This is a genomic window from Flagellimonas sp. 2504JD4-2 (assembly GCF_053642935.1).
Genome location: NZ_JBSIOV010000002.1, coordinates 749,728 through 807,398 on the forward strand (window position 1 = coordinate 749,728; position 57,671 = coordinate 807,398).

The following is a 57,671-nucleotide window of genomic DNA, read 5'->3' on the forward strand; positions in this document are numbered from 1 at the left end:
TTTAGAAGCCAGTACAAAAGATCATAGGCAGGGTCCCTCCATCCCTTTATGGGTCCAGGGCGAAGTATAGTGTGCCTTTCGGGAAAACGTTCGATAACCAGGTTTTCTGAAGCTGCTTTTTCCTCGGAATAACCCCAAGTGGATTTATCCTTTGGTAGGGTTAGGACGGGGTAATCTTCATTTCTTTCGGCTTCATTAAAATCTTTGTAGACAGCAACACTGGAAATAAACACATAATGCTTCGCCTTTGACCTTAAAGCTTCGGTAGCTTCGTCGACCAGTTGCGCTTGTTGGGGCCAGACATCTACCACAACATCCCAATCTATTTCTTGCAAAGATTCATAGCAGGCTATGCCATTATTCCTATCACCCTTAATATGAGGAAGAAGACCGGAAAAAAGTTCCGGATTGGTTATTCCCCGATTAAACAGCGTAACGGCATGTCCATTGGCAACACAGCTATTAACTATAGCAGGGCCCAAAAAATTTGTCCCACCTAAAACCAGGACTTTCAATTTTTCTTTGGAATTGGTGCAGGAGATCGTTGGGGCCAATCCCACCAATGCACTGGTAAGTGCAACTTTTTCCAAAAAAAGCCGGCGTTTCATTATCTAGAATTTTTATCTAATCGCTTTGCTATTAACATTTTACCACACCAATAAATATAAGATTTATAGGCGAGAAGTCTAAAATTAATCCTCCTAAAGCGGAAATCTTTTCTACTTCCAAAACCCTTTATGGTTTACGCTTTGTGCATCCAGTAAAATAGCCATGAGCACTTCCGCATCAATTTCCTCCAAGGTGGCATATCGGAGCGATCTCATCACTTTTCGACCTTCAGTCACCATTTTGTCCAGATGGACGGTCAAATGAGCGGAACTCCAAAATCCTACATCCACATAGGCTTTCTTTTTGGGCACGTTTAAATAGCAAAAAGGCTTTCCATTCAAATAGTAAAATGGAATCTTGTATTTGTATTTCAATTCGAGCTCTGGAATGGTCGACTCAATAAGCACCTGCAACTGCAGTAAAATACCTTTAAAAGGTTCTGCTTGGTCCAAAATATAGCTTTCCGCAGGATTCATATCTTTATACAATGCTTTCCGTGTCCAAAATAGTACTTTCATTTTTTATCCTGATGTCTTCCTCTGTCATAGCACAAGGATACGACCATGTGGACAACAAGGTGAAAGAGTACCCCAACTATGATCAAATTGAACATCTGGCGCATAGAATTCAAAATGATTTTGATTCGGATATGGACAGGGTGCGAGCGGCATTTGTTTGGGTCGCCTACAATATCACCTATGGAAAAACCCTGGATGAATTTTTTAAACCACGGGAAACCATCATTTTTTATTCTGAAAGAGGCAAGGATCGACAACTAGAAAAAGTAGAAGAGAAAAGAATTAGGTATGCCTTTAAGAACAAAAGAGGGCTCTGCATTGATTATTCAAAAATCTTAAAAAAATTATGCGATAACCTAAATATGGAGTCACATATCGTCCGTGGAGTGGCAAAGGAGGACATCAAGGATATCACCGGTGAAAAAGTCTACAAAAATCATGCGTGGAACGTCTTCAAATTGAATGGTGAATGGAAACTCATGGATCCGACTTGGGCATCTGGATACTATGATGAAGATAGAGAAATCCATGTGAAGAAGTTTGATGGTTATTATTTTGATGTAAGTCCGGAAGAATTTATAAAGGATCACTTTCCTGTGGAGTCGAAATGGCAATTGTTGGACGAGCCTATTGCGCTGAACACTTTTTACACCGCTCCTATCTTCTTACCCGGGTATTTTGAGAATAAGGTCGTGTTGTCCAATGACACCAGTGGGTTACTCTCGCAATCAGAAAATTATGAACTGGTGTTCGCCTTTGAGAAGTTTCCACGTAGTAATCGACTTAAGTATAGCATAGATACGAACCGCTCAAAGGGAAAAATTTATAACCTCGATGTTAGAAGAAAAGGTGAGCAACTGTATGTATCAAAGGTAAAACTCAAAAGTACCTTGAAGGACGGCCAAAAGCTCACCCTTTACATTGATAAAGAACCCATTTTAAAGTTTCGGATCAGTCAGTAAATCGTCTCTTGTCGAAAAAGTGTTTTGATATGTTAAAATAAATTATAACTTTGAAATTCAAAGTACTTTAAAAATGGAATCAAAAAAATACTTAGAAGATATTACCGAGATCAAGGATTTGATGAGCCGTTCGTCCCGATTTATCTCACTTAGTGGGCTTTCCGGAATCTTGGCCGGGGTCTACGCAATAACAGGTGCCATAATTGCTTATGTATTTCTTCTACCGAAAGGTGACTATGTGGTGCTGCACAGTTGGAACTTTAGAATGATTGTAGGTATTTTGATTGGTGTTGCTGTTTTAAGTTTGGTCACCGCTTATCTTTTGACTTCCAGAAAAGCGAAAAAAAACAATGAGAAGGTATGGGACGATACCACGAAAAGATTACTTATCAATTTTCTGATTCCATTGGTTACCGGAGGTATTTATATCCTTATCAAATTAAACAGTCAACATTATGGGCTTACGGGTGCGTTAATGCTTATTTTTTACGGGTTGGCGCTGGTGAACGCATCAAAGTATACCATAGGGAATGTTAGATATTTGGGTTATACCGAAATCATTCTAGGTTTGATATGTGCCGCTTTTCCTGGTTATGGCTTTTGGTTTTGGATCTTAGGTTTTGGACTTTTGCACATTATTTACGGAAGCCTAATCTATTTTAAGGAAGGAAAAGGGTAATATGGGCCTTATTGACAACATCAACAAACTTTTTGATCACCGTATCCGCTTGGGCATTATGTCCATTCTTATGGTGAATGAGGAGGTGGATTTCAATAGGTTGAAAGAATTGCTCAATGTTACCGACGGCAATCTGGCCAGCCATACCAAAACTTTGGAAAAAGCGGAGTACATCAAAATTGAAAAATCGTTTATCGGCAAAAAACCCAACACCCGTTATTCGGCCACCAAATTGGGCAAATTGTCCTTCAAAAAACATATCGAAGCCTTGGAGCAAATCATTAAAAATCAAACATAAATTTTTTTATTAATTAACTTTGAATTTCAAAGTACTTTAAAATACATAAAATGACATCACAAAAACAAAAAATCGGAAACTGGTTCAGAAATTCAATCTCGGCCAAAATGCTTACCGTAGGATTCTTGATACTCATTCTGCTCATCCCACTTGGTTTTGTAAAGGACCTGATTCGCGAAAGAGGTTTTAGACAGGCCGAAGTAATCGAGGAAATCAATACCAAATGGGGCAACCAAGTAGTGCTCAATGGCCCCATTTTAAAAGTCCCTTACCATGTCTATGTCGAAGAAAAGGTATTTGATGAAAAAACAAAGACCTTCTTGACCTCCCAAAAACCAGAACGGCACCATGCCTATTTTTTTCCATGGGAGCTGAACATTAAATCCCAAGTTCAGACAAAACCCTTGGATCGAGGCATCTATGAATCCGTGGTTTTTTCCTCGGAAAATCAGATAACCGGAAAGTTTGCCCAACTCAACTTTTCCGTGAAAGAGATAAAAGAAGAAAATATTCTTTGGGACAAAGCCACGCTATTGGTAAAGACCAGTAACCTAAAAGGTATCCGAAATACGGTGAAGGTGACTTTGGGAGATAATACATACGCCCTAAAGCCCCAGTTTGATAATACGTACATGAACACCCTGGAATCTGGTTATCTTACCGATCTGCAGGAAATCCAGAAACAACCGCTGGCTTTTCAATCCAATATTGCCATTAACGGTAGCAGTTCGTTGCAATTTATTCCAATCGGAAAGGAAACCAATGTTGTGATGAAATCGAACTGGCACTCCCCTAGTTTTAATGGCAATTTTTTACCGGAGACCGAGGGTAAAAAAATCACGGACAAAGGTTTTGAGGCACAATGGAAGGTTTTGGAGACCAACCGGAGATTTGGACAGTATTTTTTCGACAGCCTTCCCAACCTATCAGACTTTTCCTTTGGAACAGAATTTTTGGTCCCTATTGATGACTATCAAAAAACCGAACGCACCAGCAAGTATGGATTGATGATCATTGGGCTTACACTTTTGGTGTTTTTGCTGATTCAGATAAGTAGTAAAATTGCAATCCATCCCTTTCAATATTTGATGATCGGTTTGGCCTTGGTGATGTTCTACACACTTTTGATTTCCATTTCCGAGCATCAGAATTATTTGATTGCCTATTTGATATCGGGCATTTCCGTAGTCGGATTGATTACCATTTATTCGCGTTCCATTTTAAAGCATCCAAAATTCACTCTTTTGATCCTGGGTTCCATGTTCAGCTTATACGCTTTCATCTTTGTCATCATTCAGCTTGAGGACTATGCTTTGTTGGTAGGCAGTATTGGGCTGTTTATTATCCTAGCCATAATCATGTTCACTTCTCGAAGAATAGATTGGTCCGGTGGTCAAGAATAAGCTAACAAATGGTAAAACCACCTCATTAATTCGGGGTGGTTTTACTAATTCTTCATTTTATTATTAAATAAGTGTTTTCGTTAACATTTAACTGGTTTCTTTTATATTTTTGAAAAAACCGATATCATGAAATTTCAACCAATCCTTTTTGCCCTGCTGTTATCTTGCAGCATACTTGCACAAGAACATTCCCATCATAGTACCAAAGCACTTTCTTTTCCTGATGTGCCCGGGTATAAAACCTTAAAAACCGATTTTCACCAACATACTGTTTTCTCTGATGGTAGTGTTTGGCCGAATATCAGGATTATGGAAGCTTTGCGTGATAATTTGGACGCCGTTTCCTTAACGGAGCACCTTGAATATCAACCGCACTCCAAGGATATTCCCCATCCAGATCGTAACAGGGCTTATGAAATTGCCATGAACGAGGCCAAAAACCATGATTTATTGGTCATTTCAGGGTCCGAAATCACTAGGGATGCACCTATGGGGCATAGTAATGCCATTTTTATCACCGATGCAAACAAACTATTGGTGGACAAGGCCGAAGATGCCTTTGCCGCTGCCAAAAAACAGGATGCCTTCGTATTTTGGAACCACCCGGCCTGGCATCCCCAAAATCCAACAGGAAATCCAAATTTGAGTGATTTTCAAAAGGAAAGAATCAAAAAAGGGGAATTGCATGGCATTGAGGTCATCAATGATGGGGACTATGCCGAAGAATCACTTGCCCTTGCCTTGGAACAAAACTTGACCATTATGGGGACAAGTGATATCCATGGATTGATTGATTGGCACTTCAAAGAAAAAGGTCATGCACGCCCCATAACCTTGGTATTCGCCAAGGAAAAATCTAAAAGCAGTATCAAAGAAGCTTTGTTCGCTGGTAGGACCGTTGCGGTTTTTGATGATCTTATGGTCGGAAAAAAAGAAAACCTGTTACCCTTGCTCAACGCCTGTATCCAAGTGAAAGAGGCTAAATATATCGGAAAAACCTCCGTTTTGCGAGTTACATTGGAAAATGTATCGAGCACCGATCTATTGTTCCAAAATTTGATGCCCTATACTTTGTACTCCAATCCGGCCGTCTTCACTGTTCCGGCAAAAGGTACCAAAACGCTTCAAATCAAAACTTTGGAACGGTTAGACCAGTTTGAACTAAAATTAAGCGGAATTCGAACCTATATTGCACCCAAAGAGCACGCTGTATTGAGCAGGAATATTAAGATAGAAGAATAACCACTTGTTTGGATTAAGCGACCGAGAAGAGGTGTGACCCATTGATATCGCGGTCAAAATCGGCTTTTATTTTTTGAATGAACTCCAAAGGGGTTTTTTCTGAAATCCAGACCCATTGATTCTTAATGTCAACATCAAAATGAAAACTTGAAAAATCGATGAGATGGTCCCCATCGAACTGGGAGAGCAGAAATTTGGTTATTCTTGGCCTTAGCCGATATTCTATATCGATACGTTCCTTCTTAAGGGAAGGATTGTCATCGCCAGATATTATCCAATTGAATGTCAAAATATTAGCTGTAAGGGTACCGAATATAGCAAAAAATACTGCTCCAATAACAAAATTGGCCCATACCCTTCGATAAAGGGCTTTTATTCTAGTCCATCAACGTAATCCTGAAGATAATCGTAACGCTTTGTAAGCTTGCCATTCTTGGTCATTCGGGCCCGTTCCAAAATACCATCTTCATCATTGTTAAAGAAGGCGGGAATCACATATTTTGAAAAGGCTTCGCCAAATCCGTTACTGGCATCCCTGGGCAATTCACAGGGCAAATTATCCACCGCCATTACGGCCACGGCATTAGGATCTTTAAAATCCACTTCTTTTTCGGACTGGGGGTTGTACCCATAGATTGGATCCGCAATAGTGCTGGGCTTAATGGTGGTAGCCACCGGACCATCGATATCGCAGCTTACGTCGGCCACAACCTTAATCTTGAAATCTGGATGTTTGGCATCTTCACGCGTATACAGATAGGGAGCCCCATCACCGTAGAAATGGCCTGCGATGTAAAAATCGGTCACTTCGGCAAAACGGAAAAAATTGGACTTGTATTCCTCAGGATTGGCAAAAAAGTCGGCCTTGTTACCACGAACGCCATCTTTGCGCTTGTTGTATTCGGAAGCATCGATTTGGCAGTACACCGGCTCATCGAAGGATTCTTTTAGGAATTCGGCCACATTGACTTTTTTGAGTTCCATTGCATCCAGCATTTCACGGGCTCCGTTGCCTACCCTGCCCCTACCGGTTAGCAAGATTTTGATGTTGGGCAGTTTTATTTTTCGTAGTTCAGAAATCAAGGCCTGTTGGTCGTGAAGCGTCTCGGCTTTGGGCAGATCGAACAAATTGAACTTTAATCCGTAGGTCCGCACCCCATTGTACGCACCGACAATCCCGGCATAGCGTCCGAAGGCCACCAATCGCGGTCCTTTAGAACTGGTAATCACCTCATGATCGTATAACTCAATATTCTTCTCCAAAATGGCATTGAGCAGTTTACGGTTATAGGGCTGTTTTTTTATGGTATGGGAGAAGAAAAAGTATTTTTTGTTCGGAATCAATGCTTCAATAGGTACTTCTTTAACGCCCAGTAAAACATCACAGTCTTCCATGCTGTGGACCACAGGAATACCGACATCGGCATATTCTTGGTCTGTGAACACCCGAATCGGCGATGACTCGGCCTCTATTTGTGCTTGGGGAAAGCTGGCAAGTACGTTTTGGCATTCGGTCGGTGATAGGACCACCCTTCGGTCGGGCGGGTTCTTTCGTTCTCTAATGATTCCGAATTTCATCAATTATATAACTTTTTGTTTGGTTATTGTTACAAACATAACATTTAAGCTTTGGTATCCAAAACTTTTTTCGGAACAGTTTTTGGAATACCTTTGCTAGCTGCGTTAGGCATCTCGACTGCGCTCGATGTGACAAATGTGGTTTGCAAACTAAAACTTGCGTTAGGGATAGAGGCAGGTACCCCGCTTCGCACTGCTTTGGCAGGGCAAGCGTGTACAGCCGATAGCCCGACCCTTTGAAGCCTTTGGCGAAAAAGGGGAACGCCCGCAAAAATACTATTGTTCTTTGATAAAAAAATGGGAAATGGATTTCTGGCCCTTCGACTACGCTCAGGGCATAATTCGATTACGCGAATCAAAGATTCGCTATCTCATTATGGGGCCGACTGGTTTTGACAGCGAGACCAATTGGATTGTAAGCATGCCGAGCGCTGGGATATAGCTCGTTAATATCATTTTCCAAACTTTTAATTGGCGATAATAATTACGCTCTTGCCGCTTAATCTGAATTATAGTAAGATTAGCCTCGTCCCTACTAGGTAGGGAAGCGAGATGTTCCTGGATAGCCCTTGTTGATGGCGATCTGTTTAGGAGCACCAAAAAAGTCAACATAAGGGTGCCATGGCTTTGATGGTATCACAAAAACTTTAAGAAGCTAAGTGTACAATAGGCGGTCTTTGGTCGGTTGTGCATCGAAAATTGAACAAGGACTAAGCATGTAGAAAGCAATGCGATTGCTTGTTTGGACGAGGGTTCGAATCCCTCCGGCTCCACCTGCGCCCTCCGCAGCTCGAGGTTTACCGAGAGCGTAGGAGGGCTCTATTTTTTTTTCAACCTCCTTTTTGTTCTGAACCCTCGGGCTTCGGTGGACCCGGTCCACGGTGGTTCCGTTAAACTTTTTAGCTATGAATTGGACGGTTTACATTCTTAAATGCTGTGATGGTAAATTCTACACAGGCTTTACAAATGATCTTGATAGACGATTGAAAGAACACCGTGAAGGCAAATCGTTTTCCACCAGTTACCGATTACCTTTTGAATTGGTCACCTATATTGTGTTCCATGATAGGCAAAAAGCCTATGCATTTGAAAAATACCTGAAATCGGGTTCTGGAATAGCATTCCGTAACAAACGTTTGATCTAAAATTCAACACCGCACTTTCGCGGATTACCATTATCTTCGAAATCATTACTAATTCGCATGTCCAAAGGAAAATCTTGGTTACGCATTCTTATCGACCTCATCGAGGTTTTTGTCAACAGCAAGGAAAGCAACAAACGAAGCCGCACTTGGCACCAACATGTAGTCCCTTTTGAAGACGGTTGGGCCGTACGCCGTGAAGGGAACAAAAGGATCACCAGCAAACATCGAAAGCAGAGTACGGCAATCCGCAAAGCCAAAAGTCTAGCCAAAAAATATAAGGCGGACGTTATAATTCACAGAGCAAGTGGTGGTATTCGAGAGCGAATTAGTTATGACGATAAGCTATAGCACTTGAAGAGGGGAAGTTTTGCAAAAGTCACCTATTGGGTGGCCGCAATTTTCAAGGAAGCAATAACGTGCTTATTTATCAGGTTTTAAAAGATCGGATTTAGTCCCTCTAGGTAGTTTTAACTTAATTTGTTTCGATTCCTTAGCCTCCTCTTGCCTTTCAATCTCTTCCTCTTTGGTAATTTCAGGCAACAGACTAAAATCATAAATCCCCAATAGGAATTTTACCGATTTATCCTTTGGGTCCAATTCATAAAATCTTAGCTGGTTGTTTTTGGAAAAGCTCATCTCTTTAACACTAAATCCCTTCTGTTCATTTATAACCAAACCCGACAAAATGGTATCTTTTTGCACGGATCCCGTATAAATTGAATAATCAATATGCTCTAATGGCGTATGATTTCCCCAATACGTTTCTTTAGTCAGTAACTGGATTTGCACCAAGTGCAATCTACTCGTTTTGTTTTTTGGCGTTGACACTGACAGCTTTATGGATTTTGTTCCCGACGGAATTGAATCCCATACAATTTCTTTATTCGTTTCATCTATGAACTTAAGATCATTAAGCTCAAGTAATATGGAATCCTTGGCAATAAGACTGTCAAGTCTAACCTTAACAGAGTCCCTTTTGTTGGTGCCATAGTTTAAATTGTAATAATAAGAATCGGAGGAATTGTCATTTTCATCCTCATGAATAATTCCAATTTTCTTCGAGTTGATTCTCTTATTCAGTACTTCAAGCTCTGTTTCTAGCAGCATTATCTTATTTTCAACAGTCTCATTATCAGATTCCAGTATTTGGTTGATTCTTTCATAAATTAATTTATCGCTTGGTTTGATTACGGTGTCATAAAAGCTAAAAACGTTGGCAAGAATAAACACCCCAAATAAAACCCCTCCCCACTTTAGCACCGAATCCCGGAAAATATTCTTCTGGGAAGATGTAAGAATGGGATGGACAAGGGTGTCGTGGCTTATTTCATAATAGCGTTCTTCCAACCTTCTCTCAAACCGAAGCAAGTGGAAATCAACCAGATTTGAAAGCGTTTTTTGGTCAATGTTATACCTATTTTTAATCTCAGCCTCGGCTACACTAAGTCGTTTGCCGGATTGGCTTATCAAACCTTGTTCACATAGTTTTCGAACACTTGGCCTTTTAATCCAATTCAGTTTTTTGATTTGATTGTCATAGAAATTCAATAAAATACTCAGCATCCCGATACTGCCTCCAAAATCCTTCTTGGTTATGGTGATAAGTTTATTTCTTGGGATTCTTTGATGTTTGAGCAAAACTTTGTCCTCGATACTTTGACAAAGCAACTGCAATTGAAAGGGAGCAATGGTTGGTGTTGAATGTTTCGTTATTTTCAATTCCTCAGAACCTGTACTTTTCTTGCCATTATTATAACTCATCCAAAATAGGATGGCCAAAATTACATTGCCCACAAACAGAATAAAGGTTAAAAATAAAATGCCCGCCAAGGCAGATAAATCCAAATCCCCGAAACCCCCATTCACAAGAATTAGCCCTAATAACAAATTAAATAAATGGATTACAAAAATTGGAAGCAATGTTTTTTTGGGATGAATCGTAAACTTAAACTGTAGCACCACAAAATATACCATAACGATCAAAATGTTTATGGCAATAATTTCCAGCATCCAATCCAAAAAAGCTCCTATTGACATGCTAATGATCAGCCAAAGCATAAAAAATATGTGATAGCGCAGGGGCCACTTTGTGAGTGTATCCATTTCTTTGCGATCGGCACCATCCTTATCACTCAAAATACCGTCACGCCCTTTCTTGTAACATAGCCCAGATAGAAAGACTACTACGTTAACCACAACTACGGGTATTAGAAATAAAATTAACAGTTCAACTCTTTCATAATCTGACAACACGTTCAGACTGTAAGCCAACGCTAAAAACCATGCATATAAAAGAACTATAGGTCCTATGGTGTGTCTGGTTGCAATAGGTTTTCGCACCACTAGAATGAAAACAAATAAGGGTATAATAACATACAGTATTGCAATAGCGCCAATATCCTTACCGTCTTCCAGTAGATAATTGGAAATTGCTGTGAGCAGCAATATAGCCACTGCAAAAGTCAATAAAACTTGCCATGACCATTTAAGCGAATATGTGATTGATTTTAATCTTTGCCTATAATCCCTTTTGATTAAAAAATCGATAACAGATTTGATGGCACCCTCTGAATAGGTGAATTTCGGGGTAAAAAGTTCTTCGTGACTAATTCTAGCAGGCTCTTCTATTGCCAATCTAGCCTGCTCTTTTGTCATTTCTGTGAGACGAAATCGATTACTTAGAATTCCTGGAACATTTTCTGCAATCTCCTCTATTTCCGCTAAAAATTCCTCCCGGAAACTGAGAACGATTTTTACTTTGGGCGGGCTTTCCAGTTGATACTTTGATCCGATTGCTTCGTCGTCTCCAGATTTAATATACTTTACCCCTTCAAGTTTGGATATTTCTTCAAAAAAAGCTTTTCGCCTTTCCTTCTCATAACCTAAGGTGAAAATTTCCTCAAACTGGTCAAAAACTAGAACTGGGGTTAGAAGTTTGTCATCCTCGGTCCACAATTCAGAGGTTTTCAAAAACTCCCTTAGCGAATTTTTACTGCCAGAGATAAATTCCACACCCTCTTTATTTGCTTCATCAGCTATAAAGGATTCGATGCTATCCAGAATTTCTTCAGAAGGGTCGTACAGACGAATTGGTACTGGAAAATAACCTCTATCTGATAGTTGTTCAAAAACACCAGCGTTTAGCAATGACGATTTACCAACCCCTGATTTGGCAAATAGCACAACCAAATTTTTTGAAAGAATCAAGTGTAATAATTGTTTCTTTTCATTTTCTCTGCCAAAAAACAACTTTCGTTCTAACGGATTGTTTTTAAATGGTCTTGCACCTGGGTATCTTCTATTGTTATCTGACATAATACGAAGGTTACTTGTTGAGTCGTTCCCAATCTCTACGAATATGTTTGGCAAGGTTTTTTATATTCCCCAAATCCGTAAGATCTGTATACTGGTATTTACTGAGTTGTTTCAAGTGTTCACTATCGTCTATGTAGACCGGAAAAATATAACTGAAGCCAGTTCTTACCTCTTCGGAAAGTCGCAAGGCAAGATTGATTTCTTTATTTACATACCCTCTTGACTTGCCCACCAGTGCGGTGCTCTGAACTATTACAAAATAATCGATGTCCTTTATCGTAGTTTCAAGCACATCATTCCATTGGTCTCCTCCGCGAATTCCTTCTTTATCTATCCAGGGGTTGAGTTTTTCCTTTTTTAAACGTTTGTATATTTCCTTGGCCTTGTCTTTATCTTCGGATGCATGGCATATAAATACACTTGGAGCTCCAATGGTTTCATGGTCTTCCCCCTCATCCTGATGCTTTATTTCATTCTTTCCAGATTTAGCGTCTTGAAGACCTACGCAACGTTCTTTCAATTCTCTTATAAACTCTTCAAGGCCATATTCCGGATAGATGATGCTCAGTTTGTTCTTAAAAAAGAATGAAATACGGTCGTGTTCAGCTGCAGCTTTATCACCTTTCATCATTTCTTCAAGGGCTACTGAGCGGCTGCGCGTATTGCCCTTCCGAATTTCCTTGCCTCCGAGCAAAGTATACAACAGGATTCTCAAATACCAATTGTGAAACCCAAAACCAAGAAACACAAAAGAGGTTTTATCATCACAAAATCGGCTACTGATATTGGCCTGCAATGCCGGAGTGCCAGATATGATACTTAGCAGATAATCCAATAAATGCATTTCTGAGACCACTACGGAATCCCATTCATCTGGACTACCATAGAGGTAAAAGATCAAGGGTTTTTCTTCGTTATCCCAGGCTGCATGATCTCTTTTCCCGCTTCTATGGTCATAATAATCCACATAGTAATCTTTCCCTCGCTCTTTATCCATGTCTTCAAAAGCTTTGATCAGGGATTTATCCGGGGAGGCATTAATAATCAGCTTGAATGGGATATGCGCCAGATTATCAAACACTGGCCTTTCATCGTGGTTATTGTTAAAAAAGTTGGATGCTTCATATTGAAGCGCATCAGGGGGTTGTTTTTTCAAAAAAGCCTCGGTAGCTTCTTCAAGATCATCTGCCTTAGATCCTTCAGCATTTTCATTGACCTCGTTAAACAAATGATTGGAAAAATGAGCGGTAATTGGTTTGGTAACACCTCCTTTGTTAAGTAAGGCCATATCAGGGCCAATGACCAGAATACATTTACCGCCAAGAATATTATTAACCAGAATGTTCCAATCTCTTTCTACCATCTTTACGATTTAATATAAATTGATATTTACAAGTACTATAATTATTACACTTTCCGCTATCGGACCTAAATTTTACATTGCAACATTCTGTAAACCTTAACATCCTCATAATCACCCTTGAGGCCATATTTTTATCAAATTACATCCCCATTTTGATTCAGAAATTCCTTGTTTATCCAATACGCTAAATGCCTTACTAATTTATCCTGCCAATACTTGATAGGATTGTTTCGCGAAGAGGTAAAAAACCTCAAACTTCTGGTCCATATACTGAATCATTTTTTTGAAATTGGATATAGCCATATTTTAATTCGATATCTCAAATTATTAATGCATGAGGCATTGCATACAACCTTTGAGAATATTGGGGGAAGATGAACTACACTAAATTTAATAATTAATAAATTAAAATGTAGGAATTTATACTAAAACTTAGTTCTTGATTTGGCTTTTGATTGAAAAAATCAAATTTTCCCTATTTATACATAATAACTTACATAGTATACATATTTATTCCCACACCATAAATTTATGCTTTAACTTGAAATGTACTAGTTGCTAGTGCTTTAGCAAGAAAAAAGTGAGTTGATTACATACCATATAGAACCAAGACCATGAAAGCCAACAAAAGAAGTCTAGTCCCAATTCTACTATTTTTCTGTTTTATTGTTTCATCCTGCGTGAGTACCCGTATTGAAGCCAGTCCTTATCAAGATAGTGTTGAGAATTTGGAATGTCAGCGCAAATCGAGTTGGAGCTATTGGTGGGGCGTTGCTCCTGGCAGCACCAAAACAGTAAGTGCCAATCCAGATATTGCCGATACGGAATGTGCTTGTCACGAAAGAGCCATGTCCTGGACGGTAGTAAAAACCTCATTCCCTGATTTTTTATTAAGCCTTGTGACCTTAGGTATTGTAAACCATAGGACCGCAATTTACGGATGTGCAAGACCTCAAGGAGGTGAAGGTGATTTAGACCAATAAATACATTTGCAATGCTACCAGACGGAATTTCACGATTACCCATTCAGCAATGGACCAACAAGCATGAAAACTTTACGCACGACTTGGTCCAGAATGCTTCTTTTAAATTGAGAAACCCTCAGGGACAAAGCCATAAGGAGCGCTATCGAAAGACCACTAAAAACTTTCAATGGTTGATTCAACATGCCTTGGATGAAAATATCAGGTTACGGGCTATGGGAAGTGGCTGGTCTTTTACCAAAGTAGGGGTCACTGAAGGCGGGCTTGTGGACACAGCCTCATTGAATTTTTCATTTCCATTGACCAGCAAATATGTGAGCCCGAATTATGCGAACAGTCCAGAAGATCTTTACTTTTTGCAGTGCGGAACAATAGTTTATGAGTTGAACAACCGCTTGGATGCCAAAAATCCACCGCGGTCCATTAAGGCATCAGGGGCAAGTAATGGGCAAACCGTTGCAGGGGCCCTATCCACAGGGACCCATGGGGCAGCTATTAATGTTGGTGCCATTCCCGATTTTGTAGTTGGCCTACATGTGGTTACAGGTCCAGACACCCACATCTGGCTGGAACGGAGCTCATATCCGGTTGCCTCCCAAGAATTTATAGATTGGCTGGATGCTGATTTGGTTCAGGATGATAGCCTATTCAATGCTGCTCTGGTGTCCTTTGGAAGTTTTGGTTTTATCCACGGGGTCATGATAGAAACCGAACCCCAATTTTTACTTACCGAACATCGTGTGGGGAACATTGCTTATGATGATACCTTGAAGAACGCTATGAGGACCTTGGATTTCTCTGGACTTCAGTTACCTGGCGTGGGTGCAAATGGAGATATGTACCATTTTGAAGTATTGTTCAACATTCACAAATTTGAGCCCAATAATGCGGAAAAAGGTGCTTTTTTAAAGTATATGTTCAAAAAACCGGTGGAACCACATCCTCCGTTATTAAGGGATAACGAATTCACTTATGGTGATGATCTCTTGGGAATTATTTCAACTGTTTTGGACAAATTACCCGGCTCTGGACTTCTGATACCTGCCATGGTCAATGCTATGTTTAAACTAGCCTTTAAAGCGCAAGATCCCATTCAAGGAACAATAAGGGAAATATTCAATTACACCAAATTCAGGGGTAAAGTGGCTAGTGCCGCCATCGGAATCGATATTCAAGATTCACCAAAAGCAGTAGAACTAATAGCAGAAGTAAATAAGCAAAAACCTTTTCCCGGAGGGCTTTCGCTGAGGTATGTAAAAGGCACCAAGGCAACCCTAGGGTTTACCAAGTTCAATAACACCTGTGTTCTGGAAATGGATGGTGTGGATGGAGGCAAGGCAAGGGAGTTTTATGAAGCGGTATGGAACAGGTTTGAACAAGAAGGTATTCCCTATACCCTGCACTGGGGTAAAATCAATTTTAACCTGAACGAAAATCGAGTCAAAAATATGTATGGTCAAATTGCGGTCCAGTCATGGATTGATGCCCGTAACCAAATACTGTCACCACCTGTGCTGGAAGTTTTTAATAATAAATTCATTGCAGACTGTGGTCTGGACAAAGTTCAGGGTGCCATTGTTTAAAATAATAGCGCTGGCACATAATAGTGGCTTTGCATATTTGAAATAGTGGGTTTTATACTTTCATTTTTTTAATTGCACTGCAAGATTAGTTAGTATTTTTCTTATATTTCAGCTACGATTTCCCTTTAATAATTAATTCTAAAATTATAGCTATTATGAAGCTTATGACATTAGACGAGATGGGGATTTCAACCTCCCTATCCGCAGCAAAAGATACCTCAAGAGCCTTGTTGAGAGGTGCCGAACTAGAGGCAGATGCCAATCCCTTTAAACCCATAGGTATTGGAAAACCCTTGGTAATACGATTTCACACTATTTATTTGGGTGACTTAAAAAAAGGACTATTCAACAGCAATCAGGATATTCTGGTCACTTCGGCCATAAAAGATGATGCCACTTTTGATGCAGCCCCCCGGGCAATCCATCAAATCTACCGAAGAAGGGATGAGCGGGAAACTTTATCGCCATCCTCCCTAAACGAAGGAACCCCATTGATATATTATTCCAAGGCATTCGATTCAGAGTTGTTGAGAATCACATTAGAGGTAAAAGCTGATAGATTTCCGGCCAAGGCCTTCAATACGGTTTCCAATTCATTGAGCGCTGCTGGCGGCATTCCCATTTTTGGGGCATTGTCGTCCTATTTGATCGCAGGGGGACAGATCATAAAATCCGCGGCAAGTATTCTCAACACATTGTTGGAAGGAGGTCCCGTCTTATCGTATAAATTTGATATACTAGATGGTGTAGCCGGTCTAAAAAACACCAAAGCTGGTTTTATTTTAGGGTTGAACAATAATGATAAGGCGCACTTCAAAAACAGTGGATATGAGATCACCGACCTGTTTGATGACAATCAATTGGTTCTGGCCAAGGATGGAAAAAAATATAATGGCAATAAGCCGTATATTATCATGAGCATTGATGGTACCGAGAAAACCCAGTTCGAGGATTTTAAACCGACCATAGCCAGTGCCGCCTTGCTCAAAAAATTCTATGGCATAAAAGAAAACTCATCTGTGGATGAAATGGTGGACATCCTTCAGGTTTACAATGATTTTAAGTATGTTCAAAAAATAAAGAATCTGTCGAAAGAACTGGACGGCGCTTCTGCAGAAAAAAAGAAAGAACTCAACCAACTCATTGAGGCATATAAAAAGAATATCAAAAACAGTGAAGACTATTCACTGGACTAAAAAGTAACCACCGTGTCAGATAATGAATATGTAAAGAATAGACTGGAAGATCAAATTAATTGGTACAACAAAAAAAGTGTAACCAACCAGAAATGGCACAAATTTTTCCAAATCATGAAAATTGTGCTGGCGGTCTCTATTCCAGTGCTTACACTTGTTATTACGGAAGAAACAATGCTAAAGATAACCCTATCCATTATTGGTGCTTTGATAGCCATAATAGAAAGTGTTTCAAGATTGAATGGCTACAAGGATCTTTGGATCAAATATCGCTTGGTTTCCGAAGCATTGAATCGAGAAAAGTTGTTGTTCGAATCGCAGGTGGCCCCTTATGACAAAGCAAATTCCTTCAGCCTTCTAGTTACAAAATGTGAGAAACTAATGGCTTCTGAGAACCAGACTTGGTTAGAGTTCCAAAATCAAAAAGATTCCCAATAATGTTTCATGTTTTGCGAGAACACCTATATCTCATACGATTTCATCATCTAAGACCAAAAAGCTGGAAGTATGGGCTATGAATACGACATATTTATAAGTTATAGAAGGCAAGACGAAACAAAGGGTTGGATTGAAAACCACTTTATACCACTGTTGGAAATCCATATTTTCAACGAACTGGGAGAGCACCCCTCTTTTTTTCTTGATACCCAACTGGAAGCGGGAGTTAATTGGCCCATAGAATTAGGCAATAAACTCAGTAAATCAAAAACCATAATCCCATTGTGGACCCGCACTTATCTGAACAGTCAGTGGTGTTCCTGTGAAATCGGGCATATGCTTGAAAGAGAATCACAATGCGGCTATAGAACTATTGAAAAGCCAAATGGGTTGGTATTCCCAACAATAATTCACGATGGTGAAACCATGCCGGTTCAGCTCTCCACCATTCAAAAAGTGGAAATACAAGATTGCTTCAATGTTAGAATGGCAAAGGACAGTCCCAAGGCTGAAAAATTGGAAGATCGCCTCAAACCACTTGCCATAAGCATTTCAAAAGCAATAGCAAATGTTCCCGAATGGAAACCGGATTGGAATATAGAAGCCGTGAATGATTTCGTACAGCAATACCATCTTGCTACCAGAGCTGTTCAGGAAACACTCCCAAAACATCTCGAATAATGGGAAATATCATCACATTCTATTCATACAAGGGAGGAGTTGGTAGAAGCATGGCCTTGGCAAATATTTCGTATTTGCTTTCGAGCAAAAACAAAAAGGTCTTGATGGTAGACTGGGATCTTGAAGCGCCGGGATTGGAGCGCTATTTCGATTTTGATGAATTCTCCGTAAAAAAATCGAATAGTGGCCTCTTACAATATTTGGATAAACTAAAATCCGGCAATGCTTCGGAAAAGGATTATTTAGAGTACTGTTGGCAAATTGACCTAGGGTTCAGTTCCAACCTATTTTTGATGTCGAGTGGCAGGGACAATGACCCCCCAGCTTATTCAAAACTTTTGGAAGGATTTAACTGGGACAGTTTTTTTACCCAGGGCAAAGGGGGTTATCATTTGGATCTGTTGAGAGATGTTTGGAAAGAGGACTTTGATTACGTTTTGATTGATAGCCGTACCGGATTGAGCGATTCCAGTGGTATCTGCACCATTTTTATGCCCGATATTCTTGTGCCCATGTTTACGGCAAATTACCAAAGCCTTTTTGGTATCAATGATACGGTTGAATTTGTCAATGCGGCAAGACAAAAACTACAGGTCGACCGAATGGCCTTGACGACTCTTCCGATACCCTCGCGATTTGGAACCCGAATCGAATTTCAACAGTCCCAAGAATGGTTGGACAGGATAGACAATATATTAAGCCACTTAATGAGCGATTGGCTTCCGAAGTGGGTAGAATCGAGGCATATTTTTGAGCAAATCAAAATTCCACAGGTCGATTATTTTAGTTTTGGTGAAAAATTGGCCGTTTTCGAACAAGGTACTAGTGATCCGGAAGGCATGGGTTTTGTCTATGCCAAAATAGCGGATTTGATTGCTTCCGACTTTCAGGACATTGCAAGCTTTGCTGGCAAAGAGTATTATGAACAAAGAAGAGAAGTATTCGAGCGAAGCAAGCCCGATATATCCAAAAAGACTTCGCAAATCAGTTACGATGTTTATGTGAGCTATTCCCGTAGTGATTATGAATGGGTCAACGAGGCCTTTTTGCCCACTTTTAGGGACTATCTCGGGGAGCATTTGGGCCGTTCCCCAAGAATATACATGGATATCAACGAACTCGACTTTTTTCAAGATTGGGCCAAAAGTTTACAATCTGGGATTAGAAACTCCAAAAGCTTTGTTTTTATCATAGGAAATACATTTGGACAATTTCAGCAGCAAGAATTGCAGAATCTTATGAAATTTCAATCTGAAGGCAATGAACGAACTGTTTTCCCCGTGCTCCTGCAAGACAGAAAAGAGGAGGGTGTTCCATGGCATTTATTGCCACAGGAATTGAGTAACATACAAGCTTTGGTACTTAATAAGTCAAAAAGTCTGCACACCAAGAACACCAGGAACATCGTAGATTTTGGAAGAAAAGTGGATGACTTTTCCAAGCATGTGGCCCAGTCCATAGAACAGTCGCAAATGGTAAACAATATTGAGAACCCCAATACGCTTTTGTCAAACATAGATGGTCAATTGCACGAATTAAAGTTAATGGCCAGGGAGTATGAATTGCTACGCATAAATATGACCGGTGGACCACAGCGCACACAACAAATGGAGCGTATAGTTTCGCGTATGAAAAGTATTTCCGACAATGCCAGTGGTCATATTAAAGAACTGCAACAGAGCGAAAATCCTGGGGATAGACTAGCAGCAATAGCCATAATGCAGGTCAATCCGGACATGGAACATAGCAATTGGCTAAAAGAACATGTAGGAGACGCCGAGCAGCCTTTTATAGGATACCAGGCCTGTGTTGCCCTTTTCATAATCACTAGGTCCTTTTCGAAAAAGCATTCCCCGAAACTGTTTTCGGTTTTGAGCGATGCCAAATCCCAAGTCGAAAACTCCACAAAAAAAGACGCTGGTCAGCTTAGGGTCCTGGATGCTTCCCTACATTTGGTCGATAATCAGAATTTACCAATGGCATAATCAATAAATTCTGATATAACTATCAAAAAAATCCTAATTATTTAATGCTATTATCTTGATTTTTAAGTATCTTAAAGATTTAAAATCCCCCTGCGCTTTTTCTATAAATCTTAAATTTTTCTGGTATGGCAAAACTGGAAACACTTACCATTTTTGGGACCCAAGTCAGTGAAGAAAAACATGATACGCTAGGTAAGGTCATTACCTACCAAATTGAATCAAGTACGCGTGATGGCTCAAAAAAAATAGACCTCCCCTTAAAGGACAGTGTCATCGAACTTGTTTTGGAAGATGGTTCCACTTGGATGGTGGACGAATCTACCTTGCATGAGGTATATCCCGAAATTGACCCGGTAAATCCTTTAAATACCCTTAGGGACAGCAGCAATGGTCAATTTGTACTTCCAAATACCATTACGAGCAATTCAGCCTCGGAAAGAAGCGTTGCTGGTAAAATTGTGGTCAAGTTCCTAAAACTGTTCGTTAAAGATAAAATTGCGGAGGGAATCGGTGCCTATGCCGAAAAATTGGAGAACAAACTTTTGTTCAATGGAATTTCTGATGATGGGGCTTGGGACAAAAAAGAAATTCTTTCAAATGGTGGGGTGCTTTTTCAAGTTGATGCGGATTTTGGTTTTTCGAAATTTCAAAAAGGAAATGGTAACGACAAACCCTATTTACTTTTCATCCATGGTACCAACTCCGATACCCTTGGGGCGTTCGAACAACTAAAGTCCACCAGTGCTTGGAATACATTGCATCATATTTATGGTGACAATGTTATTGCCTTCCAACACCGTACACTTACCCAAAGTCCTCTTGAAAATGCACTAAAACTTGCAGAATTCCTTCCAAATGACATCGAGTTACATATAATAAGTCATTCCAGAGGTGGAATTGTTGGTGACGTCCTAAGTAAGTACCATTCCGAAAATGAAACCATCGGTTTTACCAATGATCAAATCACCTTTTTAGAGGCCGAAGAAGACCGTGAAGAAGACCTAAAAGCAATTAAGCGCTTAAACCAAGTTTTTGGCAAAAAGAAATTACGGGTCACCAAATTCATCCGTGTGGCCTGCCCGGCTGCGGGAACCACTTTGCTATCCGAAAGATTGGATACCTATTTGAACGTGGTGGCAAACTTGGTCGGAAAAGGACCTATTTTGGGCACTGTAAAAGAATTGTTGCGTTATACCATTTCCCATAAAGACGATACTGAGATTTTACCAGGTGTGGAGGCCCAAAACCCCGATTCTCCCTTTCAAAAGGTATTGAACCACCCATCAAACAATGCTAAAATCAGTGGACAGTCGCTCATCGTCATTTCAGGAAACAGCCAAGTCAGTATTTCAAAGAGAGGGTTCTTGGCAATTCTCAGCAAGCTTTTCTATTGGAGGCGAAATGATTTGGTCGTAGATACCAATTCCATGTATTTGGGAGCCCTACGGGATAACCAAATCCAATATTTCTTTGATGAAGGATCCCATGTGGATCATTTTAACTTCTTTGGTAATCCTTCAACCAGCGGAGCGGTCGAATTGGCCCTGACCACTTCATCGGATTCAAGTATCCCTGGTTTTAAGACCACAGATCAAATAAAAGTTCCCGCCGAGGATCGCGCATTGGTGGAATATGGAGAGTTGAAGAACGAAAAACCACCTTCAGGCGAACGGCCCATAGTAGTATTATTGCCTGGAATAATGGGCTCCAACCTCTACCAACAAGGCAAGGAGCTTTGGCTCCATTATGGAAGAATCTTAACCGGGGGACTATTAAACCTTGAGTATGATAGTTTGAATACCATCACTGCTGATTCAGTGGTAAAAACTTCATATGGGAAATTGCACGAGCATTTATCCAAAAAATATGATGTGGTACTGCATCCTTTTGATTGGAGAAAACCGCTAAACGAAGCTGCCGGAGAATTCAATGAAAAGATCAAGGAATTAATGACTCTGGAACAACCCATCAAAATTATGGGTCACTCCATGGGTGGAGTTCTTGTAAGGGACTTTATCATAGATTACAAATCGACTTGGGATTCGTTAAACGCATCCGAAGGGTTTCAATTGATCTTCATGGGTTCTCCGCTAAAGGGTTCCCATCGAATTTTGACCGTGCTGTTCGGAAAAGATGCCATCATCAAAAAACTGGCCGGTTTGGACATTATTCATGGTAAAAAAAGGCTCATTGAAATGTTCAAGGAATTCCCTGGAATCCTAGGCTTGCTGCCCTTAAAAGATGACAAAGATGATTTTTCGTCCATTACCGTTTGGCGTCAAATGCGGGAAGTATTCGGACAAAAAAAATGGCCTTTGCCCAGTTTGGAAGTTTTAAGGAATCTTCGGCAATATCAAAAAAATGTGTTGACCAAAATCACGGATATTGATTATAGCAATATGTCCTATATCGCTGGTCACGACAAGATGACTCCCTGCGGTTATTATTTGGACAAAAAACCTCCGAAAAAACTTTACTTTTTATATACGGGCAGAGGGGATCAAAGCGTCACATGGGAATTAGGGATTCCACCCGAGCTTAAGAATGATAATTCGGTCTATTACACCAGGGTATCCCATGGAGCCTTGGCCAATGACCCCTCGTTGTTTCCTGGGATTGACGAAATCTTGGAAAAGGGAAGCACCAACTTGTTAAGCACTTCAATGCCCTTGGTCCGTTCCGAGGAACAGGTATTCAGGGCTGAACCTACCTATGATTTCGATCTTTCAGAACAAGGGCTGGAAAGCACATTATTTGGAGGGGATTCCGAAGATGAACACATCAAGGCACAACTACCCTTGACCATTAGGGTCAGCAAAGGTCACCTTAAGTATTCCAGCTATCCCATTTTAGCAGGACATTTTTTCGGGGACGGCATTTTATATGCGGAAAAAGCTATAGACGGTAGCCTCAATGGCCAATTAAGCGATAGACATGACCTTGGACTTTATCCTGGTGAAATAGAAACGTACCACCACTTCTCACCAAAAGAAAGCAATGATTTTCCCGGAGCTATCATATTGGGCATGGGCGAACAAGGCAAATTAACGTCTTATCGTTTGTCGAAATCGGTAGAAAAAGGGGCCCTAAATTACCTTTTGGACATTGGCAAAAATTCCAATGAGGCAAAAAGTGTTGGTATTTCATCCCTGATCATTTGCAGTGATTATGGAGGATTATCCATTGAAGGTTCTGTCAGGGGCATCATTGAAGGTATCAATAGTGCCAATGCGAAAATTTTGCAAACCTTCTCCAATGGCCATCCGACAGTACAATTTCTGGAATTTATTGAGCTCTACTCTGACCGTGCGCTAAATTGCATGTACACCATTAGGCAAATGGTTCAAAGAGATGATCGAAGCCTGAATATACGTTTGGGCGATTTGTCCATCAAAAAATTATTGGGTTATCGCAACAGGATTCCGTTGAATGATTCCGCGGACTGGTGGAATAGAATTTCTATAAAATATAAGCGTAGTGCGGAAGATTCCAACATTCCTGATAAGTTCATATTCAACGTTGCCACGACCGATTCCCGTGAAGAAGAAAGTGAACTCTATAATGGAACCGACCTTATTGATACTTTCATAAATGATATCTCCATAAAAAATAGATGGGATGATTGTGATGCAAGGACCCTTTTTGAATTGTTGATTCCCAACCCTTTTAAGGAAAAACTGAAACAGAAGGGCAATATCTCTTTAATTGTGGATATCGATTCCGCATCCTATCCATGGGAACTGCTCCAAGATAATTCCATTGGTGCCAAACCCCTGTGCATCAATGCCGGCATGATACGGCAGCTATCCATCCCTGTGTATAGGAACAAGATAAAACGCGCCAATAACAATCAGGCCCTTATTGTTGCAGATCCCGATACTGAAGGTTTTTTAAATCCACTGCCCGGAGCCTTAAAAGAGGGGAACGAAGTTGCCAGTATTTTGACCGAAAAAGGATTCAGCGTCAATTTGTTGCCCAAAAGTCATCCAGCGGAAATCATTAGAAAACTGTTCTGTGAAGATTATGCCATAATACATTTGGCCGGCCACGGCATTTATAACCCGGAATCCCCAAAAGAATCTGGCATGGTCATCGGCAACAATCAATTTTTGACCGTTTTTCAGATTGAACAACTCCCCATTGTACCCGATTTGGTGTTTGTGAATTGTTGTCATCTCGGGTTCGCCAAGTCTGAAGATGAGCGTTTCTTCAAGGACAGGTACAAACTGGCCGCCAATATTGGAACAGAACTCATTAAAATTGGGGTGAAGGCTGTCATTGCTTCTGGATGGGCTGTTAACGATGCCGCCGCATTGGATTTTGCCAAACGTTTTTACGAAGAAATGTTCAATGGAAATACATTTGGCAATGCCATCAAAGAAGCTCGGAACAAAGTCTATGAAGAATATAAAAATATTACCAATACCTGGGGTGCCTATCAATGTTATGGAGACCCCTTCTTCACCTTAAAAGACCGTTCGCAAAAGGCATATCAACCCAATTATATAGTTCCCGAAGAGGTCGAGGTAGACCTAGAAAATCTGTACAACAATATGCAAATTGGTTATGGTGATGCCGATTATTTTGAGCAACAGCTGGAAACTATTGTCCAGGCTGCAGAAAAGAGTGTCTCTTTAACTCCCAAAATCTGCGAAAAGATTGCTGAAATCCACCAAGATCTGGGAGATTATGAAAAAGCAAAAGATCAATATTCCAACCTTATGAAGGAAGAAAAGGCCGACTTTTCAATGAAGGCCATGGAAAAATACTGTAATATCAGTATCAAACTTCTTGTCAATCGACATCTGACCAGTCAACGACAAAAAATTACACTTGAGGACACTTCAGCAGGAATAAAAGATATCATTAATGACCTACTGGTATTGCTAAGAGCTGGAAGAACCTCAGAACGCCTGAATTTACTGGGCAGTGCCTATAAGCGGTTGTCCATGGTGGCCAGTAGCAAAAAAGAACGGGTGGAAGCCTTGAAACAAGCGCAAGAATATTATGAGCTGAGCTATGCACATAAGAGCAATAACAATAAATCTTATTCACTGACCAATGTTTTTGAAATCGCTTATCTGTTATCGTTAATGACCCCTAAAAAAGGTAAATCCGCATTGGTGGTCAATCTCCATGATACCAACAAAATTGTCAAAACTGAAAAGGATGCCCTTAACATTCTGGATGCGGAAATGGGAGACTTTGGCAATTACACAAAATTTAGTGCCCTGGATTACTGGGATATGGTAACCATTACCAATTATGAAATGACCAAATTGATCTTGGAAGAGGACAAAGAAGATGCTTCTTGGAGGGAAATCAACGAAAACTTAAATGAACTATGGAAGAAAGCAGGGTCGAGGGCGAATAAAATTGCCGAGCTGGAGCAATTACAATTTTTTATCTTGACGTTGCACCACGCCAAAAATGGAAGTCAGAAAGCTTATTTAGACCTATTGGAAAAAACCAGTCATGTGCCGGAAGATTTGTCCGCCAACCTAAATATTTTAAGGGGGATGATTTGAGGAACAAGTTCATTTATCATTTCTTGAGCATTTTCTTGTAAATTTCAGCTCCTTGATAAATGCTTATTTTGATTATACCTTCGTTGAATTCTGTTCACGACCCTACTTTATCATAAAAGCTAAAATGTGTTCAATCTTCATCTTACTTAAGTAATTTTAAAAGGTCTTGAGTGTACGAAGCCCCAAAACCTCCTTCAATATCAAGGTTTTCATCCCGTCCAAGTGTATAATAAACATGTTTCACCTCCTTCGGGGCATAACTCAAAATTAAATCGGCACAAACATTATAGGCTCCCTTGGTTTTCTTTTTGGAGTCGTTTAACTGGCTATAGCTTGTTGCTGCGAATTTGGAACAATCGATTACGTTGCCCAAATGATTGATATAGCTTTTACCCACAAGAACTTGGCATCCTGCTGACCAATTGGAGCTTCCTATACCGGACCAATGGATATTGATTGTGGGATTGGGTCGTTGATCCAAACCTTCTTTTAAATCTTCTTGGGTTAAGGCATTGTCATCATCACGATCACGAAATACCAACACGCCGTTGCTAAAAGGTCTTAAGGCACGATATACTTTAGCTTCCGACGATATTTTATGCCAACCAAATCGATATTTATGCTGCCCTTCCACCAAAAAGGCCTCATCCTTTCTGCTGGCCATATGCTGGCTTGGATCTGTGGAGCCCCAAAATTTGAAAACCAATCCGTTGATCAACAAAATAAACAGATCGTCGTTGTCCCTGCGGTTTGATTTCTTATCAAAATTTCTGCGAATCCCAATCAGGTGGATTTCCTTTTTGTCGATGGTCCAATTTACGGCCTTTACGGTGTCACTTTTTCCTTGAAAAGCATCTACTTGCGATAGAATTGGGTCGTTCCTGTCCACATAATGGGCTTTTGCAGCTTTGAACATATCCATCCATTGCACATATTCATCAGTGGGTTTTTCTGAAGAACTCTTTCCCCAATCGGAAACCTTTCCTTCTCTTTTCCACCGATCAATATGACTCCATGTGCCCTTGCCGACAATCCCATCAGGAACCATTTTTTCAACACCTTCCATGGTTCGAACATACTCTTGAAACAGTCGAGTAGACGCTTGGGTCACATAGTCAAAGATGCCATCAATTACCCCACGGGGCATAAAACCGGCCTTAAAAAGAAATTGCTGAAGTTCGGTAACATCATTTCCAGAAATCTCCCGAAATCTTCGCCATTTGCTACGATCCTCATCTCGGAAAGACTTTGTTCCCTTGAGCACTCCCAGATTGTGATACGGAGCCAAATGTTCCTTTGTGTTGGGAGGAATTTTTCCCAAATCACAGCTTCCTAAATAAATCATATTTGCACCCATACGAATTTGAATTGAATTCTACTTAATATCGATTAATTGCCTTCAACCAAGCTGCCTTGCAAGGAGTTTATTGTAATTCCGATTATTTGAGGGTTCTCATCAATCACAACAGCCTTAGGACCAATCACAACGGGATTGTTCCTTTTAGTAACATATTGCCCTATGACGGTTAAATGACTAGATAACTCACTAAAAGTTGTGCATCAGAAACCAAAACGTCCAAAAATCAAGGCATCAGAATAAAGGGGGAGCTAATTACTTGTAATTTAATAAGTTAAATTTAAATTCCATTAGAGATAACCCTTAAAAATAGTATGGATTTTCTACAATCTTAAGGTAAGCCTAGCTAACAACCACTTACTGCTCTTGGTTTACTAATAATTTGACACAAAGGATTTTTAAGAGACTATTCCCTAGTACTTCTGATCCAATCCCAAAGCGTTATGGCCAATTGTTGTGCATTTTTTTGTTGGTTGGTAGCATCATTTGCATTGACGTTCCAAAAATGGGTAACCACAACCACTAAATCTTCATCTGGAACAATACCGATCATTTGCCCTCCATAACCCAAGGCCATCATAACTCGTTTTTTGTTATGGTCGGTCACCCACCAGCCATAACCATAACCTGACTTCTCACTTGCGTTCGCATGGGTGTAATGAAATTGGGCTGCATCCTCCAAAAATTGTTTGGAGACAATCCTGCGCCCCCTATATTCACCTTCATGAGCTACCATCTCCCCCAGTTTTACCAAATCTCTGGGACTCACTTCGAGTCTGGAATCACCAGGATGATAACCATCACCAAATTTTTTCCATCCAACCTTTTCGATCGCTAGGGGACCAAACAGATGTTTTTCGGCAAATTCCAAGGTACTCATCCCTGTGGCCTCAGTTAGCACAATGGAAAGTAGATGAGTATCTCCAGAATTATAGGTCCAAAAAGTGCCCGGTTTTGAAGTTACCTGCTTGGATAGAATATATTCTTTGGGATTTCCGGAACGAATCATCAACGTCCGGTCGTCCGGACTGGAGTTTTCGTTCCATTGAATACCGCTTTGCATGGACATAAGATGCGCAATAGTAATTTCGGATTTGTCCTTAGGAACTTCCAGATATTTCGAAATAGCGTCATTGACACTTTCAATGTATCCCTTATCAATTGCTATTCCGACCAATGTGGTCATTATGCTCTTGGTTCCCGATCTAATATCATCCAGAGTATCTTTTTCATAGTTGGTATAATATTTTTCAACCACCAATTCTCCCTTATGGCTAGCTAAAAAACTATGGATATTGGGTGATTTTTGTGCCATCTTGAATATTCCTTTCAAATCTTTCCTGGGTGATGTGGTCTTTTCCTGTCCACAACTAGTGAACATACAGAAGAAAATCAAAATACCTAGAAATCGTACCAAGGTTTTCATGTTATTAGTGTCTGAACGTTTCAATTATTCCCGTCCAAAAAGTAAGATAGGCATTGATCGATCACATCTCTGTTAAGAAATTGGGAAAATCAAGCCTAAAATGCATGAATTACCGATAAAAAAACTGGCTAAATGACCTCTTTTTTCGACCAAAACTGCTTCATCTGCCATTTAACCCAACTTTTTTGCCTTTATCGAGTGATTTATGCCGAAGTCTCAGGTTTTCAAAACTTTGGGCCAAAATAGTTCCCAATGAAAACAATTGTTTACAATCTTAAAAAAGAGTTTTCCATACCTGCTAATGTAACCGCAGCGATTTGTTGTTTGATCCTTTCTGTTTCCATTTTCTTTATTATGGGAGTCATGAATAGGGAGGTCCTTCTTTAAGCACAGGTAAGCTTCTTGCGCATTTGCTTATTTTTGTATGCATATAAAGCGCAAATGAATTCAAAATTAGTAGCTCCTTCCCTGTTGGCAGCAGATTTCGCCAATATTCAACGTGATGTGGAAATGGTCAATCAAAGTGAAGCCGACTGGTTTCATTTGGATATTATGGATGGTGTTTTTGTACCTAACATTTCCTTTGGAATGCCTGTGATAAAAGCTATCGCCGAACACGCCAAAAAAACTTTGGATGTCCATTTAATGATCGTTGACCCTGATCGATACATCAAAACCTTTGCTGATTTGGGGTCTGACAACCTTACCGTACATTATGAAGCCTGCACGCATTTGCACAGAACCTTGCAAGCCATAAAGGCTGAAGGTATGAAGGCTGGAGTGGCATTGAATCCACATACCTCCGTGAATCTCTTGGAAGACACCATCCAAGATATCGATTTGGTCTGTATGATGAGCGTAAACCCCGGATTCGGAGGACAGTCCTTTATTGAGAATACGTATCAAAAGGTATCGGATTTAAAAAATATCATTGAAAGGAAAAATTCTAACGCACTTATTGAAATTGATGGTGGGGTAAATGCTACCAATGCTAAAAAATTGGTGGATGCAGGAGCGGATGTTTTAGTAGCCGGAAGCTTTGTCTTTAAAAGTGAAAATCCCACGGAAACCATCAAAAATCTAAAAGAAACGATTGCTTGATGCAGGAATTTGATGTACTGATCATAGGAGGTGGGCCAATCGGCATTGCTTGTGGTCTTGAGGCCAAAAAAAGAGGACTTTCCTATATAATTGTTGAAAAAGGACCGATAGTGAACTCGCTGTTCAACTATCCCATCAACATGCAATTTTTCTCCTCTTCTGAACGATTGGAAATAGATGACATCCCCTTTATCAGTAAAGAGGCCAAGCCAAAACGTAATGAAGCTTTGGAGTACTACCGCAGGATTGTGACCTCCAACCAACTTAACATTCATCTTTTTGAAAAAGTGCTGGAAGTACAAAAGCAATCCCAGTTGTTCTCCATTACTACGAACAAAGGACAGTACGCTGCCAAAAATATTATCGTAGCTACTGGATTCTACGATCTACCCAATAAAATCAATGTCCCCGGGGAGGATTTACCCAAAGTATCCCACTATTATAAGGATCCCCACTTTTACGCGAGTCAGAAATTGGCCGTTATTGGGGCTAGTAACTCAGCTATTGATGCTGCCCTGGAATGTTGGCGTAAAGGCTCGGAAGTCACTTTGATCATTCGAGGTCCGGAGGTAGGGCAACGTGTGAAATATTGGGTGAGACCAGATATTATCAATCGTATTGAGGAAGGAAGTATAAAGGCGTATTATAATTCAAACGTCAAGGAAATTAGGCCAACAGAGCTCATAATTGATACTCCGGAAGGAGAAGTGAGCTTGGAAAATGATTTTGTATTGGCCCTAACGGGCTATATGCCGAATTTTGAATTCTTGGAAAAACTGGGCATCGAACTTTCCGAGGATGACAAACGACTTCCGCAATACAATCCGGATACTATGGAAACCAACATCGATGGCTTATTTTTAGCTGGTGTTATCTGTGGAGGTATGGAAACCCACAAATGGTTTATCGAGAATTCTCGGATCCATGCACCCATAATTATGAATGCCATTCTTAAAAAGTAAGCTAAAGTAAGATCCTGATTTCCTTTTTGTAATCAATTGTATTTGACACGACTAAGATTCCATACACTGATAGTATGGACACATTAGCGCAGGTACATTTGGCATCCCAATATTTGGCAACAGCAGGCAAGAGTTTTTTAGAAGCAAAATCAGATGATAGTCATACCAATGTTGGATTTTTTGCCGAAGACCGAACACTCAGGACTTGGGACTTGGATTCGGAAGGCACTTACCTAGCTTTTCAATATGACACCTTTTCGTTAAAGTGGGCCTCAAAAGATAAAAATGAGTCACTAGCGCTCGAAGGTAAATCGCATGCCGAAACTGTAGAATGGATCTCGCAAATGGTTAAGGAATCAAAACTGCAAAAGCCGTATACCTACGATTTACACTATGACTTGCCCTATACTGCGGGTGACAATTTCAAATTTAGTCTTCCTGCGGATGGTGAATTACAAGACCTAGTTCACCTACGAACGCTATCGCAAAATGCGTTGAAATCCTTCTTGCAAAAAGAAAATTTGGCATCCGACATCCGAATTTGGCCCCATCACTTTGATACAGGGGCTTTTGTTGTGTTGGACGATGGTTCCGGTAAATCCATCGGTATGGGTCTGGCTATTCCGGATAGTATGATCAATGAGCACTATTTTTATATCAGCGGCTACCGAGGACATGACGGTATTGATACATCTGAACTTGATGGTCTTACTCAAGGGGAATGGAAAAATGATGGCTTTAAAGGAGGGGTTTTAAGCGCATACAACGTTTCAGAAAGTACAACCGTCCAATTTTTTCAAGAAGCGTTTAAGGCGTACGCTGGTTAAAGCGAAAACTGATACTGCAGGGAAACACTTCCTATAAACCCTTGTTCCACTTCTTCTCCACTGGTAATCGCATTGATTTCCCTGCCAAAACCAAGGGTCAACCCAAGTTGGGAGCGTGTATTTTTAATGGGAAGAAAATAGCCTCCCTCCAACCAAGGCTGTAGTACCAAGGTGTACGTACTTCCCGAAATGGGAGCATCGGCTGGGCCTATATCGGTCCAATCAATGTTCAAACTCCAAACATCTAAATTAAGGCCCGCGATAAATTTCCCTTTTCCTGATGGGAAATGCCTCCGGTACCCAATAGAGCCTCCGAATCCTTCTCCTTCTTCGGTAACATTCACATCACTAAAATCCTTACGGTCCACAAAATTTCCGCCCAATCTCAACAATACAGAAGATTTTTCAGAAATAGCATGGTCCAAGTTGATGGTTGGGATTATTCCGGCCGGGTATACTTGCACAGAAACTCCCAAATAGACCGGATAATGCGCAGACGAATCCTGGGCCCAGGATGTTTTATTGCCCAGTAAGAACAGCAGCAAACAAAACAAACCGAGTTGTGTTTTCATACTATATGATTTTTAATTGGGCTTCCAATTCGCCATTGGCCCGTAGCATTGCCCTTCCATCCTTAAAGCTCAAATAGGAATGCCCTTTTTTATGGTTTATGATACTGATCTCGTTGAGCATGCCCCAATGTCGGGTTATCTCTTTCCATGCAAAAAACAGCGAGTGTTTTGGGTCATAGATGTGTGTGGCCTCTCCACCTGCACCGTTGATTTCAATAATACTGAAGTTTTTTCCTTTGGAAAGATCTTCCAAGGAATTGTGCAGCACATCCAACCTGCCATAATGAAATCCGTCTATTTTGGAGCAGATATCATCGATGGTCTTGAACAGCCCCTCATTCAATCTATGGGTATCGTCGATAAATTTTGCTCCTCTGGTGTGGCTTCCAAAAGGGACCAAAATAAACTCCCTTCCCTCATCCAACACCTGGTTCAGCTTGAAACCAAACTTTTTTTTCAGCGCCTTTAATTGCAGATGACTTCTGGGGTCCCTTTTTATCAGGTCAAGAATAGAGCTTTTTCCATCACCCATGACCGAAAGAAACTTTTTGGAAACAATGCCCGTGATCTTTCCCTTGGTCTCTCCGGGCTTTCTAACATAGAAAATCCCGACTTCCTGGGTGTATGGTATGAGTTCTTGCACTAGAAAATCCTCCGGAGTCTTTGAGAAATAGTGCTTGAACTCGTCTTTGTTATGAATTTTATCCACTCCAAAGGCCTTCATCCCAATATCTGGTTTTGCTATGAAAGGAAAAGTAATCCCTGCTTCCAATACTTTCTCCAAAGCTACTTCTGGTCGTTCTTCTCTTGAAATAAATACCGTCTGGGGGATATGTTCTTGCGGAATCATCTTGTAAATCTCCATTTTGGATTCCATGGCCATGCCTCCATTTTTCATGGTAGGGTTAGCGGCATTAAAAAAGAAGAAAGAACGTGCTTTAATCGAGTAAAACAGCCAAACTGGAAACAGCGGGTAGTATATCGCCCAAAGGGGCCAATACTCCCAATGTGTCAATTTATGCCATTTTAATCTCCAGGTACTCATATCGTAAGCTGATTGGGTGAAAAAGGAATGGTGTATTTTTTATCATTCAATAAGTCGAAATGCTTCAATGCAGATTCCTCTCCGCCAAGAATCACTTGTGTAACACTAAAGGTCTTTAATCCGGTTTTCCTATCGATAATAAATCCATTCTCATAGTCATCATGGTTGTTGGAATGAAAATCAACAACATCAGAAGCCGTAATATTCTTATCTGTATTGACAAAATCCGCGAAATGGGAATTTCTCCGCTCGATAGCCTCATGATCATACAAGGTTACCGATGACCATATGTAATCCTCGGTTTTGCTCAAAGGTTTAAAATATTTTTGTGTCCCGTCCCAACGAAGTTCAATCAATGTCGATCCATCGAACAACACCAAGGTAAACGGTTCGATATTATGCAAATCCATTTCTTCAATAAATAGCTTGGGGTTGGGAGCACTTATGACTTCCAACAATACCATTCCCCTACTTTTGGCATAATCGCCGATGGATTGATGCCTTACAAAGGCACCATTCAATAATACAGCCACTGCACCATACTCATTGAGGGCAAACCATGTACCTCCGGCTTTGGGGTCTTTTGGAAAAAGTACTTTGACCGAATTTATGATCTCCTCTCTTGGCTCAAATGCATTTGGACGCGAAATATGCTCATCCCGATTTGAGGTGATGAAATAGCCGTTATTTCTGGAAATAAAACTTACTGTGCACATACTTCCCTGTGTTGCATTGTTGATGGAGCCACTCCGAAAGATTCCGGTAATTCGATTGTGGTAAAATGGTTTATCCCTACTTTGATCAGGGCGTGATGGTGAATGGTATGCTCCAAATTGTACATGACCTCACGGTAATAGTTCGATTCAAGACACGTCTCGACACCCCCAAGTTCGTAGGTAACGTTCACCATCTTATTAGGTCGTTCCAAATTGGTTTGAATGGATTGCAGCTGTTCTATGGCAAAATGAACGTCCTGTTCTATTCTCCTGTCCCTTTCGCGTCTGTCGTAGGACACATCAGCACTGTCATAACCATTGATCAGACACTGATACAGCTCAATAATATGTCTGGTGTGTTGGCCTATGGAAGCATTGAAAAGTGCTTCGCACGAATTTGCATAGCAGTCCTCCGGGAGTTGCAATAAAATTTCTTTGAATTGCTCAATAGTATCTATTGAAGATTTGAACATGACAGTTAAGGTGTTTTAAGTTTTAGGCGTTTTTTGACCAACAAGAACATGAGATAGATAGAAAAACCAAGGTACAACAGACCCATCAATAAATTGGTCAGCATACTATAGCTTTCATAATTTGTAAATATGTATTTCCCTGCAAATATGAAAAGTCCAAGTCCCATTAAGGACCCTACGCCTATTCCAAGAATATAAAGTGAATATGATTTTTTTGAGGTTTCCAATATCCCTTTTGAGGCCAGTACTTTGTTCCACGTCATCCAAAAAGGAATGTGAAGCGGATTCAGGGCACTTAACAAGAAGCCCAAAACGAATGCAGAACTGATCTGGGGAAGCAGATGTACGCTCGACCCCATTTCTGAAATCTGGGAGGAAGCCATAAAACTTTTGATCGCCAAATAAAGCAGCAATATTATCCCAAAAGGGATAAGATAGTACGATAGCTTTTCGCCAAATTGCAATCTTTCATTTCCAAATAAGGTAAGCCTGACCACAATCAGTTCCACCAGGACTACGGCAGCTGCAAACCACATGGCCGAAACCAAGCTTTGTGAGGCTGCAATATCAAAAGCGGTGATGTTCAAAGTTCCAAGGGGCAACGCACCCAAAAAACTTACAAGCAATCCCGAAAAACCAATCTTAGCGTACTTGTTCATTGTAAAGACTAAAGAACTACTTATTTTTTATTTTTTCCCAGTTTTTGTCTGCTTTATCTTGAAGTTCTTTGGGTGATTCGTTAGTCCAGAGTTGTAAAGTGTTGGTACGTCCTGAATTGTAGAACAGATACAATTTTCCATCCCGTATCTCGAATGTTTCAGGGTTGATGCTTACTTTTTTGCCTGATTTGGCCACTGCATAGGCGCAATATCCTCCATATTGCGGCACATATTTCGATGGATTGGCGGCGAACTTATCCTTATTTTCTTGGGATGAAAATTTATAGTTGACCCCATCATATTCCGTGCTTATTTCCTTACTGCCTTCTGAAGGCTTTCCATCAAAATAAGCAACTACATCATATCCATTTGCAGCGTATCCTCTTTTTGTGTTGTAATCAACGGATTGGGCATAAGTTGTGGCTCCCAGTATTAAAAACAATACAATAGCAACTTTTTTCATTCTAATAAATTGACGATTCCTTATCCAATTTTTTAATCTGGGAAACATCAATACGCATGGTATACCAATCTCCCAATTTTTCCACCTCACCGCTGAGCAGTGAAGGCTGGCCTATATAGGGAAGTATGTCTTTGTGGATTGGATTTCCTTTCAAATCTGTCAATAAAAAATGCTCTGAAATGGCATTATTGTCCGAAGTGACCAGTACCGGGGGAATTCCGCCAGAAATACAAAGCGCAGCGCAACTACGATGGATTTTTCCGTATCCTGGTTTCATAACGCCAAAATAGCATTTGGGGTCCACTATTTCGCCGGTGACCGTTTGATTTCCCTTTACTTCGGGAAGCATATAATCTTTGATTTTTGAATGCGTCAAGCTTATTTTTTGGCTGTCATCAATTTCGAGCAAGGTCTTCCCATTGTAATAGATCAGATTTCCCTCAATGGTCAAATGTTTGCCGTTAAGGGTGCCCTCCTTGTTCCTGATATCATCCAAATATTTATTTGCCCCCAATTTTCCGAATCCAAGCAAAATAACATTCTTGTAGTTGTCCTTGTCCAATTTTACATGTAACATCGGATATGGAGCTTCTTGATAGGTACCGGAAACCTTTGTCGGAGCATTAAAATCGAAGGCGCTATTGGCGGCTGGTCTTTGAAATATTCCAAACAAAACTGCACCCAGCAACAAGGACCCTATAGTTATGAACACAAACCGCCTTATTGTTTTTTTTGTCCCTTCACCCACAACATCAACATAACCGATATAAAACTCATCTTTCTTCTCCATATTCAACAGCTTATAGGTTCAACTTCGGTTCCTTCTTCAAATCCATTAGGATTGATGTAAATGGTCTCTCCATCCAATTGCAATTCATATGTAGCTACTTTTTCCGTGAACGGAGGCGGAGATTGTCCGTTATGGGGCAAATAGTGATAGCCATGCCATGGACAGGTTATACATCCATCCACAATTTTACCTTCTCCCAAAGGTCCACCTTGATGTTTGCACACATTGTGAATAGCCGAAAGTTTTCCATCGTATTTAAAAATGGCCACCCGTTCTTTCCCCACTGTAAAAATTTTGGCACGGTCATCCGGAATTTCATTCACCTCGCATACCTTCAGCCAACCATCAGTGTCCTTTTCCGATTTAAATCTGTCAATCTTGGACTCTTTAAAAGCGGCAACCAAATGCAGGCTTGTCACCGAAACAAAGCCGGCAATTATTATTCCGATGGTGAATGGGGATGTTTCCTGCTGGAATGCGCCAAGAAAAACATGCATAATGATGAGCCCGTAGGCCAGATACACCATCATATGAAGGCCTTTCCAAATTTTTGGTGACAGATTTTTCAAAAAGAAATCATGACTCGTCGAGGCCATATAAAACAGAATCAACAAAGCCAGAAAACCCAAAACCTGAAAGGGAAAATTGGCCAAGGAGCCATAATCCATGTTGGAGGTAAAGATGGCATAAAAAGGGGTTACATCTCCCAAGGTGTGAAACTGTATGATCGAAAAAGCGCCATGTACCAATGCAGCCAAAAACATACTTACGCCAAGATGGCGTCGATTGTATAAGATGGGCAAAAACTGTGGATTTAATCTACACAAAGGCCCGATTATCAAAATTATATGAAGCATCAACACTGCCAGAGAGCCAAACGCCCTTATGATCATAGTTTCTGCCGTTGTTTCGGGATTCAATAACAGCGTCAAAACCACAAAAAGCACCAAATACGATAGCATTCCAAGGGCTATGGTCTTATCGTAGGTCTTTTTGTGCTTGTTCCAGAGCACCAATCTATAATCCAATCCCATTAGAATTCCAGTTTTAGAATTTCTTGATTTTTGATTACGTCTTTTATAATGATTCCCTGAATCTCACCATTTAATCGAAAGGTATAGGAACCAACCCCATCTATTTGCCCTATGGCTTGATTTTCCCCTTCATTTCCAGACAATCCATAAACCACCGAGGAAGCACTTTTTAGAGGTTGTTTTAGGTTTAACTGCAGCACATAGGCATCAGTATTTTTTACGATTGCCATATCCATCACATCATGTTCTACCTGCTTGATGGAATTTGCCGCTATTTCCGATGTATTACTAGGTCTTTCTGTTGGATTAAAATCTAAATCCTTTATGACCATAACCAACAAAATGGGAAGTACAACGGCCAACAACAACCAAATGTATTTATGCCTTTTACGTAAGCCTGCATCCATCAGTTTGAGGTTTTGGTTTTAAACAATTTCCCAATCAGAAAGGGCCATGTGGCCACTACTCCGGGAAACAATAATACTCTGACAACTTTTTTAGTGTCAGCCATCAATGGATCAATTTTTGAAGCCCCAAAGAAGATGAAATAGAGTCCAAACAGTAATCCCAGTCCAAAATAGATGCCCAGCAGTGCCAAAAAAACCATGATAACGGTTTCCATATCAAATTAGGTTTACGTCCGCTATTACTTCCAAGACCGCTGGTCCTTTTTGGGCAAAAAGTTCTTTCATCCCGGACTCCAAATTTTCGTGGTTTTCAATTCTTTTTCCCCAAGCGCCGCACGATTGCGCAAATTCAGCAAAGTTGGGATTGGAAAGTGATGTTTTCCATACATCGAACTCTCCAGCTCTTTGCTCTTTGGATATTTTCCCCAACTCATGGTTGTTCAATACGATAAGCTTCACAGGCATATTGTACTTGACCAAAGTGGTGATTTCAGCCAAATACTGACATAATCCTCCATCACCAGCCACCGCAACAACGGGCCTTGAATCCCCAACTGCGGTCCACGCGCCTATTGATGCCGGAAGGGCGAAACCAATAGATCCCAAATATCCCGACATTAAAAAGTCGTGCTTTTTGGATTCAAAATAGCGACCGAAGGAGTAAGCATTATTACCTACATCCACACACATCACTGCATCTTCCGGAGTTAATTTGTTCATCGCTTCGAAAACGGCAATGGAACTTACCCCATTATCGGAGGTTTCCAACAATCTTTTTGCCTTTTCAGCCTTCCATATTTTCCACCGATCCGCAATTTCCTGGGTTTGATCAACCGTATTCACGTTATGCTTTAATTCGCTTTGAAACAACTCCAAGGTTCTGGATATCTCACCCCAAACAGCAACCTCAACCTTATGGAACTTACTCAAGGCCAATGGGTCAAAATCAACCTGAATAATTGGTTTTTTAGGAGTAATTCCAGTATGGTTGGAGAAAGAGGCTCCAAACACGATCAACAAATCCGATTCGTTCATAAACCACGAAGCAATCGGTGTTCCGCTTCGGCCTAAAACTCCTCCCCCCAAAGGATGATTATCCGGAATAAGTCCTTTCCCCTTAAACGTAGTTACTACACAGGCGTTCAAGCTCTCGGCAAATTTTACGACGCTTTTTTTATGGGCCCTGGCCCCGTGCCCCATGATAATTACAGGTCGTTTTGATTTTTTAATCAGTTTTACGGCATCGTTAAGAGCTTCTTTTGGAGGTGCAATTTCCATAGAGGTAATTCGTTTTTCCGAGGTTTTTGCTCTTGCCCCAGGTTTTGCTTTTCGTTCCTGCACCTCATCGGGGAAGGTTAAATGGGAAACATCCCGTTTTAAGATGGCATGCTTCACGGCAAGCGACATCAACTCTCCATGTCTACTATCGCTCTGTACCCGATGGTTGAACTCCGCTACACTCCCAAAAGCCTGTACCAAATCCACTTCCTGAAAATTCCCGGTTCCAACTACCTGGGTCGCTACCTGACCTGTGAGGGCCAACAAAGGAGCGCGGTCTACTTTTGCATCCCACATTCCTGTAAACATGTTGGTGGCTCCTGGTCCGGCAATGGAAAAACAGGCCGCCGGTTTCCCGGTCAATTTTCCGTATGCTGAAGCTGCAAAAGCTGCTGCGCCCTCGTGCCGAATCCCATAAAAATTCAATTTTCCTTGTTCTTCTTGACGTCGCATGGCATCGGCAAACCCAAGATTGGAATGTCCGACCATTCCAAAAACCTTGGTCACTCCCCAATTTACCATGGTCTCAGCCATGATATCAGACACTGTGGTTTCATGCGGTTGTTCATCTTCAAGTCCAACATAAATGGCATCACCTTCTTCCTTGACTTCAAACGTCTCAATCCCATCATCATATCCTCCTGGAGGAAGTCCGGTGCAAGGATGAAAATCCCATCCATGCCATGGACAGCGAAGCATCCCATTTTCAATGGAGCCCTCGCCCAATGGACCTCCTTGGTGCGGACATCTATTATCCAAAGCGGAAAACTTACCTTCAAAATGCGTCAAACAAATTCCTTTATGGGCCGCCGTTACTGTTTTGACCCTACCTTCTGGAAGTTCGCTTTTATTTTCGAGCACTTTGTGCCAAACTTTTTTCTTTTCAGCTGCCATCGTTAGTGTTTTTTCAAGTTAATTCATTAGTTTTTAAGCAGTTTTACCACCACCTTGTCTATCGTAAGTCCCTGAACCAGTATCGAGAATACAACCACACAGTAGGTCACGAATATCAGCGCTTCCCTAAACTCTCCTTCAGGTAATGTCAGCGCCAAGGCAATGGAAATTCCACCTCTCAGGCCTGCCCAGGTCAATACGGCCACTTTCTTTGTATTGCTGCGGTGTTCTTTTCTAAAAAATATGTTGGAGACAAACACAGAAATATATCTGGAAAATAATACTATCGGAATTGCCACCAATCCTGCAATCAGATAATCTGGATGAAAATTGAGACTTACTATCTCAAGTCCGATCAGTACAAAGAGAATGGCATTCAAAATCTCGTCCAATACTTTCCAAAAGACATTCATATTTTCTTTAAGTGGTTCACTTTGACAGGACTTATGCAGATAATCCCCTATCATTAATCCCATGACCACCATGGCCAGAGCTCCGGAAACATGAATCATGGAGGCCAGCCAGTATCCCCCCATAACCAGGGCTATTGAAATATGTACGGCAATGATGGGTGCTTCGTAGATTTTCTTAAGAAAAAGCCTTCCAACATAACCCAACGCGAATCCAAGTGCGATACCTCCAAAGGCTTCTTGGGCAAACTCCAAGAATATATGTGAGGGTTCCACGCCATGTCCGCCCGTCATTGTGGCAATGGACAACAGCGATATGAATACCACAATTCCAACCCCATCGTTGAAAAGGGATTCCCCAACAATTTTTATTTCCATATCCTTTGGTGCACCGGCTTTTTTCAGCAGCGCCAAAACCGCTATCGGGTCGGTAGGAGAAATTAGAGCGCCAAAAACTAGGCAATACACATAATCTATGTGCATACCAAATAGTCCAACCGTGAAATAGAACAGAGAGCCTATCAAAAAAGTTGAAATCAATACCCCCAAAGAGGCATAAATCAATACGGGGCCTTTCTCTTCCAACAGTTTGTGCAAGTTCACATGAATTGACCCAGCAAACAGCAAAAAACTCAGTAAAAAGTCAAAAAGGATGGTCCTAAAATCAATTTCATCAATAACGGAACACACGCTGACAAATGCATCATGGTCAATAAAGTCCAAAGTTCCTATGGCCAAGGAAGCAACTATGGCCAGTAGCATTACCCCTATGGTTTCGGGCAACTTCAACAACTTTTTGTTGATAAAGCTGAGCAGTGAGGAAAGTGCAACTATGCCTGTGAAAATCTGAAACATGATTATGGTTTAGCGAATTCCTGCATAATTGATTCCTGTGAGGTCGTGCATTTCCTTGTTGAAGGTTGAAAGGTCATCATGATTAAATTTGGATATATCATCGTATCCGCATGAACGTGCAACCACCTTGATCAAATCATTGGTAGCAGTGAAAAAGTTATACAACTGTTTGGCTGAGGATTCAATTATCAATCTGCTGCGCAAGTTTTCTTTTTGTGTTGCAATACCCACCGGACAATTGTTTGTTCCACAAGCCCTCATCCCCAAACATCCAACAGCTTGAATGGCTGAATTTGAGACTGCAATCGCATCTGCTCCCAGCATCATTGCCTTTGAAAAGTCTTCAGCAATCCGAAGTCCTCCGGTAATTACCAAGGTGACATCCGCAGCCCCAACTTTATCAAGGTATTTCCTTGCCCTTGCCAAGGCGGGAATGGTAGGTACATTAATGTTATCTCGAAGAATGGTGGGCGCTGAACCGGTTCCTCCCCCCCTTCCATCCAAAATGATATAATCCACACCGACATCCAACGCAAATTGGATATCCTTTTCGATATGGCTCGCTGCAATTTTAAAGCCTATGGGTATTCCTCCTGTTCGCTCCCTTACTTGTTCTGCAAAGGACTTGAAGTCTTCGACACCATGAAAATCTGGGAAAGTTGCCGGGCTAATTGCCGTTTGCCCTTCTTTTAACCCCCGGACTTCTGCAATCTCCTTGCTTACCTTATTCCCAGGTAGATGTCCTCCTGTGCCAGTTTTAGCTCCCTGTCCTCCCTTAAAATGAAAAGCTTGGACATTGTCCAACTTATCCCATGAAAACCCAAACTGGGCGGAAGCGAGTTCGTAGAAGTATCTTGAGTTGTTCTTTTGTTCGTCGGGCAACATTCCCCCTTCCCCGGAGCAAATTCCGGTTCCGGCCATCTCTGCACCTTTGGACAAAGCAATTTTAGCCTCCCGGGACAAAGCACCAAAACTCATATCACTCACAAAAAGTGGAATATCCAATACCAAAGGCTTTTTGGCCTTGGGACCAATGGTCACTTTGGTGGCCACTTCCTCATGGTCCAACAAGGGTCTGCTTGCCAATTGGGCGGGCAAAAATTGTATATCACTCCATTTAGGTAATGTATTTCGGTCCACTCCCATTGAAGCCGAGAATCCATGATGGCCCAAGTTTTTTAGTCCATTTCTGGCCAATTCCCTGATGTAGCCGGTGTACGGTTCCGTCTCTTCAGGATGTGTATCGGCATAGGTGCCCAAATAGGCATCTCTATCAAATGGTTGTGGATGTTCTTTTTCGAACGCAGCTACCTCATTCTCATCAATCTGAAGCGAATCACCATCAATATGTTCCTGGAACTTATGTAGCTGCTCATCGTTATTGTATTCGCTCACTCCCGTGTCGTAACGATAATCCCATCCATGGACACCACAAATCAAATTATGCCCATCGATGTGACCATCGGCTAAAAGGGCTCCTCGATGATGACATCGACCGTACAAAACAGAAATACCGGTCTCATGTTTTACAATTACTAAATCTGTGTTTTTGACAAGGGCGTAGGCGGGAATTTTTTCTTCAAGGTTGGAAACTTTGGCAATCTCAATAAGCTTTTGTGACATTCTTGGTTCAGTGTTTAGAGTTAGTTGAATTAGGTTTTAGGTCGAACAATTTTAATGCTCATTACAACAGTAAGTTAAGGCAAATACCGATATTATCCCTTAAAAACTAGCACAATGTGTCGGCTGTAGTAAGTATTGAGCAGTTTTTCCCAAAAGAAAACCCAAGTACAAATTATACTTGGGCCTTCCAATCGAACAATCCCAAAAATATGGGCAACCAAAAAACTCTATCTTTTATTCACAACCCAGATCCAGTTTAGATTGTTCATCATTATTAGGGATGCAATTGCCTGATAAAACCGCATCTGGAACATAGCGCACCAGATTGGGATCGTGCAATGCATTTTCCAAAAAATCAACCAATTGTGTTATCTCTGCATCCGTTAAATCTAAATTGCCGAATTGTTCAGCCAGCTGACTATCTGGAACCCTGTCATTTTGTTTTCTACCGTTATTTTTATACTCAACTACCTCTCGGATTGTAGTAAATGTTCCTCCATGTCCGTAAGACGGGTTATCCCTTAAATTATAAAGCGTAGGTACTTTGAATTTATACTCGTCTTCTTCGCGTTCCGTAAAAGCACCACGACCTCTTTTTACATCTTTTTTAAAACCTCTTCTGTCAAGAATGATGGTTTCACTCGGGTCAAAATCCCCCATTCCAAAAGCATGGAACTCATTCGATTTTAAGGCCGGTCCTGTATGGCACTCATAACATTTTCCTTTATCGAAAAAAATCTTTGCGCCTTCCAACTGTTGCGCTGTCATCGCCTCTTCGTCGCCTTTGAGCCAATTCTGCCATGGGGATTGGTTGGCCAACACTGTTCGATTAAAAGCTGCTATGGCCAAGCCACCGGTAATCCTTGAATACCGCTCCTCTTCCGGTAGGTCGGGAAATGCAGCATCAAAAAGGTCGCGATAGCCAAATTTATCAACAAATTCCTCATCAATTTTCAATCTGTGTACCGTTTGCCCGGTCATTCCCTGCACTTCCAAACCTTCAAAACCTAAAAGATTGTCTGGTAAATCTTCGGCATTGGTTCCGGTATTCACAAACGGTGCATTGATGCCTGCTCCCCCCAACGCTCCATTCCACAACATCACCTCTTGATAGGCAACGTTCAGTATGGTAGGTACTTTAATGGGCAGCACATCCAAAGAATCCCTTGGAAAAACATCAGAAGGCATAATGACCCTACCTTCTCCTGCGAGACCAAAACCCATACCGCCTTCACCAATGCCTTGCCGTAGTCCAGAAAAGAAGCCGGAGGCCACTGGGTGACAACTGGCACATGAATAAGTGCTCTCTGCAGATTCAATCTTTGGGTCACCACCCGTGGCCGTTTCATGGACCAGCAATTGCCCCAACGCTACCTTGGCAACTGTTATCGGGTTTAAAGGGTCTTGTGGAATATTGGAATAGTCTGTTTCATTGGGCAGGATAAAGAAGGCGTATCCTATTCCGTTGGTAGCTTCATCAAGCAATGTCACCAATTCTTCATCAGCTGGGATATCAACAAAATCATCATCTGAATTGGAATTGTCATCTAAAGGTTCAAACTCACTAGAACAACTGCTTGCGATAAAAAATAGAAAAAACAGAGTCGTAGGGAAGGTCATGTAAGGGCGTAGTTCTCTCATAAAACAAGTATTTAATTAAGTTTATGAGTAAAAATTTCTGCACCTAAGCGACTTTGTTTTTTGATTCTTATTATTTAGATGTGTTATGCAAAAAAAACTTGCGCAATGACCTCAAAAGGGGTTAAAAAAACCCAAGAACTTACGTCCCTGGGTTTCCAATAACCTAAAAATCTAATCATCAATCAAAAACATGATAATCTGCTCCATTCATTGCCTAAACATAGCACAAGGCATGAATTATTGAGCCTACATTGTTTAGATGCAGGTATGCCGAAAAACTTGCGGTGGTTAGCCGATTTTGTACGCTAATGTGGCGGAGGAGGACCCATATGACCTGGACCTGGTGGGCCATGAGGACCTGGAGGGCCAGGTCTGTGCCTTAAAGCCCTTTGAATAATGGTTTCCAGTTGTACTTTTTGGTCTTTATTACAAATACTCTCAATTTGTTTAAAGTAGTTAAAGACTTCCTTTTCTTTAGCTGCATTCAAACTTCCAATCAAATCGCTAATGGAGTCCAATTTTTTATCGGTAAAATCCGCATCGTTGATTTTGGAAAAGAGATATTCCTTTAGGTTTCTGGTACGATGGCCAATCTCTCTCATCTTAAGATGGTGAATTCTATCAATTTCGATGAATTCGGATTGCTGTCCGGGGTCAAACCCAAGTTGACTTGAAATAAACCCGCTTGGAGGACCTTTTCTTTGGTCTGGTTCTTCTTTGTCCAAAATCAGAAAGAGAAGAACACTATTCATTACCATTAAAAAAATCAACAAGGTTGCAAGGAGTATATTCTTTTTCATTCGCCCCTAATTTAAGATTGATTGGTTTTCCGAATTTGAAAGACCAAAAGCTTCAGCAAAAGTGGTTATTTGCTCCTGTTGATTTGAAGAACGATATGAGTAGATGGCCACGACATTTAAAATTACAAAAAGTATCAAGACGGCTGCCTGATATCTAGGAGTAAACCATCCCAATAAAGCAGAGGATTCTTCAACTTCCTCTGTGTTGGCCAAACGGTGAAGTACCTTGTCCTTGAAAAATGGAGAGGTGTTTACAGCTTCAATTTGGGAAGCTGACTCCAAAACCTCTTCTATTTTTTGCTGCGTAATTTTTTTACCATCCATGATTGTTAATATTATATTAATTAGATGCACTTTTTTGTACAACCTTGCAGTCTATTGTTCATTTTTATAAAAAACCGTTAAAATATCGCGTAAATTCTTCTTCGCCCTAAACATCAATGACTCTACCGAAGAGACACTTTTTTCTGTAATCTCACTGACTTCCTTATAACTTAGACCATCTATTTTATGCAGTGTAAAAACTACTTTTTGACCCTCAGGCAATTTGTTTATCGCATTGAAAAGCATTTCGCTCTGCTCTTTGTTTTCCAATTGAATCCCCGGATGATTAAACTCCGTAAAATATGAGGTCTTGTCCATTGGAACATCTCCTCCTGTTATGGATTGCATAAACCCAAAGCGCTTTTTGGCACTTTTCTTTCGAATAAATTCCAAACTCTTGTTTACCGAAACTCTGTAAATCCAGGTAGAAAGCTTGGAATTTCCCTTGAACTTGTGAATGGAATTATATACCTCAACAAAAACTTCTTGGGCAATATCCTCGGCGTCCTCCTTATTGGGAACAAATGAAATGCAGGTGTTGAAGACCTTGGTCTGATACTCATCCAACAGCCTGCTATATGCTGACTGTTTGTGATTTTTAAGATCTGCTAAAAACTGCTTGTCTTCCAATAAATTGTGTGGTTAATCTTAATGCAATTTAGAAGGTTTTTTAATAACGATGGAAAAAAGGGGGCCTACTGCACAAGTTTTTCAGAATACCTGCATCTAAAATTAAAATGTAAAACAATTGAACTATGACGAACAAAACCATGAAGCTTGGTATTTATTTAGGGATAATAGGAATCTTATCCTTTTGCAACCTATCTGCACAAAAACAGGACAAAACCGGTGATCGCAAAGGTCCTCCCTCCTTCGAAAAACTTTTGGAAAAGATGGACGAAAATGAAGATGGAAAAATCTCAAAAGAGGAAGCTAAAGGTCCATTGGAGAAGCATTTTGATAAAATTGATCTGAATGAAGACGGTCTCTTGACCGAAGAAGAGTTTGAAAAAGCACCAAAACCAAAAAGAGGTCCTAAAAAATAATAAAGTTATACCCTATGAGAAAGTATAGTATTACACCAAAGTTCCCCATAATTTTGACCACCATTACAGTTCTTTTTATAAGTTTTATAGCGTGTAGCTCGGACAGTGAAGAATCTGGTTCGGATGATGAAACCACTGGAGAGCTGCACGCTGCTTTTGCAGAATTTGATGCAAACAACACAGCTATTTATCTAGAGGGCACCAACGTGGTTATTGAAACCAACGGACTTCCCAACCATACCTCAGTATACTGGGGAAATGGACAGGACCTCTATATTGAAGAACCCGAAGTGGAAACCACACCAAGTATAATCCCCAACTTCAACGCTTCGGCTTCCCTACGAGTACCCCAAAACCCTGAATTAGCGTCAAGCAGTACCTCAACAAATATGGGGGCCATTGGCATTGCCGTAAGTGGAGCGGCAATCTTCAATGATCAAGAAGGCAGTGGCCCTCTGAACGAAGCAGCAGCAAGTCTGGATTATACGGGTGGACATATTGGACCTGCCGAATATCACTATCATCTTGAGCCAACTGCTTGGTCTGAGGATGATGATGAGTTGATCGGAATTTTAGCTGACGGATTTTTCGTCTACGGAAGAAAATGTAATTCCACTGGAGATTATCCCGATGATTTAGATGCTTCGGGAGGGCATACATCCACTACGCAACATGCCACAGAAGCAGAGTACCATTATCATATTGAAAACGAACTCTATTTAAATGAATATTATGTTATTTTCCCAGGAGATTATCAAGGCACTCCGAATTCCATCAATTAAACTGATTTCCCTTGGTGCTCTTTGTTTTCTTTTTTTGGGAAGTTGCGCACAAAATCACACCCGAAAAAGAAATATTGCACAAACGGAAGTCAGCAAAAGTAAATTGGTGTTGAACCAAACCGAAGGCAGGTGGTATCATTTAAACCTTCCATATAATGGATATGCCGTGGAATTTCATAAAAATGGAATACTTGCAGAGAGAACGGGTTACTTTGATGGAAAAAAGGAAGGTATTGCCAAAAAATGGTTCGATTCCGGGGTATTAAGAAGTCAGGCTTTTTATAGCGCCAATAAGTTGGACGGCACTTCCAAATCCTGGTGGCCCAACGGTGTAATTAGCACAGAATCCACTTATACTATGGGCGTGCGAAATGGGACGCAAAAAAAATGGTATCCCAACGGTCAGCTGGCCAGAATAATGAACCTGAAAAACGGGTTCGAGGAAGGATTGCAACAAGCATGGCTAAGAACCGGTAAACTATATGCCAATTACGAAGCCAAAAACGGTAGATTCTTTGGATTGAAACGTTCAAATCTTTGTTATGAACTTAAGGATGAGGTGGTGCAGCGGTAGTTTAATTTGGATCATGTTGGTTTTGATAGTAACCCTGCTCTCCAATTGTAAAAAAAACGCGGAAAAGGAGAGCAGGGTTCATACATTACCCTTTTACACTGATCCCTCCTTTACCCCAAAATGGATTACTCCCGATAATGACTCCATATGGGGCATGCACAGCATCCCAAAATTTTCTTTGGTCAACCAACTTGGTGATACCATCAGTGAAAAAACCTTCGCAAATAAAATTTATGTCACCGATTTCTTTTTCACTTCCTGTCCTGGTATTTGTCCCAAAATGACCAATAATATGGCTTTGGTCCAGGAAGCCTTCAAACATGATGAGCATATCTTGTTTTTATCCCATTCCGTAACTCCCGAGTATGATTCCGTGCCCATCCTGAAGAATTATGCCGATGCCAAAGGGGTAATCCCCAACAAATGGCATCTGGCTACTGGAATCCGAAAAGAAATCTATGACCTTGGAAGGTTTGCCTACTTTGTTGAAGAAGATTTGGGCATCCCCAAAGGGGATGACGATTTCCTCCACACCGAAAACTTTATCCTTGTCGATCAACATCGGCACATCAGGGGAATTTATAACGGACTCAATAAAACCGCAATCTCCCAACTCATAGCCGACATTAAAACTTTGAAAAAAGAACTCTAGTCCTTAATCCTTTTACTTCTGAAGCGTATAAGTGCCGTTTTCCAGTCTTAAAATATTCAATGGATTTCCTGTTTTCAACTCGTCTGGTAGCAAAGCATCTGGAAAATTCTGGTAGCATATCGGTCTAGTAAATCTGGTTATGGCCGCCGTTCCAACCGATGTCATTCGAGAATCCGAAGTTGCTGGAAAAGGCCCTCCATGAACCATGGAATGGCACACCTCTACTCCTGTTGGGAATCCGTTGATGAGTAACCTTCCTACTTTACGTTCCAATATTTTGAGCAGATCGGCATGTTCTTCCAAATCGGCCTCGGTTCCCTGAACGGTAGCGGTTAGGTGTCCGTTTAGACCTCTGGCAATTGCTATCATGTCCTCCTTATCCTGCGTCCGCACCAATAGTGTTGATGGTCCAAAAACTTCTTCCTCCAATTCTTTATCAGCCAGAAAATCATTCGCTGATACGGAAAGAACTTCTGGGACACCTTGGGCCTCTAGTTCTGTCTTTTTTCCGCAGGAAACTAAAGTAACAACTTCTTTTGCCTTTAATTTCTCTAGTCCTGCATTGTACGCGTTCTGGATGGAACCTGTTAGCATGGTCGCCGATTCTGCATCGGAAATACTTTCTTTTAGTACACTTTCAAAAAGGTTGCCCTCTTCTTGGTCCGGAACTATGGTCAATCCCGGATTGGTGCAAAACTGTCCCACACCTAATTGCACTGAATTGGACAAGCCTGTTGCGAGTGTTTCGTGATTTTCCTTTAAAGCACCGGGAAGTACAAAAACCGGATTGGTGCTTCCCATTTCAGCATATACCGGAATGGGCTCCTCACGCCTGGCCGCTTCGTCAAACAACGATTTACCTCCCCTAAAAGAGCCTGTAAAACCTATTGCTTTTATTAGAGGATGCCTAACCACAGCCTGTCCCACGGCTATTGAAGCTCCATGGACCATGGAAAACACCCCATTCGGCATTTCACATTTCTCAGCCGCTTTGCGGATGGCATTCCCTACCAATTCAGAAGTCCCGGGGTGGGCTGGATGCGCTTTTACAACTACTGTACAACCTGCTGCCAAAGCCGACGCCGTGTCTCCACCAGCTGCTGAAAACGCCAATGGGAAATTACTGGCTCCAAAAACCCCCACTGGGCCCAAAGCAATCTGCATCTGTCTTGTATCTGGTTTTGGCACAGGAGTTCTGCTTGGGTCGGCTGTATCAATTCTAGCATCCACCCAAGATCCATCCCTAAGTAAAGATGCAAACAACCGTAATTGACCTGTGGTTCGTCCTAATTCACCTGTCAACCTACCTCCTGGCAATCCAGTCTCTTGAGAACCGACGGCAACAATATCTTGCTCCAAATTCGCCAATTCATCGGCAATAGTTTCCAAAAAAGTTGCTTTCTCAACGCCTGATTTCTCTCTATAAGTAATAAAAGCCGACTCGGCCAATTGAACCGCTTCATCCACTTCCTGTAACGTAGCCTCGTGATAAGGGGTCTCCAATTGATTCCCTGTTGAGGGGTTACTCGCATAAAAAAGAGTTGCTCCCTTAGCGGAAGTAGAAAATCCTAAAATATTCTTCCCTGTCAATTCCATTGTTTGTAAGGATTGGTTTAAGGTTTATGATTAAAAAATGTAGACAAATGTATCTATTCAAACATTAATTGCCGTCTATTTCGAAAGCATGTCTACACTTAATACAGTTCTGAAACCCAAATGCCCCAAAGAAGAGTCCATAGTTGATGCCATTCTTGCAGAAATTCGATAACTGGCACAATAGGAATCACTGCATAAATAGGATCCTCCCCGCATTACTTTTTCCTTGGCATAAGGGTTGGTAGGATTATAGGGTTGCGCTGCACCCTTCGGATTGCGCACAATTCCTTTGGTCAAAAGTTCTTGATAGTATTTTGGATTATACCAATCGCCAGTCCATTCCCAAACATTACCAGCCATATCATAAAGTCCAAAATCATTGGCCGGAAAAGTGCCCACTGGAGAACTACCTTCAAAACCGTCAACTTTAGTGTTATTTACAGGAAATTCTCCCTCCCAAGTATTGGAGTATTTTGACAATTCTGACACATCATTTCCCCAAAAAAACAAAGTGCTGGTTTTTCCTCCCCGGGCGGCATATTCCCACTCCGCTTCGGTAGGTAACCTACGATTGGCCCATTTACAATAGGCCAGGGCATCTTCATAAGCAACATGGACCACGGGATGGTCGTCCTTTCCTTTGATGGAACTTCCTTGGCCTTCAGGGTTTTTCCAGCTGGTTCCTATGGACCAAGTCCACCATTGGGAAAAATCATATAAATTGGGAACTGAGGATTTAGTTTTCTTAAAAATCAATGATCCAGGCTGTAAAATTGAATCCGGAGGTTTTGGAGTCCCTTCTGGAAGTTGTTTTTTGAGCTCCTCCCATTCAGGGACACGTTCCGCTACGGTCACATAACCCGTTTCCTTTACAAATTTTGAAAACTCGGCATTGGTCACTTGCGTAGTATCCATAAAAAAACCATCCAAAGCAACTACATGTGCAGGTTTTTCATGGTGCATGGCTTCGTTATCCTGTGGTACCGCACCTTGCTTAAAAATCCCGCCAGGAATCCAGACCATTCCTTCAGGGACTTTGACACCTTGAGGTATTTTTTTTATCAGATCAGAGGTGTCCGCAACAATCGATTTTGCTTCATTGGAAACTTTGGTGTTGGGCTTCGGAGAACTCTTTTTTTCACCACAAGATGCCATGAGCATCAAAACGGAAGCAAAAACCAGCTTTGGAAAAGTCGACTCAAAAAAAGTTTTGTACAACATTATACGGGTAGCTTTTATTTTCTTTTGAAGGACATCAAAGGTAAATCATAATTATGTTCGGATTTTGCAATATTTGTGTTTTTTCTATATACCTTGACTTCCAAACCTGCTGATACGCCATATCCATAATCAATGAGATAATGCAACGACGAAAATTTGTTAAAAAAGGAGCCTTGATCTCCCTATCAACACTTCTTGGTGCAGAAATTATATTCGGAAAAAATCTTCCCCTGGGTTATGATTTGTTGGGACTGCAAGACCCTGACCCGTTCAAAATGTTTCACAAGGACCGGCAAATGGTTGTTCTGAATGACAAACCTTGGAATATTGAGGCCCAAGCACATTTGTTGGACGATAAAATCACCCCCAATAAATACATGTTTATCCGCAATAATGGTATAATTCCTTCCAACATTTCAGCAGATAAGTGGACGCTGTCTTTTGACGGGGAATCTGTATCCCAGAAGAAAACCTATACCCTTGAAGAGCTCAAGTCAAAATTCAAACAACATACTTATCAACTTACACTCGAATGTGGAGGAAATGGCCGAAGTGAGTTTGACCCTCCCGCGAAGGGAAATCAATGGACTGTTGGGGCGGTTTCATGCGCACAATGGACGGGGGTTCGGCTCAGGGATGTTCTGAACGATGTCGGTATCAAAGATGATGCGGTTTATATCGGATATCACGCAGCTGACACACACTTAAGTGGCGACCCGAATAAAGAACCTATTTCAAGAGGGGTTCCAATGTCGAAGGCACTTCAAGATGAAACCCTCTTGGCATTTAAAATGAATGGTGAGGATATTCCTTTGGCCCATGGTTATCCGCTTCGATTGATTGCCGGAGGATGGCCTGCTTCCGCATCGGGAAAATGGCTAAACGGCATCAGCGTACGGAATCAAATGCATGACGGAGCGAAAATGACCGGTACCGCATACCGCGTGCCCTGCGAACCTGTGGCTCCCGGCGACGAGGTTGCTGATGAAGATATGTGTATCATTGAATCCATGCCCATTAAATCCTTGATAACCTATCCAAAAAGCGGAGCTATTGTCAATGAAGGGAAAAATTTAAAAATTCGAGGTCATGCCTGGGCCGGGGAATTGCGTGTCTCCAAAGTGGAATACTCCATTGATTTCGGAAGTACCTGGAAAGCCTGCTCACTTGAAAATCCTTCAAATCGTTTGGCATGGCAACATTTTAAAGCCGATGTTCAGTTTCCGCAAAAGGGATATTATGAGGTTTGGGCTAGAGCTACGGATTCCCAAGGAGTTTCGCAACCTATGCTGTTGCCTGGCTGGAATCCAAAGGGCTATTTAAACAATGCCTGTCATCGAATAGCCATAAAAGTCAGTTAATGGACAATCCCACAAAGTTTAGAAAAAGTGCAGGAAAGGTATATAGGCTCATGTACCTTGTATTTTTTGTTTTTGTGATGATTGCCGGGCTCCTAATTTATGTGATGATAGACCCTTCCTTTTCAGCATTCAAAAAAAATGATGCTGAAAACAGTTATGTTTCCATTCCACAGGAAAACGAAGTCGATTTTGATAAAATAGAAGATGGTATCCATCTGCGCACAGGGCTTGTTGATGGGGATGGCCTAATGTTGGTGGTCAATAATTGCACAAACTGTCATTCTGCCAAATTGGTCACGCAAAACCGCATGAGCAAGGAACAATGGTCCGCCACGATTCGATGGATGCAGGAAACGCAAAATTTATGGGATCTCGGACAACATGAAGAACCCATTGTCAACTATTTAGCTACCCATTATGCTCCCAAAAAGGAGGGGAGACGCAAAAACTTGCGTGATATCGAATGGTATGAATTGAAGGAATAGCTACCGCTTTTCTTTTTATCAATCAGCTAATTTTGCTTTCTAGGTTTAAGAACAAATGAATAACTATGCTTGGTAGGCTTGATGGTATACTCATCATGCACAAGTCTGCCCCACGAGGTATCCCCGCCAACACCCATTTGCATTGCATCGATATTCCATTGCACGGTTTCGCCGATTTGAATATCAGCTCCATGTTTTTTGGTAACCGGAACCAGTCCAGAAGCCGAAGCTGCTCCATCCTCATCAGAATTGAAATCCAACTCCGTCATGGCGAAGGGCCAAACGCTTGAGTTGATAAGCCTATCCGCAGTAACTTTTATGGCCAAATCTGTCGATGCGACTTCCATCCACCGTATGTCAGTCTTGTTTCCTGTTTCCTGAGGACGGGAATATCGATGGAATTGCTCTTCTACTTTTCCAGAATAGATTCCAGTTTTAACCCCAGTTTTTCTGTCCCAATAGCTTTCTTCAGGACCATTTCCATACCACGATACCTTATCAAACTTTTGTGGAAGAGTAAGAAACATTCCCAATCGTGGAATCTTCGGTAAATCCTCCCCCTTTGGGTCAAAGGTATAATTGACTTGCAGCGTGCCATTTGCATGTACTATAAATTGTGCGGTTACCGTTGTTTCGTTATTGGGCAGTGCATACCCAACTTTGTAACTATAACCAACAGCTGTTTTTTGGGGTTTCTCTATAAGGCTCGCTGTGTAGTTATACGTGGCATCTTGCCAGATTTTTGCCCATTTGGGCATGCCGTTTCCTAAATCGTTATCTGTTGGTGGACGCCAAAAATTTGGTTTTATGGGTTGATTTGTGACTTCCTTCCCCTGATGGTTCCATGAGATAATTTCACCTGAATTTGAGTCAATTCTTAGCGTGACCGTACTATTTTTTATTTCGATAGTTTCTCCTGAAACAACCTCTAAATCATTTCGCACAAGTCTGCTGTCATCAACTCGTCGTGCTTTGTTGAGCACAAACTGGTCCCAGGCCACTTCGTGCCCCTTCGGCACTAAATTTTTAGTTGTTTTTTGAATGAGGCTGATTTCCAAAATGTTCTCTAAGGAAGGATTCAACGACTTCGGAAAATTTACGAGTCGGATTTTGGTTTTTCCTTGGGGTTGAACGTCCAATGGAATTTCACCGTTGGATATCGTTGCTTTTCCATTTTCCATTAGTTTCCATGACAAAGTGTAGTCTGACAAATCTTTGAAAAAGAGCTTGTTTTTCACTTCGACCATCCCATTTCCAACATAACGAAACTGCACGGGTTCGTATACTTTTTTCACTTCGGATAGGTGTGGATGGGGATTACGGTAAGGATCCACCAGTCCATTGTTCAAAAAATTACCATCTGTCGGTAAATCAGCATGGTAATCATGTCCATAAGCCAAATAAGGTTTCCCGTTTTCATCTTTGTACTCCAAACTCTGATCCACCCAATCCCAGATAAATCCGCCTTGAAGGTTGGGATATTTTTCCATAATGTCCCAATAATCTTGCAAATTGCCCACGGAATTCCCCATCGCATGGGCATATTCAATCAGTATGGAAGGTTTATCGGAGTTTGATTTGCCATGTTCTATCAAATATTCGGGCTTGGGATACATCGGACAATACAAATCTGTGTAATCCTCCTTACCTGCCGGTTCATATTGCACAATGCGATTATCATCTTGTTCCTTCAGCCATTTATAGGTGGTTCTAAAAACTTCGCCCTCACCTGCCTCATTTCCCAAAGACCAGGAATAAATTGAAGGATGGTTTCTATCCCGATAATACATTCGTTGTGTGCGCATCATGTGCGCGGGAAGCCAACTCATTTCATTGCCAATCTGTGTTTTCTCGTCAATGGCCAATGGATGACTTTCAATATTCGCTTCGTCTACTACATAAAGTCCATAGGTATCACATAAATCCAACCAATAGGAATCATTTGGATAATGTGAGCTACGAACTGCATTGATGTTGTTTTGTTTCATCAATTGAATATCTCTTTCCATAGATTCCTTGGTCACCACATGACCTGTGTAGGGATCGGTTTCGTGGCGGTCCACTCCTTTGATATAAATGGGTTTGCCATTTACCAAAACTTGGGCATTTTTGATTTCAACCCTTTTAAATCCAACATGACGTTTGATATAGATGTTATTTTCTGGTTGAATGGAATCTTTCAATGAGATTTGAAGCTGGTACAAATTAGGAGCTTCAGCGGACCATTGCCTTACCTGTTGGACAATGTGTTCAAAATTGATTTTCTCAACTTCCATAGCCGGGATTTTGACCTGGTTCATTTGCCTATAGATAGGTCCGGAACCGTCAAAAAGTTCTAGAAATAAACTTCGATAAACACTTTCTTGGGATTGGTTGGATATATCAACTGTCCCTTTTAAAATGCCATCCTCATAATTATCGTCCAAATTGGTATAGGTGTAATAATCTGAAACAAAAACCTTTGGGCGGGTATAGAGGTAAACGTCACGTTCAATTCCACTCATCCGCAGCATATCCTGACTTTCCAAATAGCTGGCATCGCTCCAACGGAACATTTGCAGCGCAATAAGGTTTTTTCCCGGTTTTAGGTATACTGAAATATCAAATTCGGCTGGTGTTTTGCTGCCTTGGGAGTATCCTACATATTTTCCATTGAGGTAGACATACATCGCGGATTTTGCTCCAGCAAAATGTAGTATCACATCCTCCTTGAGAAATTCTTCGGAAATTTCAATTTCTTTTCGATAGGTCCCAACAGGATTGTAGTCTTCAGGAATATTGGGCCATTTTGTATCAAAGGGATAACGTTCATCCAAGTAAATCGGATAGTCGTACCCTTCCACTTCCCAATTTGCGGGAACCGGTATTGTGCCCCAATCGCTATCATCATATGTCTCGTCTTGAAACTCTGTAGGTCTCTTTTTGGGGTCCTTCACAAAGTGAAATTTCCAATCCCCATTTAAACTCATAAATCGTCTCGAGCTGTCTTTACTTTGTTTTTCGAAGGATTCCAAACCAAAAAAACTGGCTCGTGGCGGAAGCTTGTTCTCCTCAAAAATTTCATGATTGTAATGATAGATCTGTTCTGCTACTTTAACGGATTGTTCCGTTTTGCAGGCTAAAACAGCGCACAACAATAGACTTAAAAAAATATATCGCATTGGGATGGTTTTAAATTGAAGTTTGCATGAAATCCTCTGCACAAACCTTTCTCAAATAAAGAATCAGTTCCTGGGCATTTTCCATGGAAAAAACCAGTGGGGGCTTTATTTTAAGCACGTTATGGTCAGGTCCATCGGTACTCATCAGTATCCCATGATCTTTCATACGGTTGGCCAGATAATCGGCTTTCTCTCCCAGCGGGTTCATGTCGGCATCGACCAATTCAAAACCCAAAAAGAGTCCCTGTCCCCGTACATCTCCTATTATGGGAAAATCATGGCTAAGTTTTTCCAATTCTTCCTTAAGGAAGTTCCCAACGGTAAGCGCATTTTGCTGCAGTTTTTCACGTTTCACCGTCCGAAGCACCTCAGCTCCAATTGCACAGGATACAGGATTGCCTCCAAAAGTGTTGAAATACTCCATGCCATTGGCAAATTTTTCGGCCACTTCGGGTGTACATGCCACAGCTGCCAGTGGATGTCCGTTGCCTAAAGGCTTGCCAATGGTAATAATATCAGGGATTACATTGTGTAGTTGGAAACCCCAAAAAGTCTTGCCCATTCGTCCACAGCCGACTTGAACTTCATCGGAAATACATAATCCACCAGCTTTTCTGACATATTCGTAGGCCAAGGGTAAAAATCCTTCAGGAAGTTCTACCTGACCTCCACAACTGATAATGGGTTCTATAATAAATGCACCAACACCTCTGCCCTTTTCTTGTATGGCTTCAATTTGAAACTGCACTTCTTCTGCATATAGTTTTCCCGTGTCTTTTCCCCTATGTTTTCCGCGGAAAGCATCGGGCAATGGAAATATATGGGTATGTTCGGGAGCACCAGAACCTCCCTTTCCATCAAACTTATAGGAGCTGATATCAATACACATGTTGGAATTGCCGTGATACCCCACTTCTGAAGCGATTATATCCCTTTCCCCGGTTACCGCCTTGACCATGCGAATGGCCAGTTCATTGGCCTCACTCCCAGAATTCACAAAATGAAGAACGGATAATTCAGGTGGAAGGGTTTCCAGCAATTCTTCCGCCAAAGCATTGATGTTTTCGTGCAGATATCGGGAATTGGTATTGAGCAAAGCCATTTGGTCTTGCCCGGCCTTTACCACCGCATGGTTTTCATGTCCGACATGGGCCACATTGTTCACGGTATCCAGATATTTTCGGCCATGTTGGTCTATCAAATATTGACCTGAGCCCCTGACCATTTTGATCGGCATTTTATATTGAAGACTGAGGCTCTTGCCTAGATGTTTTTTTCTATAGTCGATAACGGATTTGTTATCCCCTCTTTTCGGAGGTGTCAGATTTTCAAGCCTGAAAAGATGGTTGGGGTCCGGACATAAATCCTTCCAAACAGCTAGCTGATTTGGGTAGGCTACCCCGGGAAAATCGTTTTCATAACCGAGCATCGATAGCATAATTTGAAAATGAAGATGGGGTGCCCAGTTTCCATTCTCGGGAAAATTCCCCAAAACCCCTATTCGCTCTCCCTGCTTTATTTGGTCTCCAACTTTATTTTTAGTGGCACTTTCAGGAAATAAATGTCCATAAAGGGTATAAAACTCAAGCTCCTCAAAACTATGTTTTAGAATAACCAGTCCTCCGTATTC

53 protein-coding genes and 1 other RNA gene (2 of these 54 only partly in view) are annotated in these 57,671 nt (G+C 41.2%); 25 read left to right on the forward strand and 29 right to left on the reverse strand.

The window, feature by feature from the left end:
* Both ACULLH_RS10025 and ACULLH_RS10030 read right to left on the reverse strand, forming a co-directional pair.
* A protein-coding gene (locus tag ACULLH_RS10025; protein ID WP_454088608.1) for an NAD-dependent epimerase/dehydratase family protein crosses the window boundary here: on the reverse strand, window positions 1–608 show its 5' portion. 505 nt of this gene lie to the left of the window's left edge; the window shows 608 of its 1,113 coding nt (coding positions 1–608); its start codon is at window positions 606–608; its stop codon lies off the left edge, out of view.
* Window positions 609–719: 111 nt separating this feature from the next.
* Window positions 720–1,127, reverse strand: coding sequence for a DUF1801 domain-containing protein (locus ACULLH_RS10030; protein ID WP_454088609.1), 408 nt, complete (start codon window positions 1,125–1,127; stop codon window positions 720–722).
* 11 nt (window positions 1,128–1,138) lie between these two features.
* Here ACULLH_RS10030 and ACULLH_RS10035 point away from each other — a divergent pair, with 11 nt between their 5' ends.
* The 5 genes from ACULLH_RS10035 (at window position 1,139) to ACULLH_RS10055 (ending at window position 5,711) form a co-directional block, all read left to right on the forward strand.
* Window positions 1,139–2,089: a transglutaminase domain-containing protein gene (locus ACULLH_RS10035; RefSeq protein WP_454088610.1), complete on the forward strand. Its 951-nt coding sequence runs from the start codon at window positions 1,139–1,141 to the stop codon at window positions 2,087–2,089.
* A gap of 73 nt (window positions 2,090–2,162) precedes the next feature.
* Window positions 2,163–2,768 (forward strand): hypothetical protein, encoded by a 606-nt coding sequence (locus tag ACULLH_RS10040; RefSeq protein WP_454088611.1) that lies wholly within the window; start codon window positions 2,163–2,165, stop codon window positions 2,766–2,768.
* Window position 2,769: 1 nt separating this feature from the next.
* Window positions 2,770–3,066, forward strand: coding sequence for a winged helix-turn-helix domain-containing protein (locus ACULLH_RS10045; protein ID WP_454088612.1), 297 nt, complete (start codon window positions 2,770–2,772; stop codon window positions 3,064–3,066).
* Between the two features lie 50 nt (window positions 3,067–3,116).
* Window positions 3,117–4,469: a cell envelope integrity protein CreD gene (creD, locus tag ACULLH_RS10050; protein WP_454088613.1), complete on the forward strand. Its 1,353-nt coding sequence runs from the start codon at window positions 3,117–3,119 to the stop codon at window positions 4,467–4,469.
* A 126-nt stretch (window positions 4,470–4,595) separates the two neighbouring features.
* Window positions 4,596–5,711 (forward strand): Sb-PDE family phosphodiesterase, encoded by a 1,116-nt coding sequence (locus ACULLH_RS10055; protein ID WP_454088614.1) that lies wholly within the window; start codon window positions 4,596–4,598, stop codon window positions 5,709–5,711.
* A gap of 13 nt (window positions 5,712–5,724) precedes the next feature.
* On the opposite strand, the gene ACULLH_RS10060 is transcribed toward ACULLH_RS10055, so the two are convergent.
* On the reverse strand, window positions 5,725–6,000 hold the full coding sequence (locus ACULLH_RS10060; protein ID WP_454088615.1) for a hypothetical protein: 276 nt from the start codon (window positions 5,998–6,000) through the stop codon (window positions 5,725–5,727).
* A gap of 83 nt (window positions 6,001–6,083) precedes the next feature.
* Complete coding sequence (locus ACULLH_RS10065) at window positions 6,084–7,289, reverse strand: NAD(P)-dependent oxidoreductase (protein WP_454088616.1); 1,206 nt, start codon at window positions 7,287–7,289, stop codon at window positions 6,084–6,086.
* Window positions 7,290–7,667: 378 nt separating this feature from the next.
* Between ACULLH_RS10065 and ssrA the strand changes: the two genes are divergently transcribed.
* From ssrA to ACULLH_RS10080, 3 genes are all read left to right on the forward strand, one after another.
* Window positions 7,668–8,065: a transfer-messenger RNA gene (gene ssrA, locus ACULLH_RS10070) on the forward strand.
* 129 nt (window positions 8,066–8,194) lie between these two features.
* A complete protein-coding gene (locus ACULLH_RS10075) occupies window positions 8,195–8,434 on the forward strand; it encodes a GIY-YIG nuclease family protein (RefSeq protein ID WP_454088617.1) in 240 nt (79 codons plus the stop codon).
* 57 nt (window positions 8,435–8,491) lie between these two features.
* Window positions 8,492–8,782, forward strand: coding sequence for a DUF2188 domain-containing protein (locus ACULLH_RS10080; RefSeq protein ID WP_454088618.1), 291 nt, complete (start codon window positions 8,492–8,494; stop codon window positions 8,780–8,782).
* A gap of 72 nt (window positions 8,783–8,854) precedes the next feature.
* On the opposite strand, the gene ACULLH_RS10085 is transcribed toward ACULLH_RS10080, so the two are convergent.
* Together ACULLH_RS10085 and ACULLH_RS10090 are read right to left on the reverse strand one after the other, a co-directional pair.
* Window positions 8,855–11,749 (reverse strand): nSTAND1 domain-containing NTPase, encoded by a 2,895-nt coding sequence (locus ACULLH_RS10085; RefSeq protein ID WP_454088619.1) that lies wholly within the window; start codon window positions 11,747–11,749, stop codon window positions 8,855–8,857.
* A 10-nt stretch (window positions 11,750–11,759) separates the two neighbouring features.
* On the reverse strand, window positions 11,760–13,112 hold the full coding sequence (locus tag ACULLH_RS10090; RefSeq protein WP_454088620.1) for a toll/interleukin-1 receptor domain-containing protein: 1,353 nt from the start codon (window positions 13,110–13,112) through the stop codon (window positions 11,760–11,762).
* A gap of 614 nt (window positions 13,113–13,726) precedes the next feature.
* Here ACULLH_RS10090 and ACULLH_RS10095 point away from each other — a divergent pair.
* The 7 genes from ACULLH_RS10095 (at window position 13,727) to ACULLH_RS10125 (ending at window position 25,506) form a co-directional block, all read left to right on the forward strand.
* Entirely contained in the window at window positions 13,727–14,095 is a 369-nt protein-coding gene (locus ACULLH_RS10095; RefSeq protein ID WP_454088621.1) for a hypothetical protein, read from the forward strand.
* An 11-nt stretch (window positions 14,096–14,106) separates the two neighbouring features.
* On the forward strand, window positions 14,107–15,678 hold the full coding sequence (locus tag ACULLH_RS10100; protein ID WP_454088622.1) for an FAD-binding protein: 1,572 nt from the start codon (window positions 14,107–14,109) through the stop codon (window positions 15,676–15,678).
* A gap of 155 nt (window positions 15,679–15,833) precedes the next feature.
* Entirely contained in the window at window positions 15,834–16,874 is a 1,041-nt protein-coding gene (locus tag ACULLH_RS10105) for a hypothetical protein (RefSeq protein WP_454088623.1), read from the forward strand.
* 12 nt (window positions 16,875–16,886) lie between these two features.
* A complete protein-coding gene (locus tag ACULLH_RS10110) occupies window positions 16,887–17,312 on the forward strand; it encodes a DUF4231 domain-containing protein (RefSeq protein WP_454088624.1) in 426 nt (141 codons plus the stop codon).
* 69 nt (window positions 17,313–17,381) lie between these two features.
* A complete protein-coding gene (locus tag ACULLH_RS10115; RefSeq protein WP_454088625.1) occupies window positions 17,382–17,993 on the forward strand; it encodes a TIR domain-containing protein in 612 nt (203 codons plus the stop codon).
* Window positions 17,993–19,978, forward strand: a complete 1,986-nt coding sequence (locus tag ACULLH_RS10120) for a KGGVGR-motif variant AAA ATPase (protein WP_454088626.1) — start codon at window positions 17,993–17,995, stop codon at window positions 19,976–19,978. The genes ACULLH_RS10115 and ACULLH_RS10120 overlap by 1 nt, the downstream gene beginning before the upstream one ends.
* 125 nt (window positions 19,979–20,103) lie before the next feature.
* Window positions 20,104–25,506 carry a CHAT domain-containing protein gene (locus tag ACULLH_RS10125; RefSeq protein ID WP_454088627.1) on the forward strand — a complete coding sequence of 1,801 codons (5,403 nt, stop codon included), beginning with the start codon at window positions 20,104–20,106 and terminating at the stop codon, window positions 25,504–25,506.
* Between the two features lie 142 nt (window positions 25,507–25,648).
* Here ACULLH_RS10125 and ACULLH_RS10130 read toward each other — a convergent pair whose 3' ends face one another.
* Entirely contained in the window at window positions 25,649–26,863 is a 1,215-nt protein-coding gene (locus ACULLH_RS10130; RefSeq protein ID WP_454088628.1) for a peptidoglycan-binding domain-containing protein, read from the reverse strand.
* A gap of 406 nt (window positions 26,864–27,269) precedes the next feature.
* On the reverse strand, window positions 27,270–28,289 hold the full coding sequence (locus tag ACULLH_RS10135) for a serine hydrolase domain-containing protein (RefSeq protein ID WP_454088629.1): 1,020 nt from the start codon (window positions 28,287–28,289) through the stop codon (window positions 27,270–27,272).
* 252 nt (window positions 28,290–28,541) lie between these two features.
* Between ACULLH_RS10135 and ACULLH_RS10140 the strand changes: the two genes are divergently transcribed.
* From ACULLH_RS10140 to ACULLH_RS10155, 4 genes are all read left to right on the forward strand, one after another.
* Complete coding sequence (locus ACULLH_RS10140) at window positions 28,542–28,676, forward strand: hypothetical protein (RefSeq protein ID WP_454088630.1); 135 nt, start codon at window positions 28,542–28,544, stop codon at window positions 28,674–28,676.
* Window positions 28,677–28,730: 54 nt separating this feature from the next.
* Window positions 28,731–29,390, forward strand: coding sequence for a ribulose-phosphate 3-epimerase (gene rpe, locus ACULLH_RS10145; protein WP_454088631.1), 660 nt, complete (start codon window positions 28,731–28,733; stop codon window positions 29,388–29,390).
* A complete protein-coding gene (locus ACULLH_RS10150) occupies window positions 29,390–30,352 on the forward strand; it encodes a YpdA family putative bacillithiol disulfide reductase (protein WP_454088632.1) in 963 nt (320 codons plus the stop codon). Before rpe ends, ACULLH_RS10150 begins: the two co-directional genes overlap by 1 nt.
* A 74-nt stretch (window positions 30,353–30,426) precedes the next feature.
* Window positions 30,427–31,179, forward strand: coding sequence for a hypothetical protein (locus ACULLH_RS10155; protein WP_454088633.1), 753 nt, complete (start codon window positions 30,427–30,429; stop codon window positions 31,177–31,179).
* Here ACULLH_RS10155 and ACULLH_RS10160 read toward each other — a convergent pair.
* From ACULLH_RS10160 to ACULLH_RS10240, 17 genes are all read right to left on the reverse strand, one after another.
* Window positions 31,176–31,751 carry a hypothetical protein gene (locus ACULLH_RS10160; protein WP_454088634.1) on the reverse strand — a complete coding sequence of 192 codons (576 nt, stop codon included), beginning with the start codon at window positions 31,749–31,751 and terminating at the stop codon, window positions 31,176–31,178. The genes ACULLH_RS10155 and ACULLH_RS10160 overlap by 4 nt on opposite strands.
* 1 nt (window position 31,752) lies before the next feature.
* On the reverse strand, window positions 31,753–32,796 hold the full coding sequence (locus ACULLH_RS10165) for a D-alanine--D-alanine ligase (protein WP_454088635.1): 1,044 nt from the start codon (window positions 32,794–32,796) through the stop codon (window positions 31,753–31,755).
* The gene (locus tag ACULLH_RS10170; protein ID WP_454088636.1) at window positions 32,793–33,512 is read right to left on the reverse strand and encodes an NRDE family protein; all 720 of its coding nucleotides are present in this window, start codon (window positions 33,510–33,512) and stop codon (window positions 32,793–32,795) included. The genes ACULLH_RS10165 and ACULLH_RS10170 overlap by 4 nt, the downstream gene beginning before the upstream one ends.
* Window positions 33,500–33,985 carry a DinB family protein gene (locus ACULLH_RS10175; protein ID WP_454088637.1) on the reverse strand — a complete coding sequence of 162 codons (486 nt, stop codon included), beginning with the start codon at window positions 33,983–33,985 and terminating at the stop codon, window positions 33,500–33,502. The genes ACULLH_RS10170 and ACULLH_RS10175 overlap by 13 nt, the downstream gene beginning before the upstream one ends.
* Before the next feature lie 5 nt (window positions 33,986–33,990).
* Window positions 33,991–34,644 carry a LysE family transporter gene (locus tag ACULLH_RS10180; protein ID WP_454088638.1) on the reverse strand — a complete coding sequence of 218 codons (654 nt, stop codon included), beginning with the start codon at window positions 34,642–34,644 and terminating at the stop codon, window positions 33,991–33,993.
* 16 nt (window positions 34,645–34,660) lie between these two features.
* The gene (locus ACULLH_RS10185) at window positions 34,661–35,107 is read right to left on the reverse strand and encodes a YHS domain-containing (seleno)protein (RefSeq protein WP_454088639.1); all 447 of its coding nucleotides are present in this window, start codon (window positions 35,105–35,107) and stop codon (window positions 34,661–34,663) included.
* A 1-nt stretch (window position 35,108) separates the two neighbouring features.
* On the reverse strand, window positions 35,109–35,897 hold the full coding sequence (locus tag ACULLH_RS10190) for a hypothetical protein (protein ID WP_454088640.1): 789 nt from the start codon (window positions 35,895–35,897) through the stop codon (window positions 35,109–35,111).
* 2 nt (window positions 35,898–35,899) lie between these two features.
* Entirely contained in the window at window positions 35,900–36,931 is a 1,032-nt protein-coding gene (locus tag ACULLH_RS10195; protein WP_454088641.1) for a Rieske 2Fe-2S domain-containing protein, read from the reverse strand.
* On the reverse strand, window positions 36,931–37,338 hold the full coding sequence (locus ACULLH_RS10200) for a hypothetical protein (protein WP_454088642.1): 408 nt from the start codon (window positions 37,336–37,338) through the stop codon (window positions 36,931–36,933). The genes ACULLH_RS10195 and ACULLH_RS10200 overlap by 1 nt, the downstream gene beginning before the upstream one ends.
* The gene (locus ACULLH_RS10205; RefSeq protein ID WP_454088643.1) at window positions 37,338–37,553 is read right to left on the reverse strand and encodes a hypothetical protein; all 216 of its coding nucleotides are present in this window, start codon (window positions 37,551–37,553) and stop codon (window positions 37,338–37,340) included. Before ACULLH_RS10205 ends, ACULLH_RS10200 begins: the two co-directional genes overlap by 1 nt.
* A gap of 1 nt (window position 37,554) precedes the next feature.
* Window positions 37,555–39,510, reverse strand: coding sequence for a thiamine pyrophosphate-binding protein (locus ACULLH_RS10210; RefSeq protein WP_454088644.1), 1,956 nt, complete (start codon window positions 39,508–39,510; stop codon window positions 37,555–37,557).
* Window positions 39,511–39,536: 26 nt separating this feature from the next.
* Entirely contained in the window at window positions 39,537–40,775 is a 1,239-nt protein-coding gene (locus ACULLH_RS10215) for a cation:proton antiporter (protein WP_454088645.1), read from the reverse strand.
* A 9-nt stretch (window positions 40,776–40,784) separates the two neighbouring features.
* Window positions 40,785–42,398 (reverse strand): glutamate synthase-related protein, encoded by a 1,614-nt coding sequence (locus ACULLH_RS10220; RefSeq protein ID WP_454088646.1) that lies wholly within the window; start codon window positions 42,396–42,398, stop codon window positions 40,785–40,787.
* A gap of 234 nt (window positions 42,399–42,632) precedes the next feature.
* A complete protein-coding gene (locus ACULLH_RS10225; protein WP_454088647.1) occupies window positions 42,633–44,039 on the reverse strand; it encodes a cytochrome-c peroxidase in 1,407 nt (468 codons plus the stop codon).
* A 305-nt stretch (window positions 44,040–44,344) separates the two neighbouring features.
* The gene (locus ACULLH_RS10230) at window positions 44,345–44,839 is read right to left on the reverse strand and encodes a hypothetical protein (RefSeq protein WP_454088648.1); all 495 of its coding nucleotides are present in this window, start codon (window positions 44,837–44,839) and stop codon (window positions 44,345–44,347) included.
* 6 nt (window positions 44,840–44,845) lie between these two features.
* A complete protein-coding gene (locus ACULLH_RS10235) occupies window positions 44,846–45,163 on the reverse strand; it encodes a hypothetical protein (protein ID WP_454088649.1) in 318 nt (105 codons plus the stop codon).
* A 51-nt stretch (window positions 45,164–45,214) separates the two neighbouring features.
* Window positions 45,215–45,793 (reverse strand): RNA polymerase sigma factor, encoded by a 579-nt coding sequence (locus tag ACULLH_RS10240; RefSeq protein WP_454088650.1) that lies wholly within the window; start codon window positions 45,791–45,793, stop codon window positions 45,215–45,217.
* A 125-nt stretch (window positions 45,794–45,918) separates the two neighbouring features.
* Here ACULLH_RS10240 and ACULLH_RS10245 point away from each other — a divergent pair, with 125 nt between their 5' ends.
* Genes ACULLH_RS10245 through ACULLH_RS10260 form a run of 4 tightly spaced genes read left to right on the forward strand, consistent with a single transcriptional unit; the run spans window position 45,919 to window position 48,217 of the window.
* On the forward strand, window positions 45,919–46,209 hold the full coding sequence (locus ACULLH_RS10245) for an EF-hand domain-containing protein (protein WP_454088651.1): 291 nt from the start codon (window positions 45,919–45,921) through the stop codon (window positions 46,207–46,209).
* 14 nt (window positions 46,210–46,223) lie between these two features.
* Window positions 46,224–46,991 carry a YHYH protein gene (locus tag ACULLH_RS10250; protein ID WP_454088652.1) on the forward strand — a complete coding sequence of 256 codons (768 nt, stop codon included), beginning with the start codon at window positions 46,224–46,226 and terminating at the stop codon, window positions 46,989–46,991.
* Window positions 46,942–47,565, forward strand: coding sequence for a toxin-antitoxin system YwqK family antitoxin (locus tag ACULLH_RS10255; RefSeq protein ID WP_454088653.1), 624 nt, complete (start codon window positions 46,942–46,944; stop codon window positions 47,563–47,565). The genes ACULLH_RS10250 and ACULLH_RS10255 overlap by 50 nt, the downstream gene beginning before the upstream one ends.
* Before the next feature lie 13 nt (window positions 47,566–47,578).
* Window positions 47,579–48,217 carry an SCO family protein gene (locus tag ACULLH_RS10260; RefSeq protein WP_454088654.1) on the forward strand — a complete coding sequence of 213 codons (639 nt, stop codon included), beginning with the start codon at window positions 47,579–47,581 and terminating at the stop codon, window positions 48,215–48,217.
* 12 nt (window positions 48,218–48,229) lie between these two features.
* Here the strand turns inward: ACULLH_RS10260 and ACULLH_RS10265 are convergent, their stop codons facing one another.
* Window positions 48,230–49,813 carry an aldehyde dehydrogenase (NADP(+)) gene (locus ACULLH_RS10265; RefSeq protein WP_454088655.1) on the reverse strand — a complete coding sequence of 528 codons (1,584 nt, stop codon included), beginning with the start codon at window positions 49,811–49,813 and terminating at the stop codon, window positions 48,230–48,232.
* 75 nt (window positions 49,814–49,888) lie between these two features.
* Window positions 49,889–51,034, reverse strand: coding sequence for a formylglycine-generating enzyme family protein (locus ACULLH_RS10270; protein ID WP_454088656.1), 1,146 nt, complete (start codon window positions 51,032–51,034; stop codon window positions 49,889–49,891).
* A 140-nt stretch (window positions 51,035–51,174) separates the two neighbouring features.
* Between ACULLH_RS10270 and ACULLH_RS10275 the strand changes: the two genes are divergently transcribed.
* Window positions 51,175–52,395 (forward strand): sulfite oxidase, encoded by a 1,221-nt coding sequence (locus ACULLH_RS10275; RefSeq protein WP_454088657.1) that lies wholly within the window; start codon window positions 51,175–51,177, stop codon window positions 52,393–52,395.
* Window positions 52,395–52,880 (forward strand): monoheme cytochrome C, encoded by a 486-nt coding sequence (locus ACULLH_RS10280; RefSeq protein WP_454088658.1) that lies wholly within the window; start codon window positions 52,395–52,397, stop codon window positions 52,878–52,880. The genes ACULLH_RS10275 and ACULLH_RS10280 overlap by 1 nt, the downstream gene beginning before the upstream one ends.
* Before the next feature lie 26 nt (window positions 52,881–52,906).
* Here ACULLH_RS10280 and ACULLH_RS10285 read toward each other — a convergent pair whose 3' ends face one another.
* Both ACULLH_RS10285 and ACULLH_RS10290 read right to left on the reverse strand, forming a co-directional pair.
* Window positions 52,907–56,041, reverse strand: a complete 3,135-nt coding sequence (locus tag ACULLH_RS10285; protein WP_454088659.1) for a glycoside hydrolase family 2 TIM barrel-domain containing protein — start codon at window positions 56,039–56,041, stop codon at window positions 52,907–52,909.
* Between the two features lie 10 nt (window positions 56,042–56,051).
* Window positions 56,052–57,671, reverse strand: the 3' portion of a protein-coding gene (locus ACULLH_RS10290; protein ID WP_454088660.1) for an aminotransferase class III-fold pyridoxal phosphate-dependent enzyme. The gene runs 1,413 nt beyond the window's last position; only the last 1,620 of its 3,033 coding nucleotides appear in the window; the start codon falls outside the window, past its right edge — the gene reads right to left on this strand; it ends in the stop codon at window positions 56,052–56,054.

Coding starts and splice junctions, on each gene's coding strand:
- ACULLH_RS10030 (WP_454088609.1), bottom strand. CDS start 1,127: ATGAAAGTACTATTTTGGACACGGAAAGCATTGTATAAAGATATGAAT.
- ACULLH_RS10035 (WP_454088610.1), top strand. CDS start 1,139: ATGTCTTCCTCTGTCATAGCACAAGGATACGACCATGTGGACAACAAG.
- ACULLH_RS10040 (WP_454088611.1), top strand. CDS start 2,163: ATGGAATCAAAAAAATACTTAGAAGATATTACCGAGATCAAGGATTTG.
- ACULLH_RS10045 (WP_454088612.1), top strand. CDS start 2,770: ATGGGCCTTATTGACAACATCAACAAACTTTTTGATCACCGTATCCGC.
- creD (WP_454088613.1), top strand. CDS start 3,117: ATGACATCACAAAAACAAAAAATCGGAAACTGGTTCAGAAATTCAATC.
- ACULLH_RS10055 (WP_454088614.1), top strand. CDS start 4,596: ATGAAATTTCAACCAATCCTTTTTGCCCTGCTGTTATCTTGCAGCATA.
- ACULLH_RS10065 (WP_454088616.1), bottom strand. CDS start 7,289: ATGAAATTCGGAATCATTAGAGAACGAAAGAACCCGCCCGACCGAAGG.
- ACULLH_RS10075 (WP_454088617.1), top strand. CDS start 8,195: ATGAATTGGACGGTTTACATTCTTAAATGCTGTGATGGTAAATTCTAC.
- ACULLH_RS10080 (WP_454088618.1), top strand. CDS start 8,492: ATGTCCAAAGGAAAATCTTGGTTACGCATTCTTATCGACCTCATCGAG.
- ACULLH_RS10085 (WP_454088619.1), bottom strand. CDS start 11,749: ATGTCAGATAACAATAGAAGATACCCAGGTGCAAGACCATTTAAAAAC.
- ACULLH_RS10090 (WP_454088620.1), bottom strand. CDS start 13,112: ATGGTAGAAAGAGATTGGAACATTCTGGTTAATAATATTCTTGGCGGT.
- ACULLH_RS10095 (WP_454088621.1), top strand. CDS start 13,727: ATGAAAGCCAACAAAAGAAGTCTAGTCCCAATTCTACTATTTTTCTGT.
- ACULLH_RS10100 (WP_454088622.1), top strand. CDS start 14,107: ATGCTACCAGACGGAATTTCACGATTACCCATTCAGCAATGGACCAAC.
- ACULLH_RS10105 (WP_454088623.1), top strand. CDS start 15,834: ATGAAGCTTATGACATTAGACGAGATGGGGATTTCAACCTCCCTATCC.
- ACULLH_RS10115 (WP_454088625.1), top strand. CDS start 17,382: ATGGGCTATGAATACGACATATTTATAAGTTATAGAAGGCAAGACGAA.
- ACULLH_RS10120 (WP_454088626.1), top strand. CDS start 17,993: ATGGGAAATATCATCACATTCTATTCATACAAGGGAGGAGTTGGTAGA.
- ACULLH_RS10125 (WP_454088627.1), top strand. CDS start 20,104: ATGGCAAAACTGGAAACACTTACCATTTTTGGGACCCAAGTCAGTGAA.
- ACULLH_RS10130 (WP_454088628.1), bottom strand. CDS start 26,863: ATGGGTGCAAATATGATTTATTTAGGAAGCTGTGATTTGGGAAAAATT.
- ACULLH_RS10135 (WP_454088629.1), bottom strand. CDS start 28,289: ATGAAAACCTTGGTACGATTTCTAGGTATTTTGATTTTCTTCTGTATG.
- ACULLH_RS10140 (WP_454088630.1), top strand. CDS start 28,542: ATGAAAACAATTGTTTACAATCTTAAAAAAGAGTTTTCCATACCTGCT.
- rpe (WP_454088631.1), top strand. CDS start 28,731: ATGAATTCAAAATTAGTAGCTCCTTCCCTGTTGGCAGCAGATTTCGCC.
- ACULLH_RS10150 (WP_454088632.1), top strand. CDS start 29,390: ATGCAGGAATTTGATGTACTGATCATAGGAGGTGGGCCAATCGGCATT.
- ACULLH_RS10155 (WP_454088633.1), top strand. CDS start 30,427: ATGGACACATTAGCGCAGGTACATTTGGCATCCCAATATTTGGCAACA.
- ACULLH_RS10160 (WP_454088634.1), bottom strand. CDS start 31,751: ATGAAAACACAACTCGGTTTGTTTTGTTTGCTGCTGTTCTTACTGGGC.
- ACULLH_RS10165 (WP_454088635.1), bottom strand. CDS start 32,796: ATGAGTACCTGGAGATTAAAATGGCATAAATTGACACATTGGGAGTAT.
- ACULLH_RS10170 (WP_454088636.1), bottom strand. CDS start 33,512: ATGTGCACAGTAAGTTTTATTTCCAGAAATAACGGCTATTTCATCACC.
- ACULLH_RS10175 (WP_454088637.1), bottom strand. CDS start 33,985: ATGTTCAAATCTTCAATAGATACTATTGAGCAATTCAAAGAAATTTTA.
- ACULLH_RS10180 (WP_454088638.1), bottom strand. CDS start 34,644: ATGAACAAGTACGCTAAGATTGGTTTTTCGGGATTGCTTGTAAGTTTT.
- ACULLH_RS10185 (WP_454088639.1), bottom strand. CDS start 35,107: ATGAAAAAAGTTGCTATTGTATTGTTTTTAATACTGGGAGCCACAACT.
- ACULLH_RS10190 (WP_454088640.1), bottom strand. CDS start 35,897: ATGGAGAAGAAAGATGAGTTTTATATCGGTTATGTTGATGTTGTGGGT.
- ACULLH_RS10195 (WP_454088641.1), bottom strand. CDS start 36,931: ATGGGATTGGATTATAGATTGGTGCTCTGGAACAAGCACAAAAAGACC.
- ACULLH_RS10200 (WP_454088642.1), bottom strand. CDS start 37,338: ATGGATGCAGGCTTACGTAAAAGGCATAAATACATTTGGTTGTTGTTG.
- ACULLH_RS10205 (WP_454088643.1), bottom strand. CDS start 37,553: ATGGAAACCGTTATCATGGTTTTTTTGGCACTGCTGGGCATCTATTTT.
- ACULLH_RS10210 (WP_454088644.1), bottom strand. CDS start 39,510: ATGGCAGCTGAAAAGAAAAAAGTTTGGCACAAAGTGCTCGAAAATAAA.
- ACULLH_RS10215 (WP_454088645.1), bottom strand. CDS start 40,775: ATGTTTCAGATTTTCACAGGCATAGTTGCACTTTCCTCACTGCTCAGC.
- ACULLH_RS10220 (WP_454088646.1), bottom strand. CDS start 42,398: ATGTCACAAAAGCTTATTGAGATTGCCAAAGTTTCCAACCTTGAAGAA.
- ACULLH_RS10225 (WP_454088647.1), bottom strand. CDS start 44,039: ATGAGAGAACTACGCCCTTACATGACCTTCCCTACGACTCTGTTTTTT.
- ACULLH_RS10230 (WP_454088648.1), bottom strand. CDS start 44,839: ATGAAAAAGAATATACTCCTTGCAACCTTGTTGATTTTTTTAATGGTA.
- ACULLH_RS10235 (WP_454088649.1), bottom strand. CDS start 45,163: ATGGATGGTAAAAAAATTACGCAGCAAAAAATAGAAGAGGTTTTGGAG.
- ACULLH_RS10245 (WP_454088651.1), top strand. CDS start 45,919: ATGACGAACAAAACCATGAAGCTTGGTATTTATTTAGGGATAATAGGA.
- ACULLH_RS10250 (WP_454088652.1), top strand. CDS start 46,224: ATGAGAAAGTATAGTATTACACCAAAGTTCCCCATAATTTTGACCACC.
- ACULLH_RS10255 (WP_454088653.1), top strand. CDS start 46,942: ATGTTATTTTCCCAGGAGATTATCAAGGCACTCCGAATTCCATCAATT.
- ACULLH_RS10260 (WP_454088654.1), top strand. CDS start 47,579: ATGTTGGTTTTGATAGTAACCCTGCTCTCCAATTGTAAAAAAAACGCG.
- ACULLH_RS10265 (WP_454088655.1), bottom strand. CDS start 49,813: ATGGAATTGACAGGGAAGAATATTTTAGGATTTTCTACTTCCGCTAAG.
- ACULLH_RS10270 (WP_454088656.1), bottom strand. CDS start 51,034: ATGTTGTACAAAACTTTTTTTGAGTCGACTTTTCCAAAGCTGGTTTTT.
- ACULLH_RS10275 (WP_454088657.1), top strand. CDS start 51,175: ATGCAACGACGAAAATTTGTTAAAAAAGGAGCCTTGATCTCCCTATCA.
- ACULLH_RS10280 (WP_454088658.1), top strand. CDS start 52,395: ATGGACAATCCCACAAAGTTTAGAAAAAGTGCAGGAAAGGTATATAGG.
- ACULLH_RS10285 (WP_454088659.1), bottom strand. CDS start 56,041: ATGCGATATATTTTTTTAAGTCTATTGTTGTGCGCTGTTTTAGCCTGC.